Origin of the sequence: Inconstantimicrobium porci (genome assembly GCF_009696465.1) — a bacterium.
Classification (GTDB): domain Bacteria; phylum Bacillota; class Clostridia; order Clostridiales; family Clostridiaceae; genus Inconstantimicrobium; species Inconstantimicrobium porci.
The window spans coordinates 173,015-230,685 of sequence record NZ_VULX01000002.1; the positions used below are offsets into that span (position 1 = coordinate 173,015).

Genomic DNA, 57,671 nt, shown 5'->3' on the forward strand with positions numbered 1-57,671 from the left:
ATAACATAACCTTTGAGCTATATATAGCTGCTTCAGACTTAACGATTCCACCCTGAACGTTATCTCTAGTTGGTTTCTTATGTCTGCTTACTATGTTAACGCCTTGAACTAGTACTTTTCCTGTCTTAGGAAATACTTTTAAAACTTCTCCAGTTTTACCCTTATCTTTACCAGATACGACTACAACTGTGTCATTCTTTCTTACATGTACCTTCAAATTAGCCACCTCCTGGTTTTTATTATAGAACTTCTGGTGCTAATGATAATATCTTATTGAATTCCTTATCTCTTAGCTCCCTAGCAACAGGTCCGAAGATACGAGTTCCTCTTGGTTGCTTATCATCCTTTATTATTACTGCTGCGTTTTCATCAAATTTGATGTATGATCCGTCAGGTCTTCTTAAGCCTCTTTTACTTCTAACGATAACGGCCTTTACAACCTCACCTTTTTTAACAACTCCACCTGGTGTTGCACTTTTAACGCTAGCAACTATTATATCGCCTATATTACCGAACTTTCTTTTTGAACCACCTAATACTCTGATGCACATGATTTCCTTAGCACCAGAATTATCTCCAACTTTTAGTAAGGTCTGTTGTTGTATCATTGTGAATTACCCTCCTTTCAGTATTAAAGCTATTATTTAGCTTTTTCAACTACCTCAACAAGTCTCCATCTCTTATCTTTAGATAATGGTCTTGTTTCCATGATCATTACTCTATCGCCGATCTTAGCTGTATTATTTTCATCATGAGCCTTAAACTTAGTTGTTCTGTTAACAGTCTTTCCGTATAGTGGATGTCTAACCTTAGTTTCAACAGCAACTACTATAGTTTTATCCATTTTATCTGAAACTACTTTACCAAGTCTCTTCTTTCTTAATCCTCTTTCCATAATAGGTTACCTCCTTTCAGACTACTGTTCGAAAGCCTTAAGTTCTTCTTCTCTGATTATAGTCTTAATTTGTGCAATTGACTTCTTTACTTCTTTAATTCTCATTGGATTTTCTAGTTGTCCAGTAGCTAATTGGAATCTTAGGTTGAATAACTCCGCCTTTAAGTCATTTAGCTTTACCTTTAAATCTTGAGGATTGCTTGTTCTTAACTCTTTTAATTCGTTAGCTTTCATTATTCTTCACCACCCATTTCCTCAAAATCTTTTCTTGTTACAAACTTAGTCTTAACAGGTAATTTATGTGATGCAAGTCTCATAGCTTCTCTAGCTACTTCTTCACCAACACCTGATAATTCGAATAGCACTCTGCCTGGCTTAACAACTGCCACCCAGTATTCTGGTGAACCTTTTCCTGAACCCATTCTTGTTTCAGCTGGCTTTTCAGTTACTGGCTTATGTGGGAATATTTTAATCCAAAGCTTTCCGCCTCTTTTGATATATCTGTTTATTGCGATTCTCGCTGCTTCTATTTGATTACTTGTAATCCATCCACAAGTTGTAGCCTGGATTCCAAAATCTCCGTATGCAAGGAAGTTACCTCTAGTAGCCTTTCCTTTCATTCTACCACGTTGTACCTTACGATGTTTTACTCTTTTTGGCATTAACATGATATATTCCTCCTTTCTTATACGTTATTACGCGTTAATTTCTTCTTTAACAACTTTTTTTGCTGGAAGAACTTCTCCTTTATATAACCAAACCTTAACTCCGATCTTTCCGTAAGTTGTGTTTGCTTCAGCAAAACCATAATCGATATCTGCTCTTAATGTTTGTAGTGGAATAGTTCCTTCATGATAAAATTCATCTCTAGCCATTTCAGCTCCGCCAAGTCTACCTGAGCAGTTAGTCTTAACACCCTTTGCTCCAGCTTTCATTGCTCTTTGGATTGTCTGCTTCATAGCTCTTCTGAATGATATTCTCTTTTCTAGTTGAGCTGCTATGTTTTCAGCCATTAACTGAGCATCAACTTCAGCATTTTTAACTTCAACTATATTGATTAATATATTTTTGCTATCTACTAAATTCTTAAGCTTATTCTTTAAAGCTTCAATTCCTGCTCCACCTTTTCCGATGATAACTCCTGGCTTAGCAGTAAATATGTTTAACTTAACTCTTTTAGCTGATCTTTCAATTTCTATCTTAGATATTCCAGCTGAGAAAAGGTCCTTTTTAACGAATTCTCTTATTTTGTGGTCTTCTATAAGATTATCTGCAAAATTCTTCTTATCTGCATACCATTTTGCATTCCAATCTTTAATAACGCCAACTCTTAATCCATGAGGATTTACTTTCTGACCCAATCTGTTTCCCTCCTTCTATTAAGCTCTTTCTCTCACTACTATAGTGATGTTACTTGATCTCTTGTGTATTTTGAATGCTTTACCATGATCCATTGGTCTATATCTCTTAAGTGTTGGACCAGGTCCTACATAAGCTTCAGCAACTATTAAGTTGTCTGCATCTAAATCATTATTATTTTCTGCATTTGCTACTGCTGATTTTAAAACTTTTAACACTGCTGCTGCTGCGTCTCTTGGAGTGTATTTTAAAATTGCAGAAGCTTCTTTAACGCTTTTTCCTCTTATTAAATCAAGAACTACTCCTACTTTAGAAGGAGACATTCTAACGTATTTAGCTATTGCTCTAGCTTCCATTAATTTATCCTCCTTTCGAACTAAGCTCTCTTAGTTGTCTTTTCTGTGTCAATATGTCCTTTGAAAGTTCTAGTTAACACAAATTCACCTAGTTTATGTCCAACCATATCTTCGCTGATATATACTGGAACGTGTTTTCTTCCATCATGAACAGCTATTGTGTGGCCGATCATTTGTGGGAATATTGTTGAACTTCTTGACCAAGTTTTGATTACTTTCTTTTCACCATTGTTGTTCATTTCTTCAACTTTCTTTAAAAGTCCTGCATGGACAAAAGGTCCTTTTTTAATTGATCTACTCATTGAAGTATCCTCCCTTCATAATAACTAATCTCTATCAAGCATTGAAGAGAATCAAACATTCTCTCCAAATTACTTATTATTTCTTCTCTTAATTATAAATCTATCTGAATATTTCTTATTCTTTCTAGTCTTATATCCAAGAGCTGGTTTACCCCATGGAGTTACTGGAGAAGGTCTTCCGACTGGTGACTTACCTTCACCACCACCGTGAGGGTGATCGTTAGGGTTCATAACAGAACCTCTTACCTGTGGTCTCCATCTCATGTGTCTCTTTCTTCCGGCTTTACCAATCTTAACGATATCGTTAGTTAAGTTTGAAACAACTCCGATTGTAGCTCTGCACTCTAATCTTACATATCTCATTTCGCCTGATGGTAATCTTAAAGTAGCGTATTCGCCTTCTTTAGCCATTAACTGTGCTGATAATCCAGCAGCTCTAACTAACTGACCACCTTTTCCAGCTTGTAATTCAATGTTATGAATTGTAGTACCTACTGGTATGTTTCTAAGTGGCAAAGCGTTACCTGGCTTAATATCTGCTTCTGGTCCAGATACAACTACGTCTCCAACTTTTAATCCAACTGGAGCGATTATGTATCTCTTTTCACCATCTGCATAAACAACTAATGCTATGAAAGCTGTTCTGTTTGGATCGTATTCGATACTAGCAACCTTTGCTGGTATGTTATCCTTATTTCTCTTGAAATCTATTATTCTATATTTTCTCTTAGCACCGCCACCACGATGTCTAACAGTTATTTTACCCTGAGCATTTCTACCCGCATTATTATTTAATGATACAAGAAGTGACTTTTCTGGTACATTTGTAGTTATTTCTTCAAAAGTACTCATTGTCATATTTCTTCTTGAAGGAGTAGTAGGGTTAAATCTTTTAATTGCCATTAAAAATTCCCTCCTTGCTTTCGCTTATCTGGCTTAGCAGCCAATACCTGCTATTCTAATTATTGCATTCCGTCAAAGAATTCAATAGTTTTGCTGTCTTCAGTTAATGTAACAACAGCTTTCTTTAAGTCAGCTCTTTTACCTACGTGAACGCCAACTCTCTTATTTTTCCCCATAGTTCTAATTGTTTTAACATCAGCAACTTTAACGCCGAATACTTCTTCAACTGCTCTCTTAACTTGAGATTTGTTAGCTGAAACGTGAACTATGAAAGTGTACTTCTTTTCTGCCATTGCTGCCATTGACTTTTCAGTAATAACAGGCTTTCTTATTATATCATGGCTTGTTAAATTCATTATGCGTACACCTCCTCAATTTTTCTAACAGCTGCTTCTGTCATAATTACTTTAGTGTATTTTAATAAATCATATACATTGATGTTGTTAACTGGCATAACAGCAACTCCTTCAATATTTCTAGCTGATTTAAATACATTTTCATTAGTTTCAGCTGTTATGATTAATGTCTTGTTAGCATTGAATGCTTTTAACATTGCTACTGCTTCCTTAGTCTTAGGAGCATCGAATTCTAAGTTTTCTAAAACTACTAATTCATTTTCGTTAACCTTGCTAGTTAAAGCAGAAGTTAAAGCAACTTTTTTCATAGTCTTAGGAATTGACATTCTATAGTCTCTTGGCTTTGGTGCGAATACTATACCACCTTTGATCCACTGAGGTGCTCTTATAGAACCTTGTCTAGCTCTACCAGTTCCCTTTTGTCTCCAAGGTTTGATTCCGCCTCCACGAACTTCAGCTCTAGTCTTAGCTGATTGAGTTCCTTGTCTCTTGTTAGCTAGTAATGCAACAACTACCTGGTGCATTGCTTCGTTATTAACTTCAACTCCAAATACATTGTCGTTTAGTTCAATATCTCTAACCTTTTGTGCTTGCTTATTAAATAATTCTATTTTAGGCATATCTATTCCTCCTTTCTATCAGATTAACACTTAACGCTATCTCTGATAACTACTATACCTTTGTTTGCTCCTGGAACGCCACCCTTAATTAATATTAAGTTCTTTTCTGGCATTACCTTAACAACTTCTACATTAAGAACAGTTCTGTTTACAGCACCCATATGTCCTGGTAACTTCTTGCTCTTGAATGTTCTTGATGGATCTGAAGATGCACCCATTGATCCTGGAGCTCTCTTGAATTTAGAACCGTGTGACATAGGTCCTCTTTGTTGTCCCCATCTCTTTATAACGCCGGCAAATCCTTTACCTTTTGAAACTCCTGATACATCAACTTTATCTCCAACAGCGAATACGTCAGCCTTTATTTCCTGGCCTACTTCGTATTCTGAAACATTTTCGAATCTGAATTCTTTTAAGTGTCTTCTTAAAGAAACTCCAGCCTTAGCGAAATGTCCTTTCTTTGGTTTGTTAAGAAGCTTTTCTCTTACATCTCCGAATCCTAACTGTACTGCTTCATATCCGTCAGTTTCAACTGTTTTCTTCTGAACAACAACACATGGACCTGCTTCTACAACTGTTACTGGAACGATCTTTCCAGTTTCATCAAATACCTGAGTCATTCCTATTTTCTTTCCTATTATAGCCTTTTTCATGCTATACACCTCCTAAACTTATTAGCGGATTGCATTAAGTAATCATAATAGTTCACAACTTACTTCAATCGTGTAATTTAAAATTATAGTTTAATTTCGATATCAACACCAGCTGGTAGGTTTAATCTCATTAAAGCATCAACTGTTTTAGATGTTGGATTAAGTATATCGATTAATCTCTTATGTGTTCTGATTTCGAACTGTTCTCTTGAATCTTTATATTTATGAACCGCTCTTAATATTGTTACTACATCTTTTTCAGTAGGTAGTGGTACTGGACCTGCAACCTTAGCTCCTGTAGACTTAGCAGTTTCAACTATCTTTTCAGATGATTGATCTAAGATTGTGTGATCAAAAGCTTTAAGTCTGATTCTTATTTTTTGTTTTGACATTTGTTTTCCCTCCTTTTCATGTACGCTTTACTTCTAACGCACAACAGCGATTGTTATGTAAACTGTTCCTGGTGTTTCCTAATTTTAAAAAAGACACACTGGTAGCATAACAACTCTCTGTCGTTGGATTCTAGATCCGAACATGCTCTTCAAGAATTCCCCGGAAGTCCGGCAACCTCTTGATTCATCGCCGTTTGCTCTGCAACTCCTATATTATACTATAACTGCAGTGCATTTTCAAGGTCTTTATGTATAATTTTCAATTTTTCTTGCCGTCTCACATTCTACGTCTACACAATTATAAAAAATTTTTTTATTCTTTGCAACTGGTTTTTTCTAATTGTCACTCCATATTTTAATACAGATAGTTTAAGTTAAACAATCATTCCATATTTTGTTTATTGTGACCTGGTAAACACATTTTTAAGCAATTGGAATAGAGTCTTAAATTCATGCATTTCTCTCACTCTTATACTAGAGCTAGCTATAATTAATCTTTTTTAAACTTTTAATTCATTATATATTGTGATTATTTTACGTGGTAAACTTGTACGTTTTTCATAAATCAATTATGCCTCTTAGTGTTATTTATTTTACTATATCTTTTCTAAAAAAAATAGCGGAAAAGGACGTCTCCTCTTCCACTATTAATAAAGCTTTATTTAAATTGTATATGGTAAATAACTAATTTAATTATAATTAGTCAAGAACGCTAGTAACAACACCAGAACCTACAGTTCTTCCACCTTCTCTGATGGCGAATCTTAAGTTTTCTTCCATTGCTATTTCAGTTATTAATTCAACGTTCATATCAATGTGATCTCCTGGCATAACCATTTCCATACCTTCTGGTAATTTGATTGTTCCAGTAACGTCAGTTGTTCTGAAGTAGAATTGTGGTCTGTATCCATCGAAGAATGGAGTATGTCTACCACCTTCTTCTTTCTTTAATACGTAAACCTGACCAACGAATTTCTTGTGTGGATGTACAGTACCTGGTTTAGCTAAAACCTGACCTCTTTCGATTTCATCTCTCTGGATACCTCTTAAAAGAGCTCCGATGTTATCTCCAGCTTCTGCTTCGTCTAGTAACTTTCTGAACATTTCTATTCCAGTTACAACAGTCTTCTTCTTTTCTTCCTTTAATCCAACGATTTCTAATTCATCTGATATGTGAAGAACTCCTCTTTCAACTCTACCAGTTGCAACAGTTCCTCTACCAGTGATTGTAAATACGTCTTCTACTGGCATTAAGAAAGGCTTATCTGTAGCTCTTTCTGGAGTTGGGATGTAGCTGTCAACAGCATCCATTAATTCAAGGATTGGTTTGATAGCTTCTTCGTCAGTTGGGTTTTCAAGAGCCTTTAAAGCTGATCCTCTAATTACTGGGATATCATCACCTGGGAATTCATATTCGTTTAATAATTCTCTAACTTCCATTTCAACTAGATCTAGTAATTCTTCATCATCAACCATATCAGCCTTGTTTAAGAATACTACGATGTAGTTAACTCCAACTCTTGAAGCAAGAAGTATATGTTCTCTTGTCTGAGGCATTGGACCATCAGCTGCAGAAACAACTAGGATAGCTCCGTCCATCTGAGCAGCTCCAGTGATCATGTTCTTAACATAGTCAGCATGTCCTGGGCAGTCAACGTGAGCATAGTGTCTGTTGTCTGTTTCATATTCAACGTGAGCAGTGTTGATAGTGATTCCTCTTTCTTTTTCTTCTGGAGCCTTATCGATTTCTGCATAGTTGAATGCCTTTGCGAATCCTCTGTTAGCTAATACTGTAGTAATAGCTGCTGTTAAAGTAGTCTTACCGTGGTCAACGTGACCAATTGTACCGATATTAACATGTGGTTTAGTTCTTTCAAATTTTGCCTTAGCCATTTTTTGTATTCCTCCTGTATGTGTGAAATTAAATATTTATAGTATTAAAGGGAATTATTTTTTACCCTTTGCTACCTCTTCCTGAATGCTCTTTGGAACTTCTTCATAATGATCAAATACCATTGAGTAGTTTCCTCTACCCTGAGTTCTTGATCTTAATGTAGTTGCGTATCCAAACATTTCTGCTAGTGGAACGTAAGCTCTGATGATCTGAGCACCATTTCTTAATTCCATACCTTCAATTCTACCTCTTCTTGAATTGATATCTCCCATTACATCTCCCATGTATTCTTCTGGAACTGTAACTTCAACTTTCATAGAAGGTTCTAGTAAAACTGGGTCTGCCTTAGCCATAGCATTTTTGAATGCCATAGATCCAGCAATCTTGAATGACATTTCTGATGAATCGACATCATGATATGATCCATCATATAATTTAACTTTAAAGTTGATAACTGGGTATCCAGCTATAATACCATTTTGAGCTGCTTCTTGAATACCTGCATCTACAGCTGGGATGTATTCCTTTGGAATAGCTCCACCAACAATAGCATTTTCGAAGCTGTATTCTTCTTCAGTTGGTATAAGTTCTATAGAACAATCTCCGTATTGTCCCTTACCACCTGATTGCTTAATGTACTTACCTTGAGCTTTAACTTGAGTTCTGATAGTTTCTTTGTAAGCAACCTGAGGAGCACCTACGTTACATTCTACCTTAAATTCTCTCTGAAGTCTATCAACAATGATATCAAGGTGAAGTTCACCCATACCAGCGATTATAGTCTGACCTGTTTCAGTATCAGTCCAAGTCTTGAATGTTGGATCTTCTTCAGCAAGTTTTGCTAAAGCTATACCCATTTTTTCCTGAGCAGCCTTAGTCTTAGGTTCTATAGCAACATCGATAACTGGATCTGGGAATTCCATAGATTCAAGAATTATTGGATTTTCTTCATCACATAAAGTATCTCCAGTAGTAGTATTCTTAAGACCTATGATAGCTCCGATTTCTCCAGCTTCTAATGCGTCTACCTCTTCTCTGTGGTTAGCGTGCATCTTAACAAGTCTACCAACTCTTTCTTTCTTACCCTTTGTTGAGTTAAGAACGTATGATCCACTTGTTAATATTCCTGAGTAAACTCTAGCGAATGCAAGCTTTCCAACGAATGGATCTGTAGCAATCTTAAATGCTAAAGTAGCTAATGGTGCTTTATCATCTGAAGGTCTGCTATCTTCTTCTCCATCTAATGAAGTACCTTTTATAGCTGGTACATCAAGTGGTGATGGTAAGAAATCAACAACACCGTCAATCATCTGTTGAACACCCTTGTTCTTGTATGAAGAACCACAGATTACTGGGATTATCTGATTTGAGATAGTTCCCTTTCTTAATGCTCCCATAATCTCTTCTGTAGTTAGTTCTTCTCCATCAAGATACTTAAGCATTAATTCTTCATCAAGTTCAGCAACAGATTCGATCATTGCTGCTCTGTATTCTGCTGCCTGATCTTTTAATTCTTCTGGAATTTCTATTTCTTCCATTTCAGTTCCAAGTTTGTTATCGAAAACTATAGCAACGTTTCTTATTAAGTCAACCATTCCTCTGAAGTCTTCTTCTGAACCTATTGGAATCTGTATTGGAACAGCATTAGCCTTTAATCTATCTCTTACTGTATTAACACAGTTGAAGAAGTCAGCTCCTGTTGCATCCATCTTATTTACATATACCATTCTTGGTACTTCGTATTTATCTGCCTGTCTCCAAACAGTTTCAGTTTGTGGTTCAACACCACTCTTAGCGTCAAGTACAGTTACAGCACCATCAAGAACTCTTAATGATCTTTCAACTTCAACTGTAAAGTCTACGTGTCCTGGTGTATCAATTATATTAAGTTCATGACCTTTCCAGAAACAAGTTGTAGCTGCAGAAGTAATTGTTATACCTCTTTCCTGTTCTTGAACCATCCAGTCCATCTGAGATGCACCTTCATGTGTTTCACCAATTTTATGAGTTTTTCCTGTATAGAATAATATACGCTCAGTAGTTGTAGTCTTACCAGCATCTATATGAGCCATTATTCCAAAGTTACGGAATTTATCTAATGGGTATTGTCTAGACATAATTCTGCCTCCTCTCAATATATCAATATAATCTAACAAAAACTGTTTTGGTATTCGCCAAAACAGTTTTTGAAATTAGTATCTGTAATGAGCAAATGCTTTGTTAGCTTCAGCCATTCTATGAGTATCTTCTCTCTTCTTAACTGCTGCTCCAGTATTATTTGAAGCATCAATTAATTCGTTAGCTAATCTCTCTCTCATGTACTTTTCGCTTCTATTTCTAGATGCTGCAAGTATCCATCTGATTCCTAATGTCTGTCTTCTTTCTGGTCTAACTTCTATTGGAACCTGGTAGTTTGAACCACCTATTCTTCTAGCTTTAACTTCTAGTAAAGGCATAACGTTGTTCATTGCAGTTTCAAAAACTTCTAACGCTTCCTTACCAGTCTTTTCTGCTATTATTTCAAAAGCTCCGTAGCATATTTTCTGTGCTACTCCCTTTTTACCGTCTTCCATTATATTGTTAATTAACTTTGTAACAACCTTTGAATTGTATACTGGATCTGGTAGTACATCTCTTTTTGCTATATGTCCTTTTCTTGGCACTTTTCTTCCCTCCTTAACAATGAAAAAATTTTAAGTTCATCGGTACTCGGCTTATCGCCGCAAAATGCTCGCTTCAACAATTCTATAGGTGAATCTATGTAAATGCCGAAACTTCGCACTAATTAAGCTATTTAAGCAACCAAAATCAAATTATTTCTGCTTTGGTTTCTTAGCACCATATTTTGATCTAGCCTGTAATCTGTTAGCTACTCCAGCACAGTCAAGTGCTCCTCTTACGATATGGTATCTAACACCAGGTAAATCCTTAACTCTTCCACCTCTTATAAGAACAACACTATGTTCCTGTAAGTTATGGCCTATTCCTGGAATGTAACCAGTAACTTCAATTCCGTTAGTTAATCTAACTCTGGCAATCTTTCTTAACGCTGAGTTAGGCTTCTTTGGAGTTGTAGTCTTAACTACTGTACATACCCCTCTCTTCTGTGGGCACTCTTTAAGTGCAGGTGAGTTTGATTTTGTTGCTAATGTTTTTCTGCCCTTTCTAACTAATTGGCTTATAGTTGGCATACTTTCACCTCCTGAAAATTTAATAATATCTATATAAATTAAAGATATTAACGCTATTATTTGAGAATTAATGCTGCAGCTGCTTTCACGTCAATACTGCACATCTTCCCAAGCTTCTGCATTGTATCAATTACAGTAACCGGCACACTCTTCTGCTCAGCAACACTAATTAATGGAGATGTCAACTTCTTATCAGCATCATCTGCAATATAAAGAATTTTTCCCTCACCATTTAATATTGACTTTTTGCATTGTTTTATGCCTATAACTTTTTTTTCCTGAATCCTGTCTATCATGAAATTACCCCCTTATTTTATAAAAGCAACATTGAGATGCATTTCTACATCTCAATGGTCATGTAGACAAATTAAATTCATTAAGTTTGTGCATTGCACAAGTTGTATTTTATCATTTTGTATTTTTAAAGTCAATAAAATTAATTACTATTCTATTGGCTGTTCTTCTGTATTATTTTCTTCTTTTTCCTCTAAATTCTTATCTGTATTTAATTTGATTGATCTATATCTCATCATTCCTGTACCAGCTGGAATCAACTTACCGATAAGAACATTTTCCTTAAGACCAATTAATGGATCAATTTTACCCTTAATTGCTGCTTCAGTAAGAACTCTAGTAGTTTCCTGGAATGAAGCTGCTGATAAGAAACTGTCAGTAGCAAGTGCAGCCTTTGTTATACCAAGAAGAACTCTTTCTCCTTGTGCAGGTTCTCCACCAAACTCCTTAACTTTCTCATTAGCTTCATCAAAATCAAACATATCTATCATAACACCTGGTAATAAATCAGTATCACCAGATTCAAGAACTTTAACTTTTCTAGTCATTTGTCTTACAACAACTTCTAGATGCTTATCGTTGATATCAACACCTTGAAGTCTGTAAACTTTCTGAACTTCTGAAAGAAGATATTTTCTAGCGCCATCAACGCCCTTGATTGCCATAATATCATGTGGATTTACAGAACCTTCTGTTATTTCATCTCCAGCTTCAATCTGATCGCCATCGTTAACTCTGATTCTTGAACCAAATGGTATATCATATGACTTTTCTTCTCCATCTGCTCCAGTTACATACACAACTCTCTTCTTCTTAGTTTCTTCTCTTCTAACTATACCATCAATTTCACTGATTATAGCTAATCCCTTTGGTTTTCTAGCTTCGAAAAGTTCTTCAACTCTAGGAAGACCTTGTGTAATATCTGCTCCAGTGGCAACACCACCTGTATGGAATGTTCTCATTGTAAGCTGTGTACCTGGTTCACCTATAGACTGAGCTGCTACTATACCAACAGCTTCACCTATATTAATCTTAGATGCTGTAGCAAGGTCCATACCATAGCACTTAGCACAAACACCGTTCTTAGATTTACATGTGAATACAGATCTTATCTTAACTTTCTTAATGCCTGATTTAACTACTTTATCAGCAAGTTTAGGATCTACATATTCATTAGCCTTAACAAGAACTTCTCCAGTAGATGGATCAACAACATCTTCTGCTACATATCTACCAGTTATTCTTTCTTCTAGACTTTCTACTACTTCTGTACCTTCTTTGATTTCTTGAACATAAATACCATTGTTAGTACCACAGTCATCTTCTCTAACAACTACATCCTGACTTACATCAACAAGTCTTCTTGTTAAGTATCCTGAATCGGCTGTCTTAAGAGCTGTATCGGCATTACCTTTTCTTGCACCATGTGTTGACATGAAGTATTCAAGCACATCAAGACCTTCTCTGAATGACGCTCTGATTGGTAACTCAAGGATTTTACCTGATGGACTCGCCATAAGTCCTCTCATACCTGCAAGCTGTTTGATCTGAGACTTAGAACCTCTGGCTCCAGAGTCCGCCATCATAAATATTGGATTAAATCTATCCATTGAGTCCATAAGTGCATTGGCAACATCTTCTGTTGTCTTAGTCCACTTATCAATAACTCTTTCATATCTTTCGTCTTCAGATATTAATCCTCTTCTATATAGCTTTTCGATCTTATCAACAGTCTGGTCAGCATCTGCTAATAAATCATATTTTTCTTTTGGCACAATCATATCTGCAACTGAAACTGTTACCGCTCCAATTGATGAATAATGATATCCCTTTGCTTTTATCTTATCAAGCATTACAGATGTTACTGTAGCTCCATGAGCCATATAACACTTATTTATTATTGTTCCTAAGTTCTTCTTAGTTACAAGGAAGTCTATTTCCATATTGAATTTAGTTTCTGGATCATTTCTATCAACAAATCCTAAATCCTGAGGAATAGATTCATTAAAGATTATTTTACCTGGAGTAGTAGTGATTATACCCTGTTCTTCTACACCGTCAAATACTCTTGTCATTCTTACTTTAACTTTTGCATGTATTGAAATATCTTTTACTTCATATGCCATTAAAGCTTCTTCAGGTGATGAGAATACCATTCCTTCACCCTTTTCACCATCTTTATCGATTGTTAAGTAGTATGAACCAAGTACCATATCCTGTGTTGGTACACATACTGGCTTACCATCTGATGGCTTCATGATATTTCCTGCAGCAAGCATTAAGAATCTAGCTTCAGCCTGAGCTTCAACTGATAATGGTAAATGAACAGCCATCTGGTCACCATCGAAATCGGCGTTGTATGCTGTACAAGCTAGTGGGTGAAGCTTTATTGCTCTTCCTCCAACTAATACTGGCTGGAATGCCTGAATACCTAATCTATGAAGAGTAGGCGCTCTATTAAGTAATACTGGATGATCTGCAATTACATCTTCAAGAACATCCCATACCTGAGGCATTACTTTTTCAACCATTCTCTTAGCTGACTTAATGTTGTGAGCTATTCCGTCTTCAACTAACTTCTTCATTACAAATGGCTTAAATAATTCAAGTGCCATTTCCTTTGGAAGTCCACATTGATACATCTTAAGTTCTGGTCCAACAACAATAACTGATCTACCAGAGTAGTCAACTCTCTTACCAAGTAAGTTCTGTCTAAATCTACCTTGCTTACCTTTAAGCATATCTGATAATGATTTAAGAGGTCTATTTCCTGGTCCAGTAACTGGTCTTCCTCTTCTACCGTTATCTATAAGTGCATCTACTGCTTCTTGAAGCATTCTCTTTTCATTTCTTACAATGATATCTGGTGCACCTAAATCTATTAACTTCTTAAGTCTGTTATTTCTGTTAATAACTCTTCTGTAAAGATCATTTAAATCTGATGTTGCAAATCTTCCACCATCTAATTGAACCATTGGTCTTAAGTCTGGTGGTATAACTGGTATAACATCGATTATCATCCATTCAGGTTTATTTCCTGAAGTTCTGAATGATTCTATTACTTCAAGTCTTCTAATTATTCTTACTTTCTTCTGTCCAGTGCTTGTTTTAAGTTCTTCTTTTAATTCAACAGAACTTCTCTCAAGATCTATTTCAGAAAGTAGTTTCTTTATAGCCTCAGCTCCCATTTCTGCAACGAAGCTATCTTCACCATACTTATCGCATGCTTCTCTATATTCTTTTTCATTTAGTAACTGCTTCTTTAATAAAGGAGTTTCTTTAGGATCTATTACGATATATGATGCAAAGTATAAAACTTTTTCTAATGCTCTTGGAGACATATCTATAATTAATCCCATTCTTGAAGGAATTCCTTTAAAGTACCAGATGTGAGATACTGGGGCAGCAAGTTCAATATGCCCCATTCTCTCTCTTCTTACTTTTGACTTAGTGACTTCAACACCACATCTGTCACAGACAATTCCTTTATATCTAACTCTCTTATATTTTCCGCAATGACATTCCCAGTCCTTTATTGGTCCAAATATTCTTTCACAGAATAAACCGTCCTTTTCAGGCTTTAAAGTTCTGTAATTTATAGTTTCTGGTTTTTTTACTTCACCTCTAGACCATGCTCTGATCTGTTCTGGAGATGCTAACCCTATTTGTAATGCATCAAAATTATTTAACTCAAACAAGGGTAATCCTCCCTTCATAATTAATGTTCATCATTAAAATCATCAAGTTCTAATTCACTATCAGTTCCTAGATTTTCAAAATCTATATCTCCGAATTCATCATCATTGTCTTCAGAGTTTTCATTATCATCTATGATATAACTATCATCAACTTCATCTGGATCTACAGTTCGCTGATTATCTTTAGCAGCGTTTTCTGTACCTTCAATGTTTACTTCTAATTTTGCAGGCTCATCATCATCAACACTGTCTTTTAATTTGATTTCTTCATGGTTTTCGTTTAATACCTTAACGTCTAAGCATAAAGACTGAAGTTCTTTAATAAGAACCTTAAATGATTCTGGGATACTTGGTTCTGGTATGTTTTCACCCTTTACAATAGCTTCATAAGTCTTAACTCTACCTACAACATCATCTGATTTAACTGTAAGTATTTCTTGTAATGTGTGAGCAGCACCATATGCTTCAAGTGCCCAAACTTCCATTTCTCCAAATCTCTGACCACCAAATTGTGCTTTACCACCAAGTGGCTGTTGAGTAACTAATGAGTAAGGACCTGTAGATCTAGCATGAATCTTATCATCAACTAGATGCGCAAGTTTTAAGATATACATTATACCAACAGTTACAGGGTTATCAAATGGTTCACCTGTTCTACCATCATATAATATAGTCTTTCCTGTTCTACTATATCCAGCCTTTTCAAGACATTCTTCTATTTCTGCTTCATTAGCTCCATCAAATACTGGAGTTGAAATATGCCATCCCATTTGTGAAGCAGCCCATCCTAAGTGAACTTCAAGTACCTGACCGATGTTCATACGTGATGGAACGCCTAGTGGGTTAAGACATATCTGAAGTGGTCTACCATCTGGTAAGAATGGCATATCTTCTTCTGGTAATACTCTAGAGATAACACCCTTATTACCATGACGTCCGGCCATCTTATCTCCTACAGATATCTTTCTCTTTTGAGCGATGTAACATCTTACAAGTTCATTTACTCCTGGTGGTAATTCATCACCATTTTCTCTTGTAAATACTTTAACATCAACGATTATACCAGCTTCTCCATGAGGAACCTTAAGTGAAGTATCTCTTACTTCTCTTGCCTTTTCTCCAAAGATAGCTCTTAATAATCTTTCTTCAGCTGTAAGTTCAGTTTCTCCCTTTGGAGTAACTTTACCAACAAGTATATCTCCTGATCTTATTTCAGCACCAATTCTGATAATTCCTCTGTCATCAAGATCTTTTAATGAGTCTTCTCCAACGTTTGGAATATCTCTTGTTATTTCTTCTGGTCCAAGCTTAGTGTCTCTAGCTTCACATTCATATTCTTCAATATGGATAGAAGTAAATACATCTTCTCTTACTAGTTCTTCAGAAATTAACATGGCATCTTCGTAGTTATAACCTTCCCAAGTTATGAAGCCCATTCTAATATTTTTACCTAATGATATTTCACCTAGGTCTGTAGAAGGTCCATCACTTATTACTTGACCTTTAGCTATAACTTCGCCTTTTGATACTATTGGTCTCTGGTTTACGCAAGTACCCTGGTTAGATCTCTTAAACTTAAGTAATCTATATACATCAGTACCGCCATCAACATCTCTCTTAATTCTTACTTCATTTGCGCTGACATATGAAACCACACCAGCATTCTTAGCTTTCTGAAGTACTCCAGAGTCATATGCTGCTCTATATTCTATACCTGTTCCTACTATAGGAGCCTGTGGTTTTAATAATGGAACAGCCTGACGTTGCATGTTAGATCCCATAAGTGCTCTAGTGGCATCATCATTTTCAAGGAAAGGTATCATAGCAGTGGCTACAGATACGATTTGTCTTGGTGATACATCCATTAGATCTACATCTTCTCTAGGAACAACAAGAACATCTTCTTTATCTCTTACTGTAACTTTTTCATCTAAGAATCTGCCATTTTCATCAAGTGGTTCTTTTGCCTGAGCAACTAGATTGCCATCTTCTTCATCAGCAGTAAAATAAGTAAATTCCTTTGAAACTATTCCAGTTTCTTTATCTACAACTCTATATGGAGTTTCAATAAATCCATATTCATTAACTCTTGCATATGTAGCAAGTGAGTTGATAAGACCTATATTTGGACCTTCTGGTGTTTCAATAGGACACATTCTACCATAATGTGAGTGGTGAACGTCTCTAACTTCAAAACCAGCTCTTTCTCTTGAAAGACCTCCTGGTCCTAATGCAGATAATCTTCTCTTATGAGTTAATTCTGATAATGGATTGATTTGATCCATGAATTGTGAAAGCTGTGAACTACCAAAGAATTCTTTAATAGCTGCAACAACTGGTCTTGTATTAATTAATGCCTGTGGAGTTATTCCTTCCTGGTCCTGAATAGTCATTCTTTCTCTAACTACTCTTTCCATTCTTGATAAACCAATTCTAAACTGGTTCTGAAGTAGTTCTCCAACAGATCTGATTCTTCTGTTTCCTAAATGATCGATATCATCTACCTGACCGATACCATAAGCTAAGCCTAATTCGTAACTAATAGTTGCAAATATATCGTCCTTAGTTATGTGCTTTGGTACAAGCTTTGTGATATTTTTCTTAAGTTCAGCTTTGATTTGCTTTTCATCAGAATTATTGTCTAATATATCTTTTAATGTTGGATAATGAACAAACTCTTTGATGTGTAAATCATCAATGTTGAAATCAACATACTTATGTATGTCAACAAAATTGTTACCTATAACTTTAATAACTTTATCTTCAACTGTTATATTAACAGCATTAATTCCGGCATTTCTTATTTCTTCTGCCACTTTCTTACTTATCTTTTCGCCACTATTTACCATTATTTCTCCAGTTTGTGGATTGATAATGTCTTCAGCAGCTATCTGATTAGCAATTCTTAAATTTATAGCTAACTTCTTATTAAATTTATATCTACCTACTCTTGATAAGTCATATCTTCTAGCATCAAAGAATAGTGATTCTATTAGTGAAATTGCACTATCTACTGTAGGTGGTTCACCTGGACGTAATCTTTTATAAACTTCTAGTAAAGCTTCTTCTCTAGTTTTAGTATTGTCTTTTTCAATACTTGCCTTTAATCTTTCTTCGTCGCCAAAGAAATCAATAAGTTCCTGGTCTGTTCCCATGCCCATAGCTCTTGCAAGTATAGTTATTGGAAGCTTTCTTGTCTTATCAATTCTTACATAGATGATGTCGTTTGAATCAGTTTCGTATTCAAGCCATGCACCTCTATTAGGAATTACTGTTGAAGCAAATAATTTTTTACCACTCTTATCACGTGTATAGCTATAGTATACTCCTGGTGATCTTACCAATTGCGAAACTATAACTCTTTCAGCTCCGTTGATAATGAATGTTCCTTGGTCTGTCATTAATGGGAAATCACCCATGTAGACTTCTTGTTCTTTGATTTCACCAGTTTCTTTGTTCTGTAATCTTACAGAAACCTTTAATGGTGCTGCATAGTTTGCATCTCTTTCTTTACATTCTTCAACTGGATATTTGATTCCATCCATATCTAGCTTGTAACCTACAAATTCTAGTGCAAGATTACCAGCAAAATTTGATATTGGATTGATGTCATCAAAGACTTCTTGAAGACCGTCCTCTAAAAACCATTTGTACGAATCTAACTGAACCTCAATTAGATTTGGCATTTCTGCCGCGGACTTTACCTTTGCAAAGCTCATCCTCGTTCTTTTACCTTGTTGGACAGGATGTATCATAAGTTTTCACCCCTTGTATAAACTAAAATAACCAATAACTCAATAATATTTGGGCTATTGGACTGTATACATTGCATTAACCGACTTTTTAATGTTCTAACCTAATACTTTTTAAGGTATTTATTATAGCCAGATACATTTCAATGCAATTAAATATGTTATCACAATAGTTGTCAAGTGTCAATATTTATTGTTAGAAATATATTATATGATATTAAGTTGTTTTTATCAATACCTATCTTCATAATACTCATATTTAATTAATTATTTAAATTTGATTTTATATATTTCTTAATAATATCAACATAAAATTTCAGCAATTTAATTACTGATTTTTTTATATTTTCCCTGTATAAAAAAACAAACTCCATTGGGCTCTACACTATGGTAGAACCTCAATAGAGTTCATATTTACTGTTTAATCAGTTAGAAGAATTAAATTACTTTAATTCTAATTCTGCTCCAACTTCAGCAAACTTAGCTTTCATAGCTTCAGCTTCTTCTTTAGCTACAGCTTCTTTTAATGTCTTAGGAGCTCCATCAACTATTTCCTTAGCATCCTTTAATCCTAAACCAGTTACTTCTCTAACTAATTTGATAACTTTGATCTTTTCAGCACCAGCTGCCTTAAGAACTACGTCGAATTCTGATTTTTCTTCAGCAGCACCAGCACCAGCACCAGCAGCACCAGCTACAGCTACAGGAGCAGCAGCACTAACTCCGAATTCTTCTTCGCAAGCCTTAACTAATTCATCTAATTCTAAAACGCTCATATTCTTTATAGCTTCTATTATTTGTTCTTTATTCATAATTCGCACCTCCGAAATTTTTACTTATTAAAAGTATTTTTAAATTACTGATTATTCTGCAGTTTCTGACTGCTTCTTGTCTTTGATTGCGCTTAACATGTAAGCGAAGTTTGATACTGGAGCCTTGATGCTTCCAAGAAGTTTTGCAAGAAGAACTTCTCTTGGTGGTATAGCAGCTAACTGCTTAACCTTATCTCCATCATATATGTCTCCTGCAACGATACCTGCTTTAAGTTCTAACTTCTTATGAGTTTTTGCAAAATCATTAAGAGTTCTTGCCGGAGCAGTTACGTCATCATATCCGAATGCTATTGAAACCGGTCCTTCTAGGTAAGAAACTATACCATCGAATCCTAATTCCTTAGCAGCTAATGCAACAAGCTTATTCTTATAAACCTTGTATTCAACACCAGCTTCTCTTAGCTTCTTTCTTAATTCTGTATCTTCTTCTACTGTTAGACCTTGATATTCACTAAGAATTATAGCTTGAGACTTTTCCATTTTTTCTTTAATTTCAGCAACTTTTGCTTCCTTTAATTGTCTGTTCTTATTCATAACTGTGTGTCCACCTCCTCACAGCTTTTAACTGCTTCTTTATACATTAATAAAGTCTTCCCATAGACATGAGAAGACCAACAATCATATTGAATCCTCTGCAGGTTGATTTAACGTTACGTCTTTTTAAAAGACACCTGCCGTCTACGGAAATCTTTATTCTTTTTTTACAACGGTTATATATTATCAGATGTTTTAATAATTGTCAATAAGAATTATTAACTATTAAAATTAACCTTCTAATACTTTAACTGGATTAATCTTAGCTCCAGGTCCCATTGTTGATGCAACTGATACAGATTTAACGTACTGTCCTTTTGCTGCAGCTGGCTTAGCTTTGATGATTGCTTCCATTAATGTGTGGAAGTTTTCAACTAGCTTTTCAGCTCCAAATGAAGCCTTACCAATTGAGCAGTGGATTATAGCGTTCTTGTCTAGTCTGTATTCAACTTTACCAGCTTTGATTTCTGATATAGCCTTTGCTACGTCAAATGTAACTGTTCCTGATTTAGGGTTTGGCATTAATCCCTTAGGTCCTAATACTCTACCTAATCTACCAACAACACCCATCATATCTGGAGTTGCTACAACTACATCATAATCGAACCAGTTTTCGCCTTGAATCTTCTGAACTAATTCATCCGCTCCAACAAAATCAGCTCCTGCTGCTTCTGCTTCCTTAGCCTTTTCTCCTCTAGCAAATACAAGAACTCTTAAGCTCTTTCCAGTTCCGTGAGGTAACACAACAGCACCTCTTACTTGTTGATCTGCATGTCTTGGATCTACTCCAAGTCTTACGTGACATTCGATTGTTTCATCGAATTTTGCTTTAGATGTCTTTACTGATAATTCTAAAGCTTCTGCTGGTGTATATAGTGTGTTCTTATCGATTAATTTAACACTTTCTAAGTATTTCTTACCCATTCTTAATCCTCCTCTGTGGTATTAACGGTATTTACCTCCCACTATATTAGTGAGTTAAAAAAATTATTCTTCAACAGTTACTCCCATGCTTCTAGCAGTTCCTGCTATCATGCTTATAGCTGCTTCGATTGATGCTGCATTTAAATCAGGCATCTTAGTTTCTGCAATCTTCTTAACTTGATCTTTAGTTAATGTTCCAACCTTAGTTTTGTTTGGAACTCCTGATCCACTTTCAATTCCTAATTCTTTCTTAATTAAAACTGCAGCTGGTGGAGTCTTTAGTATGAAACTAAAAGATCTATCCTGATATACAGTAATAACTACTGGAATTATTAATCCTGCTTGGTTTGCAGTCTTTGCATTAAATTCCTTGCAGAATCCCATTATGTTTACTCCGTGTTGTCCTAATGCTGGTCCAACTGGTGGTGCTGGTGTTGCTTTGCCTGCTGCAAGCTGAAGTTTAATCATTCCTGTTACTTTCTTAGCCATGAGTTATTCCTCCTATACGTGGTAATTTCGGACTTACGCCCTCCCACTTAATAAAGACGTTAGTCTGATTTACTAATCTAATTTTTCTATTTGATTAAAGTCTAATTCAGCAAGAGTTTCTCTGCCAAACATATCTACTAGTCCTTTAATCTTATGTTTTTCAGAATTAATTTCTTGTATAGTAGCTACAAAGTCCTTAATAGGGCCTGAAATTATTCTGACACTTTCTCCTACCTCCAAGTCGATATCAACTGGCATTTCGATAACACCCATAGATTCTACCTCTTCATCGGTAAGTGGTACTGGTTTAGACGCTGGGCCTACAAATCCTGTGACTCCTCTTGTATTTCTTACGACATACCAAGACTCATCAGTCATAAACATTTTAATCAATACATATCCAGGAAAAATCTTTCTTGTAGAAACCTTTTGTTTTCCATCTTTCTCCTCTACTACTTCTTCTACAGGAACCTGTACATCAACTATTAGAGATTCAAGATGTCTATTTTCAATTGCTTTTTCCAAGTTAGCTTTAACCTTGTTTTCATAACCAGAATATGTATGGACTACATACCATCTAGCTCTTTCACTCATATTATATCTTAGGATGAATATACTTCATCCAACCTCCTTATTATTTCTTTAGTTTTAAAATCACATCAAAGAGGTTACTGAATCCATAATCCATTACACATATTAATATCATAGATATTATGGTGAAACCTAATACTGCCCAAAAAGCTTTTTTAGTATCTTCTTTTGAAGGCCATGTTATTCTTTTAGCCTCAGCCTTAACCTCTCTAAAAAAATTGGTTTTCTTTTTGCCAGAAACCTTCTGCTTAACTTTCCCATTTACAGCCATAATATTCACATCCTTAAGGTTTTAATGTACTATACACTAAAAATCACCTTTGAAAACTATTTAGTTTCCTTATGAAGAGTATGAGTCTTACAGAATTTGCAATACTTCTTCATTTCTAATCTATCAGGATCATTTTTCTTATTTTTCATTGTATTATAGTTTCTCTGCTTGCATTCTGTGCATGCTAAAGTTACTTTTACTCTCACCTTCCGCACCTCCAGTTCATTGGTATCTAGGTATAGTTATCCGCTTCATTTTTTAATTTTATACGCGTTACTTATTTACATTATCATATTTTTTTTCACATGTCAAACTATATGATTGCATAAAGGACCAGGTTTTATAACCCAGTCCTTCCAAACATAACATGAAATTACTCAATGATCTTAGTAACAACACCTGAACCTACTGTTCTTCCGCCTTCTCTGATAGCGAATCTTAAGTTTTCTTCCATAGCTACTGGAGTTATTAATTCAACAGTCATGTCAATGTGATCTCCTGGCATAACCATTTCTACACCTTCTGGTAAATCTATTGAACCAGTAACATCAGTTGTTCTGAAATAGAACTGTGGTCTGTATCCGTTGAAGAATGGAGTATGTCTACCACCTTCTTCTTTCTTTAATACGTAAACCTGACCAACAAATTTCTTATGAGGATGTACAGTACCTGGTTTAGCAAGAACCTGTCCTCTTTCTATTTCATCTCTCTGAACACCTCTAAGTAGGATACCAACGTTGTCTCCTGCTTCAGCCATGTCAAGAGTCTTTCTGAACATTTCCATTCCAGTTACAACAGTCTTCTTCTTTTCTTCTTTTAATCCGACTATTTCTAGTTCATCTTGAAGATGAAGTTGCCCTCTTTCAACTCTACCAGTTGCAACAGTACCTCTACCAGTAATAGTCATAACATCTTCTACTGGTAATAAGAAAGGCTTATCTGTAGCTCTTTCTGGAGTTGGGATGTAACTATCAACTGCATCCATTAACTCTATTATTGGCTTAATAGCTTCTGGATCTGTTGGATTTTCAAGAGCTTTTAATGCTGATCCTCTGATTATTGGAATTTCGTCTCCAGGGAAATTGTACTCAGTTAATAACTCTCTAACTTCCATTTCAACTAAATCTAATAATTCTTCATCATCAACCATATCAGCTTTGTTTAAGAAGACTACGATATAGTCAACGCCAACTCTTGACGCAAGTAATATATGTTCTCTTGTCTGAGGCATTGGGCCATCAGCTGCAGATACAACTAGTATAGCACCATCCATTTGTGCTGCTCCTGTAATCATGTTCTTTACATAATCAGCATGTCCTGGACAGTCAACATGTGCATAGTGTCTATGTTCAGTTTCATATTCAACGTGTGCTGTGTTGATTGTAATTCCTCTTTCTTTTTCTTCTGGAGCTTTATCTATTTCTGCATAGTTAAAAGCCTTTGCGTATCCTTTGTTTGCTAATACTGTAGTAATAGCTGCTGTTAAAGTAGTCTTACCGTGGTCAACATGACCTATTGTACCAATATTAACATGTGGTTTAGTTCTTTCAAATTTTGCCTTAGCCATTTTTTGAATTCCTCCCTATTAATATTAATTATATAATCTATTTGCTAGAGCTCACGATTGGTATCAAACTGACCACCTCCGTCAATAGACTGACGACACTCTATCGACTGAGCCACATGAGCAATTTAGGCATAACTTACATACTAATTATACCATTTATAAAGTTTACTAGCAAAACAGGATTTTGTCAATGTTTTTTACGTTATTTTACAGTTATTTTTTAATTGTATGTTTGTCCTCTCCAACTAGTATTTCAAACAGTTTTCAAGCTTTCTCTTTACTCTCTGTAATGCGTTGTCGATAGATTTTGCATCCCTGTCCAAAGTACAGGCTATTTCTTGGTAAGTCTTTCCGTCCATGTAAGAATTCAGAACTTGTTTTTCCAGCTCCGATAAGGATTTCGCCATATACTTTTCAATCTGAACCATTTCTTCCTGACTAACAATAAGCTCTTCTGGATTGCACACTCTAATGCTTGAAAGTATATCTAGAAGTGTTCTGTCAGATTCATCATCATATATAGGCTTATTTAAAGAAATATAAGTATTAAGAGGTATATGTTTTTGTCTGGTAGCTGTTTTTATAGCAGTAATTATCTGTCTGCTTATGCATAACTCAGCAAAAGCCTTAAATGAGGCCTGTCTTCCAGAATTAAAATCTCTTATAGCTTTATAAAGGCCTATCATTCCTTCCTGATATATATCCTCTTTATCAGCTCCTATAAGAAAATAAGACTTTGCTTTTGCTTTTACGCAGCTCTCATACTTATTAATCATGTATTCCTGCGCCTTTTTATTTCCTTTTTGGGCTATACATACTACTTCTTCATCTTTCCTGCATTTAAAATCATAATTAACTTCTGCATAAGTGCTACCGCTCATAAACTCCCCACCTTTTTTTTACACCTTTGTATAGAATTATAAATCACTGTGCGACTTTAAGTCAATACTCATTACCTGCCTCTTCTCATTCTTTCTAGCTTTGCGAGTATTTCATCACCAACACTATCTGACAGTAAGTTTCTATTTTTTACATAATTCTTTTTCATTCGTTTATCAATTTTCTCTTCCGATTTTAGGACATCATTATAAAATTCCAGCGATGACATTCTGACAGCTCCACGCTGAAATATCGTCTGTTGCTCCAACCAGTCTGATGTTACAACTATTATCTCTGCTCTTCTTCCTATATCATTTACTTTTTTTTCGATATATGAATCTGCTGTCTGTTCAAATTTTGTAAAAACAGTTGTGACAAATTTTTCTTCATAAACTTTTTCAATATTTCCTGCAACTTTATGTCCATCAAATACAAGATAAATTCTACAATTGTTATAACTTGCATAGTTCACAAGGATATCATGGAGTTTGTTTCTAGCTCCATCAAAACTATATTCTTTCATACCATTTAAGTTGGGCCAGCTATTTATGACATTATATCCGTCAACAAAAATAATCTTCATAAATCAGTAGTAAGGCTTATTATTCATTAAGCCTTCCCTTCATAACTTCATACATCATAATTCCTGCTGCTACTGATGCATTTAATGAGTTTATTGTTCCAACCATAGGTATTTTGATAAGCTTATCACATTTATCCTTTGTAAGTTTAGACATACCTGTGCCTTCATTTCCTATAACAAGTGCGCATGCTCCACCGAAATCTGTCTGATAAGAATATTCTTCAGCTCTTATATCTGTTCCGTATACCCAGACACCATTATCTTTTAATTCATCAATTGCCTGATTTATGTTAGTCACTTTAGCTATCTTCATATGTTCTATAGCTCCTGCTGCTGACTTATAAACAGTAGGTGTAATACCTACATTTCTTCTCTTAGGAATTATAATTCCATGTACACCGCTTAATTCAGCTGTTCTTACTATTGAGCCAAGATTGTGCGGATCTTCAATTTCATCAAGTATTATAATAAAAGGTTTTTCACATCTTTCTGCAGCTGCAGCAAGTATATCTTCCACTTCGCAGTACTTGAATGGAGTTATTATTGCCATAACACCCTGATGAGCTCCAGTCTCACTCATAGAATCAAGCTTTCTTCTGTCTACTTCTTTTATTACTATCTTTTTTTCCTTAGCCATCTTGATAAGTTTAATTATTGAACCTTCCATATCACCTTTGGCAATCATTATTTGTTCAATAGTTCTGTCTGACTTTATTGCTTCAATTACTGCATTTCTACCTTCAATAATATCTTCTCTCATCTGAGCTGGTTTTCCAGCTGGCTTTACAGATGCTCTCTTCTGTCTTGGCTTATCATTTGTCTTCTGTGTTTTTTTCAAATTCTTTTTCATTATTTCGTGCCTCCTTTACTTACTGCATCTATTATTTCCGTAGATCTCTTTAAGAATAATTCCAGTCTTTCTTTTCTGCCCGTTAAATATAAATATCCAACAAGTGCTTCAAAACCAGTTGCATTTCTGTAGTCTCTCACATCTGCATTCTTTGGAACTGTAGGAGATTTAGCATTTCTGCCTCTCTTGTATATATACGCCTCATCTTCATCAAGTTCACTCTCAAGCTCATGCATAATATTGCTCTGAGCTTTTGCCTTAACAAACTTTATTGCTTCTACATGCATTTTATGAGCATTAAGTCTTCTGTTCTTTAAAAGCACATAATTTCTTATATATACTTCATAAACTCCATCGCCTATAAGAGCAAGCTGAAGTGGGTTAAGCATTCTTGCTTCTGCATCAGTAAATTGTTCTAGTAAAAGATTATCCAATGGTACTACTCCTCATTTCTATTATTTAATTTTTTCGTTAGATAAAGATTAAGGGATTCCAAAAGAATCCCATCCTTCAATGATCATTGATCATTGTTTTTATACTCTCTTCCATCTTATTCCGTCAGGAGTATCTTCTATAACAATATTCATTTCTTTAAGCTGATCTCTTATCCTATCAGCTAAAGCATAATTTTTATCTTTTCTTGCCTGCTGTCTTTCTTCAACAAGCTTTGCAATTTCATCATCGACTTCAACCTTAGTGCTGTTCTGAAGAATTCCTAATGGACCTCCAAGTTCTCTCATAATTGATAATGACTTTTCAATAACTTCTTTTGAAGCTGACGCAGTTACATTGGAATTGATGTGTTTAGATAATTCAAATAATACAGTTATAGCATCTGCAGTATTAAAATCATCATCCATCTTTTCAATATATTTTTGTCTGAATCCATCTAATGATTCAATGTAGCTTATTTCTTCTGCAGTAGTTTCTCTACTTTCTGCTTTATCTATAATATTTTCAAGATTGCAGATTGTATTATACAGTCTTTCTACAGACGCTTTAGCTGAATCAAGCAGTTCTTCTGAAAAATTAAGCTGCTGTCTATAATGTCCAGAAACCAGCAGGAATCTTATCACATCTGCATCATACTGTCCAAGAATCTCCCTTACTGTCTTAAAATTATGAAGTGATTTTGACATCTTCATGTTGTTTATATTTAAAAATGCTGCATGCATCCAATAATTCACGAACTTCTTTCCTGAGTATGCTTCACTCTGTGCTATCTCATTTTCATGATGTGGGAAGATGAGATCATGTCCGCCTCCATGAATATCTATTGTATCTCCTAGTATATCGTTTGACATACATGAACACTCAATATGCCATCCAGGTCTTCCCATTCCCCAAGGGCTTTTCCATGCTGGTTCGCCAGGTTTCTGTGATTTCCATATTGCAAAATCCATTGGATCTTTCTTTCTTTCATCAACATTTATTCTTGCACCAGCCTGTAAGTCTTCAAGATTCTGTCCTGATAACTTTCCATAATCCTTAAATTTCTTAGTTGAGAAGTAAACATCACCGTCAACTTCATAAGCATATCCTTTATCAACAAGACCTTTAACAAATTTGATTATCTTGCCGATATACTGTGTAGCTCTTGGATTTACTGTCGCTCTTTCTATATTCAGCGCATCTGCATCTTTATAATATTCAGATATAAACCTGTCTCCAAGTTCTTTAACTGTAATATGTTCATCATTAGCTCTGTTAATCATTTTATCATCGATATCTGTGAAGTTCTGTACAAATGTAACATCATAGCCTCTATACTCAAAGTATCTTCTTATAGTATCAAAAACTATAAATGTTCTTGCATTTCCAAGGTGAAAATAATCATACACTGTAGGACCGCAGACATACATTCTTATCTTTCCTGGCTCTATTGGCACAAATTCTTCTTTTTTTCTAGTAAAATCATTAAATAGCTTCACACTGACACCTCCCTATTAATTACTTTAATTTCATATTGTTTTCTTCAAAAACATTGTTAACTTTATTATATACATCATCTATATTGATGACTTCAATATCTTCACAATTTCTTAGTTTAAATTCAACCTGACCGTCAACAATTTTCTTTCCTACAGTAACTCTCATTGGAATTCCCATAAGATCAGCATCCTTGAACTTAACTCCTGCTCTTTCTTTTCTGTCATCTAATAAAGCTTCAACACCCATGTCAGTTAATTTATTGTAGATTTCTTCAGCTATTCTCATCTGTTCTTCGTCTTTTGAATTTACAGCAATAACTGAAACCTGATATGGAGCAACCTGCAATGGCCATACTATACCATTATCATCGTGGTGCTGTTCTATTATTGAAGCAAGAGTTCTTGTAACTCCGATACCATAGCATCCCATGATGAATGGCTTCTTTGTTCCATCTTCTGCGATGAACTTTGCATCCATTGCTTCTGAGTACTTAGTTCCAAGCTTGAATATGTGGCCAACTTCAGTTCCTCTTGAAATAGTAACTTTTCCGCCACACTTTGGACAAGTTTCTCCGCTAGTTACATTTCTGAAGTCTCCAACAGTTCCCTTAAAGTCTCTGTCATAATTAACATTTTCGAAGTGGTAACCAGTCTTATTAGCTCCTACTATAAAGTTATACATCTTAGTAACTTCTGCATCTACAAGAAGAGTATCAACTTTTATGTTGATAGGTCCTGCAAAACCAACTGCAGCATTAGTCGCTTTTAAAACTTCTTCAGCTGAAGCCATTTCAAGACTGTTTACTCCGCCAAGTGCATTCGCAACCTTAGTTTCATTAACTTCTCTGTCGCCTCTTACCATTACTGCTACGATCTTTCCGTCAGCATTAAAGATTAAAGTCTTGGCAAATTTCTTTTCTGTAGTGTTGAAGAACTTCACTAAATCTTCAATAGTTCTAGCGTTTGGAGTTTCTATTTCCTTAAGTTCTTTTAGTTCTTCTTTTGCACATTCTTCTGCTACAGCCTGAGCTTTTTCAATGTTTGCTGCATAGTTGCATGAATCGCAGAATACTACATCATCTTCTCCAACTTCAGACTGAACCATGAATTCTGCTGAGTTAGATCCACCGATAGCTCCTGAGTCAGCTTCAACTGCCTTTGCATCGATTCCACATCTCTTAAAGATGTTCACATATGCGTCATGCATTTTGTTATAAGATAAATCAAGACCTTCCTGATCCTTATCAAAGCTGTATGCATCTTTCATAACGAATTCTCTAGATCTCATTACTCCGAATCTAGGTCTTCTTTCATCTCTGTACTTAGTTTGTATCTGATAAAGATTAATTGGAAGCTGTTTGTATGATTTGATTTCGCTTCTTACTAAATCAGTAAAAACTTCTTCATGAGTTGGTCCAAGGCAGAAATCTCTATCATTTCTATCCTTAAATCTTATCATTTCAGCGCCGTATGCATCCCATCTTCCTGACTGCTGCCATAATTCTGCTGGAATCATAGCAGATGCAAGGATTTCCTGTGCTCCTGCATTATTCATTTCTTCTCTTACTACATTTTCAACCTTTTTAAGAACCTGTAATCCAAGAGGCATATAGTTATAAACTCCTGATACCATCTTTCTCATAAGACCTGCTCTAAGCATTAACTGGTGACTTGCTATTTCTGCTTCTGCTGGTACTTCCTTCATTGTCAGCATCAGCATTTTTGACATCTTCATCTTCATATTCCTCCACTTTTTCTATAGTATTTATTATTCACTCATTTATTTATTGATATGTTTTAAATTTAAAACAATATATAAAGATTTTTAAAGGATGAAATTGCATTATACAATTTTTTTAAATCAACCTGTAAATCCTTTTTTTCAACTCTTTACAGTATTAAAATTTTACCTTTTTCAATACAATTTCCTAAACATTAAAAAAACCCACCCTAAATATTACTATTAGGGCGAGTTGATACGCGGTACCACCTAAATTTGTACTCTTATTATAATAACGGTATAACACCGATAGGTTTTCTCCTATAACTCCGAAGTAGGTTCAAAACCATATTGAAAATCTTTCAGCCATGGATCTTCTCTCTGTAATTTAACGTTTCTACTAGTCTTCATCATTGTTGTAATCTTTATTTTATATTGAATTATTCTTAATTATATCATTATGGATTTTTACTGTCAATTACAAGCTGTCTGCAAGATATTCTGCCATTACAAGATCTTCAGGTGTTGTTATCTTTAAATTAGTATATTCACCGTCAAAAAGATATACTTTATTACCATAATTCTCAATAGCCATAGTATCATCAGTTACTTTTATATGATTCTCTCTGATTTTATCATGACAGTCTTTTATGATATCATACTTAAAACATTGAGGAGTCTGCACTGCTACAAGACTACTTCTATCTGGTGTAGATACAGAAAAGTTTTCATCATTTTTAACTTTAATTGTGTCTTTAGGCATAACTCCAGGTGCTGCTGCGCCATATTCTTCAGCATACTTTACACCTTCTTCTATAATTCTATCGCTTACAAATGGACGAGCACCATCATGAATAAGCACAATATCATATCCTTCTGCTGCTTTTAAACCATTATATACAGAATCCTGCCTTTCAGCTCCGCCAGTAACTATTGTATCTACTCTAAGTTCATACTTTTCAAGCACATTCTCCCTGCAGTATGCAACCTCATCCTCTGGAAGTACTAAAATTATTTTATCTATATCTTTGTTTTCCTCAAACCTCTTTAAAGTGTAATAAATTATAGGTCTGCCCTTCACTTCTATAAACTGCTTGCTCTTATCGCTCTGCATTCTAGTTCCTCTGCCGCCTGCAAGTATTATCACTGCTGTCTTACTCATCTTTATTCTCCTCACAAACTTAAATAATTAGGAAGAAACTCCCCCCAAGGGAGTTTCAACATATTCTGTTCACTATTCTCTATTCGTTATTCACTAATTTTAATATTTTATTGATAGCCATATATATTCTGAATTCATAAAACCATATTAGTGTAACAGCTATATAAAGTCTACTCTTTTTTCTTTGCAAATATCATTCTTCCTGCTGAAGTCTGTAAAACTGAAGTCACTACAACTGTAATATCTTCACCTACATATTTTTTTCCGCCTTCAACAACTATCATGGTTCCATCATCAAGATAAGCCACACCCTGTCCTGACTCTTTTCCCTCCTTAACAACATTAATACCAAGTTCTTCTCCTGGAAGTACAACTGGTTTTATTGCATTTGCCAGCTCATTAATATTAAGTACTGATACACCTTGAAATTCCGCTACTTTATTAAGATTGAAATCGTTAGTTACAACTTTTCCACCTAATGTTTGCGCCAGTTTTAAAAGCTTAATATCGACTTCTGCAATTTCTGGAAAGTCACCTTCATAATTTCTTACTTCTATGCTTAATTCTTTCTGTATCTTGTTTATTATATCAAGGCCTCTTCTACCTCTATTTCTTTTAAGCGAATCTGATGAATCTGATACATGTCTTAATTCATCAAGAACAAAGTTTGGTATTATAAGTGGTCCTTCTATAAAGCCTGTCTGGCATAAATCAAATATTCTGCCGTCTATAATTACAGATGTATCAAGAACCTTAGGCGCTGATGCTGACTTATTTTTAGATTTTTTATCTTTAATTCCATCCTTCCTTAAGTTGCGAAGAAGCTGTGTAACTTCATCCTTTTTCTTAACACTTATACTTGCTCCTATAATAACAGCAACAAGATTAATAAGAATAAATACTACAGCACTTACTATCTTAAATAGCTTCCCAACATCACCAAGTGCTTTATTAATAGGCGCAAGAAAGAGCAATGTCAGAATTAATGCAATAAATGCTCCAGCTACAGCAAAAAGTATTTCTGATATTGTTGTTTTCTGTGTGCTTTTATCAATAACTGCTATAAGCACTTCTATTCCCTTATACACTACAGATGAGATTAAAAAGAAAATTAGTCCTAAAATAATAATACACAAAATATAAATAATAATTTCTTTTACATTGTCTGATGCAAATTGAAGCCCCTCAACATAAGGATTTCTTATAAGTACACCTGCAAGTACAACTCCTACAATCAACCCTAAAATGCTCATAATGCCTCTAAAAATGTTTTTTATCAAATCTACACCTCCCTTTTATTTATTATTGCCACTAATTTCGAAATAGTAACATAATACTAGAATTATTGTAAAATAATTATAACACAACTTCATAAACTTTAGATGTTTTTCTAAGTATTAATTACATACCCCCTATCAAAAAAAATTTTTTTCTCTTACTATAGTAATATAGTTAATGATTTAACTTTCAAAACTTATTGACATATTTGTAAAAAAATACTTATAATTAAATTGATGGTCAATCAATTTACAGGGGAGTGAGACTTATGAAAGATATTATATTTGATGACTTTCAAAATTCAGTTGATGATTCTTTGCTAAGACACAGAAGTATCCTTGATATCATGTCTAAATATACAGAATCAACTGCAAGAGTAAACCGCGCTATCACAAAAGCTGTAACAAACTGTGGATGTATAAAAATTAATGCAGATAAACAAAATCTTCTTAATGACAACATGTCAATGGATGAATTAAATAATTGTTTACAAAGTCACATCAGTGGTAAATTATGCGATAACTGCAGAGAGATAATAGAAAAAGAAATGGGTAACAATTTATTCTATCTTACCTCTTTATGCAACGCTCTAGGTGTAAACCTATACGATATATTGTTAAACGAATATGATAAAATTAATACTTTAGGTAAATTTACAATGCGTTGAATTTACTCTTCATTATTGTTCCAATAACTTGAAGATATATTCATATATATTCAAAATACATTGTAATTATAAAAAAGCTACTGCATAATGCTTTTCCACATTATACAGTAGCTTATTTTTTATATCTTTTTATTGAGACTTACCTGTTCTTTTAATCTTCTTACACCACTTCTTATTGCTTTAGCTCTTGCTTCACCAATCCCCTCAACTTGGTCAAGTTCCTCAGTGCTTGCTTCTATTACATTTTTAAGATAAGAGAATTGTTTTATTAGATTTTCTATTACGTTTGAAGGTATTCTTGGAATCTTGTTTAAAATTCTATGGCCTCTTGATGATATTATATTATCTACTAGCGATTCTCCTGAATATCCAAGCACTTTTGCAATACAGTCAAGATCAAGAATTTCTTGTGAATCAAGCTTCTGTATTTCCTTATAAACATTACTATAGTTAGATTCTTCACTGCAGTAATCCTTAATAAGCATTATACCATCTTGCTCTATATATTTAATAAGTTCGTTAAGTTGCATTGAAATAAGTCTTCCCTCGTTGCCAAGTTCTATGATGTATCTTTCAATTTCCTCAACAATCCTCATTACCATTTCTGTTCTCTGTATTGCAGTAACAACATCAAATACAGTTGCAAGATCCTGAAATTCTAGTATATTAAGATTATTAACAACTTTTTCAAGTACAGCAACATACTTTTCAAGTGTCTGAACAGCCTGATTTGCTCTTGCTATTACTTCATTAGGATCTTTAAGTACATATTTTGTATCGCCTTTATATATAGTGATTATATTTCTTCTCTGTGATATTGCAATAGTGATTCTGCCAGTTTGTTTTGCAACTCTCTGAGCAGTTCTATGTCTTGTTCCTGTTTCAAACGTAACTGTCCCAGGACTTGGCTGAAGCTGTGTATTTGCATATAAAATTGTTTTTAAATCACTACTTAATATAATTGCACCATCCATTTTTGCAAGTTCATATATGTATGCTGGAGAATAGCTGGCATTAATTTTAAAACCACCATCAACTATACTCATAACGTCATCTGTATCTCCCAGTACAATAAGTCCGCCAGTCTTTGCTCTAAGTATATTTTCAAGTCCTTCTCTAAGTTGTGTACCAGGACCAACTATCTTTAATATGTCTTTTAATTTCTTATCTTTATCAATCCTCATCTTTTCACCCAATTCGTATCATATATTTTCGAATCATTACCTTCTATATATATATTTAATAGTATTTTAAATTCTTTTTCAATACATATTTTAACTTTTATATACATCCCTTATAACATCGTTTAAAGTTTTCATAACTGAAATTTCAATTCCTTTTATACCTGAACCTTTAGGGAACGAATCCTTTGCTACATACACTTTTCTAAAGCCCATTCTTGCAAGTTCCTTAACTCTGCTTTCAAGTGATGGTACTTTTTTAAGTTCTCCAGTAAGACCTACATCCGCAATAAAGGCAACATCTGATGGTATTCCTTGTTGTTTTACTGATGAAACTATACTCATTATTACTGCTAAATTTATAGATTGCTCCTTAATTCTCATGCCACCTATAGTCTTGATGATGACATTCTTATCATAAAGGTTTATTCCTCCTCTTTCCTCAAGAATAGATATAAGCGTATTTAGCTTATCTTTTCCTAAAGTTTCTCCAATTCTTGTAGGATAAGGAGTAAAACTCTTTGACACTAGACTTTCAACCTCTGTAATTATCGCTCTTGAGCCTTCCTTAATTACTGAAAGTGTACTTCCTGATACAACTTCTCCTGCATCTCGTTTAGTCATGAAATATTCAGAAGGGTTATCTATTGATTCCATACCCTTTTCTGTCATCTGGAAGAAGCCACTTTCTCCTGTACTTCCAAATCTATTCTTTGAACTTACAAGTCCTCTTAACTCTTCATCACTGTCAGCTTCAATAATAAGCACTGTATCAACAAGATGTTCAAGTGATCTAAGCCCTGCAAGCTCGTCAGCTTTGGTCATTTGTCCAACTATGATTACTGCACGCTGTCTTTTATCATCCTTTGCTATTCTTAACAGTTCATTAGCACATTCCATTGTCTGAGTTGGTGATCCAGCTCTTGCAGGCATTGCACTTTCCATAGTAAAAGTCTGTATACTGTCTATAATAAGAAGGTCTGGATCTATATCATTAACCGCAGCTGATACATTATCCATGCTTGTTTCCTGCATAACCCAGATATTATCATGTATCTTATCAAGTATTCTGTCTGCTCTGTTCTTAATCTGACTATCACTTTCTTCTCCTGAAGCATAGATTACCTTATACCCTTTAGTTGCTATTCTGTCAGCAACCTGTAAAAGAAGTGTTGATTTTCCTGCGCCAGGTCTGGCAGTTATTATTGTAATTGAATCCTTAACTATTCCGCCGCCCATTACTCTATCAAATTCACTTATAGAAGTTACTATTCTATCACTTTTACTAGATGTAACTTCTGAAAGTTTTCTTACTGGTTTTCTTGATTTAAGTGCAGAAGGTGATGATGGACTTTTTGTATCTTCGATTGTTTCCTCAAATGTATTCCAATTATTACATTCAGGACATTTTCCCATCCATTTAGGAGTTTTATATCCACACTCTTTACATACATATGAAGTTTTTATCTTAGCCATTACTTACACCTCTGTTTTTATTTTATTTTTGCATCCCTTTTTGCTATGTTTACTTCAAGCACATATTTATCTGATCTGTAAACAGAATCCTCGACATAAATTACTGTATCATCACTTGTAAAGAACTTGGATTTAGTTCTTAAAAGCGGAACATCATTATTTACCTTGAATATTTTTCGATATTTCTCATTCATATTAACGGCTACAATAGAAGCATCTGAACTCTTAATATCAAATCCTAATGATTTCAGCATTTTAAATAGTGAACCTTCAAGCATATTTTCAGTAACTACGCCGCAGTATTCACATGGAATATATACTATCTCATTAGCTACTATATCCTCATCTACAATTCTTAATCTGTTTATCTTATATAATTTACTAAATTTAAAAATATCATCATACTCTGAAGGCCTGTCTATTATCTGAAATTCTATAATTTTTGTTTTAAGTGTTCTTCCTGACTTAGCTATTACTTCAGAGAAGCTCATCATATCTCTCTGTTTTACTTTAGGCTTGCAGACAAATGTACCTCTTCCTTTTTCCCTTACGAGAATTCCATCTTGTACAAGTTCTCCAAGAGACTGTCTTACTGTCATTCTGCTTACGCCATACTCTTCTGCAAGTTCTCTTTCACTGCTTATACATTGTCCAACCTGCCATACGCCCTGCTCTATCTTACATTTAATATCTTCCTCTAACTGATAATAAACCGGAATAGGACTTTTCTTATTTATCATTTCATCACCTCCAGAACTTTTTATTCTGTTCATCTTTAAATTTTCAGTTTAAATTCTTTCTTAATTTTACATTTACATTATTTATTTGTAAAGCTGTTCACTACTAAACCAAATCACCTTATCTATAGGAATATTTTATTCAGATTTAGAAATAATAAACTTTAAGAAATGCACTATAGCATTTACATACATATATAAGGAGAGTGAATATAAATTGCTAAATAAAAATACTTTCTCAATGGATAATATAAAACCACGCAACACTCTACATAATGCCACTGAAGATGTACTATCAAACAATATTGATCCTACATTTTATGATGGAGAACTTGAAAATGCAGTGGTAAATTCATGTCTTGAAAATGGAAACGAAATAAAATAATTTATGCTGAAATAAAAAGACACCTGATTAGATTTTTATTATCTAAATTAAGTGTCTTTTTACTTAATATATTATTGTTTTCACTCGTCATTTTATTTGTGACAAAACTCCATTTTCCATGTTATAGACATGATCACATATTTCATCTATATCCTCTTTCATATGGCTTGTTAATAAAATAGTAACAGATTCTGATTTTAATTTTAATAACATCTCCCTGATTTCTTCTACACCTTTTGAATCAAGTCCATTCATTGGTTCATCGAGTACCAATAGTTTTGGCTCTTCCATAAGTGCCTGTGCAATTCCCAGCCTCTGCTTCATTCCTAACGAATACTTTTTTACTGGCAATTTATTTTCAGGGTCTAATCCTACTAAAGAAATAGTCTGCTTTATTTTATCATCACTTATTTTATTCTTTATACTTGCTAATATTTTTAAATTTTTAAAACCAGAGTACTGAGGCAAAAATCCTGGATGCTCAATAATCATTCCAAAATCATCCGGGAAACTTCCATTCTTTATAGTTTTATTAAACACAACTATTTCACCTTCTGTTATGTTAATCAAACCACATATAGCTTTAAACAGCATGCTTTTACCAGATCCGTTTCTGCCAACAATCCCATATGCCTTACCCTTCTCAACGTTTAAATTTATATTATCGAGTACTTTTGTACCCTTAATATCTTTTGTTACATTAGTAACTTTAACAACCAATTCTTTCTCCATAATCGAATCCCCCTATTATAAAATCAATGAGCAAGTTCAGATAGATCTTTCTTTACTATTATGATATCTGATATAACCACATTTATAATTATTAAAATAATCAAAAAAATCATTGACCATGCTAAACTGAAACCACCTGTAATATGCTTGGAAATTATCCCTTGATTAAAAGGAATATACTTATCAATTTTAAACACATAGCCTAATTTAATTGACACTAAAGATGTAATTAATAATATTATGAATGACTGAACATGATTCTTGGTAACTAAAACATTAATAATATATACGGTTACGAAATAGTAACTTGCTAAGCTTAACAAACTTAAAATCTTTATTACATCATACAATCCATTGAAATTGCTTGCGCTGTTACTCAACCAATTGATTATAAATACTATAAAAAAACCTAGTGCAAAATATATTACACAAGATATGATACATGCAAACTGTAAATCTATATGCCATCTGCTCTTATTCCCCAGTCTAGGAATTGTATAATAAGCCCTTACCATTAATTCCTTAAAGATAAAATTACCTATCACAAAAATAATAAAAAACTGGTATAACACCCATGTAAAAGTCTCAATAATATTATCACCTAAGTTTAATGGTCCATAAAACGTATTTTTAATTGTTTGTCCAAAAGCAAAAGTATCATTAACTAAATAACTCTTTGTCAAAAATGTATAAACAAAAATAATACACATGCATAATATACCCTTTAATGAAAATATAACCTTACTATTTGCCTTTATAAGATTTAAGTGCCTGAAAATATTATTTACCATAATCACACTCTCTTTTCTTTGTTAATACAGCTCCTATAATATACATAATCACAATCAATGCAATCCAATACAAAAATCTAGATACGATATATGTACCATTATTCACTTCATTCACTGATGCATTCAATATATAAATATTATTAGTAAATGAAAACTTAGATAAAGTTCCTGAATCAACAACCATATTTAATATGTTAATTGAAATAACAGATATAAAAGAAAGCGCACGCTGTTTAAAGATTAAATTGCATATATTAAATACTATAGAGATAAAAAAAAGGTATAGTGAAGAAAGTCCACAAAGAATTAAAGTATAAGATAACGGACTTAAATTTTTCCTTACAATATTAACAGCCGGTTCAACATAAGACTGATTTAATTTTGAACCCATGACATATGCAGAATATTGACTCCATGTATTACTAAATCTCATAAAACTTCCAGTTAACAGGCAAATAACAACTATAAATACCACAGTTCCTACTGAAAAAATTAACGAAGTTAATATCTTTGCATTATAAATTTCCATACTGCTATTAAACCTCACGCTTAGATAGTTATAGAAGTTACCCTTATCAAAAATCTTATAAATCATAACTACAAATAATATACCTATGGTATAGAACAGTGATAAATATGAAAATATCTCTATAATATAATCATATATGTTATAACTAAAATTCCTGCTGCTTGTGGTTTTTAATAAAAATAACATACTTGCAAATATATAAATAATCAGTATTATTAAGAAAATATATATTTTACTAGACTCAATTTTAAAATCAATATAATTACATATCCTTTTCACGTTTAACAACCCCTAAATAAAATAGTCCAATACCAATAAGTAATAGCATTAATGGATATAAAATTTCATGTGTTGTTGTTACTATTATGTTTAAAGCATAAACTTGTGAAAAATTAAAATTAAACACTCTATTTATACCTAGCTCTTCTATAAGCGTACCGCAAAGAATATATCCAAAGAACGGAATAATCAAAACTAAATACCTATTCTTAATCCATGCAGAAATTCCTAATGACAACTCTGAAATAACTGCATAACATATACCTGTAATTAAAACCATAATAATCCCATATAAAAGTTTATTGGAATAATATATGCTAGAAAACGGTCCATCTACAACTAATCCATCCGTAGTTCTTATCCCCAATATGCATATTAAGAATATGAACATTGTACCACTAGCCATGATTCCTACCACCATACTCGAAATAGCATTCGATATTACTTTTATCCATACATAACTTTTTACTGACATTCTTGAATAAATAAACTTAGTAAAACCTGATTCTTTCTCTACAGTGTAAGAATCCGAAAAAATAATTGATGCTAACAGTGGAAAAATAACAACAAGCAATGCTCCTTCAGAGGTACTCCTTATTCTAGCAAATACATCTACTGCATCAAAATGCAATCCTATGAATGATATTCCTCCGATATAACAAAATAAATACAAAGGTATAATTAAAGCTATAAAAGCTATTATAAAAGATATCATAGCTTTCTTTGAAAATAAGGATCTTCTTAATTCACTCTTTATATAATTATTCATATTTAAGCTGCTCCTTTATATATTACTAAAGACACAAAATATCAACGATATTTTGTATCTTCACATCAAAACAAATACAGTAAAACTAGCATATTTGTTCTAATTAATTTTATGGGTATATTTGTCCTTCTATATCGCATGCATGCCAAGTGTTAGCATCTGTTTTAATAGTTGCATAAAGAACAGATCCCTGATACAGTCTTCCATCAATATTATAGTATACTTTATAAAAACCAGTTTTATTGAAGTTACCTACTCCAGTACATCTAATTCCCTTATACATCAACCACCAATCTATTCCTGAGCCTCCCCAGCCCATCCTAGTCACATTAAAATCAGCATCATTATCTTTATTTGTTTTCATAACACCATGTGTATTAACTGATCCAGTTCTAGGCAGTCTCACATTAACGTCTATCGCACTCTGTGCGTAAGCAACTTGTCCCATTAAAGCCAGTGCAAAAGCTGCCGTTAAAAAAATGCCTAATTTTTTTTAACATTCTTTTTTTCATATTATTACTTCCTTATAAAAGATATGTAATGCATTATATCTAACTATGTTATACCACTTTTACATAATAATTCAATATATTACAGTAATTTTTTTTTACATTGTTTCTATTCCTCTATAATACAATATATTGCATCTTTAATATATATTTTGTATTATTTTTAATATAGCTAAACAAACCTATTACATATCTTTTTCACTTTTAACAACCCCTAAATAAAATAGTCCAATACCAATAAGTAATAGCATTAATGGATATAAAATTTCATGTGTTGTTGTTACTATTATGTTTAAAGCATAAACTTGTGAAAAATTAAATACTCTATTTATACCTAGCTCTTCTATAAGCGTACCGCAAAGAATATATCCAAAAAACGGGATTATCAAAACAAATACAGTAAAACTAACGAATCATATTAAAATCAGCATCATTATCTTTATCTTTATTTATTTTCATAACACCATGTGTATTATCGCTCTTTATTATAAAACTATGTAATGTATTACATTGACTATTTTATACCACATATTTCATATTTTTTAATATTTTTATAATTTTTGCTTTCCCCTGTTTAGTATATAAATGTACCATTATATTCCTAACTTTTGTGAATATATCTTTATAAAAAGGCAAATTCCTCAATACACATTAAAGAATCTGCCCTAAATTAATTTAAGTTATAAATCATTTATTTTAATTTTTTCTCTAACATTTCTTTCACCATCGGTGGATTTGCTTTACCTTTTGTAGCTTTCATTACCTGTCCTATGAGGAATCCTATAGATTGTTTCTTTCCTGCTTTATAGTCAGCAACTGACTGAGGATTATTTTCCATTGCTTCTATTACTGCTTTTTCTATTTCATCTTCATTGTTTATCTGTTTAAGTCCTTTTTCCTCAACTACTTCCTCAGGACTTTTACCTGTCTTAAACACTTCTTCAAATACTTCTTTCCCTGCTGTCGTACTCAAGTCACCTTTATCTACCATTTTAATAATCTGAGCCAGCGTTTCTTCTTTTACAGGAATATCATCAAAATCACCTTCATGATTTTTCATCAGTCTGAAAAGATCCCCTAAAATCCAATTTGCTGCTGCCTTTCCGTTACACCCTTCAGATACAAGATCTTCAAAGTACTGTGCAAGATATTTATCGCTAGTTAAAAGATTAACTTCTTTCTCAGTAAGTTCATAACTCTCAAGAAATCTTTTCTTTTTGGCATTTGGCAGCTCAGGCATAGTCTTTTCGGCATTCTCGATTACTGAATCATTTATTTCAATAGGTCTTAAATCAGGATCAGGAAAATATCTGTAGTCATCAGAATCTTCCTTAGTTCTCATGACTAGAGTCCTTGCTTTTGCAGAATCATATCTCCTTGTCTCCTGTTTTATCTTGTCTCCTTCACCATATTCGTAAAGCTGTTTCTGTCTCTTTTCTTCTTTTTCAAGAGCTTTCTGTACTTCCTTAAATGAATTGATATTTTTAATCTCAACTTTGCAGTTTAAATCACTGCTGCCAGCTTCTCTTAAGGAAATGTTGGCATCACATCTAAGTGAACCTTCTTCCATCCTGCAGTCTGATACTTCTGCATATGCAAGTATACTCTTTAAATTTTTAAGGAACTCAACAGCTTCTTCTGGTGAGCTTATATCTGGTTCTGTTACTATTTCTATAAGAGGTACTCCAACACGGTTATAGTCTATAAGTGAATATGGTTCATACTCAAGATGTACAAGCTTACCTGCATCTTCCTCTATATGAATTCTATTAAGTCTTATAGTCTTCTTTTTACCATCCTTAGTCTCAATTTCTACTCCACCGCCACTACATATTGGAAGATCAAACTGCGAAATCTGATATGCTTTCGGAAGATCTGGGTAAAAATAATTTTTTCTATCCATTTTATTTATTTTATTAATTTTACAGTTTAGTGCTTTTCCCGCCTTAACAGCAAGATTTATTACTTCTTCATTAAGAACAGGAAGTGTTCCTGGAAGTCCCATACACACAGGACATGTATTTTCATTAGGTTTCGCACCAAACTTTGTTGAACAGCTGCAGAATATTTTTGTTTTTGTTTTAAGTTCTGCATGTATTTCAAGTCCTATTACACTTTCATATGCCATAGTTATTTATCCCCCTTCTTCATCATCTTTTCATACATATCAAGCTTTAAGCCATCTTCAACAGCTTTAGCCGCCCTGAATATTTTTTCTTCGCAGAAGTCATCAGCCATAATTTGCATTCCTATTGGAAGTTCATCACTACTCATACCGCATGGCACTGAAATAGCTGGTATTCCTGCCAGATTAACATTAACTGTATAAATATCTGCAAGATACATTTCAACTGGATTCTGTTTTTTCTCACCAATTTTAAATGGCAGTACTGGTGATACTGGTCCTATAATAATATCATATTTTTCAAAAACCTTTTTAAACTCACTCTTTATCTTTTTCTTAAGCTTCATTGCTTTTTTATAATAAGCATCATAATATCCCGCAGAAAGGCAGTATGTTCCAATCATGATTCTTCTTTTAACTTCATCACCAAAGCTTTCGCTCCTGCTGTTTGCCATGATATCATAAACATCTTCATAATTCTTAGTCCTATATCCATATCGTATTCCATCAAATCTTGCAAGATTTGAACTTGCTTCAGCAGAGGAAATTATATAGTAAGCAGAAAGTCCTTCTTCTGCTACCTCCATTGATATTGTCTCAACTTCTGCTCCCAACTCTTTAAGCATATCTATAGTGCTTAGTACCTTTTCTTTTACCTCAACATCAAGACCTTCTTCAAAAAACTGCTTAGGAACTGCTATCTTCATTCCCTTAACACCATCATTGATAGTCTTAAAATAATCTTTTCTTTCAATTTCTGCACTAGTATTATCACGTTCATCATAACCTTCAATAATACTTAAAAGAAATGCTGCATCATCAACATTTCTTGTAATAGGTCCTATCTGATCAAGAGAAGATGCAAAAGCAATAAGTCCATATCTTGACACAAGTCCATAAGTTGGTTTAAGACCAACTACTCCACAGAAAGAAGATGGCTGTCTTATAGATCCACCTGTATCTGAACCTAAAGCTGCAGGCGCAAGACATGCTGCAACGGCAGCTGCTGATCCACCTGATGACCCACCTGGAACTCTTTCTATATCAAAAGGATTTTTGGTAATCTTATAAGCTGAGTTTTCTGTAGATGATCCCATAGCGAATTCATCCATATTAAGCTTACCAATTATAACAGCCCCTTCTTCTTTTAACTTTTCAACTACTGCTGCATCATAAGGTGGCACAAAATCTTCAAGCATTTTAGAAGCACATGTAGTTCTGATGCCATCTGTACATATATTATCTTTAACTGCTATAGGTACACCTAAAAGTTTTCCTTTTATATCTTTGCACTTAACTTTCTGATCAGCTTCCTCAGCTTGTTTCAATGCTTCTTCCCTGCATACTGTAATGTAAGACTGTATCTTTTCATCTTCGCTTTCAATTCTATCAAAGTATGATTTAACTATTTCCACTGAAGTAAATTCTGCTTTCTTTATACCATCACTTAATTCCTTAAGTGTCATCTTCATAAAATCCATAATCAATGCCCCCTATTCTATTATTTTTGGTACTTCAATTGCTCCGTCTCTTAAAGTCTTCACGTTCTGCATAAGCTTTTTCTTATCAGTAAAAACTTTGACTTCATCTTTTCTAAACTTCTTATTTGTATCTTCAATAGTAAGATCTACATCTGATAAATCTATATCATTAAGCTTTTTAAACTCACCTAAAATATCATTAAGTTCACACTGCATCTTCTTAATTTCCTCATCAGAAAAGTTAAGTTTTGCAAGCTTTGCTACATGCTTAACCTCATCTAATGTAACTTCTGTTTTATCCATAACAAATTCCTCCTCTTTCAATGTATAATTTAAAATGTATAATGTATAATGTATAATTTCCGATTGAACTCCACAGGTGAGTTCTATAAAGAGAGCTTCGCCCTCTTTAAAACTTCTAATTATTTTACATTCCTAAGGTGTAATTCTCTTCATATCTCTTGGAAGCAGTGATGCTTCTCTTATATTATCAAGATTTAAAATCTTCATTGTCAGCCTTTCAAGACCTATTGCTAATCCTCCATGTGGCGGCATACCATATTTAAAGTTTTTAGTATAAAACTCAAATTCTTCTGTTTTCATGTTAAATCTTTTAATATTTTCAACAAGTTCTTCATAATCGTGTATTCTCTGTCCACCTGTAGTAATCTCCAGCCCTTTATAGATTAAATCAAAGCTTCTTGTTGTTTCATTATCTTCATCATCAGGCATTGTATACATCGGTCTTTTTGATCTTGTATACTTAGTTAAAAATACAAAATCACTATCATATTTTTCTTTAACATATTTTGCAATAAGCTTTTCGCCTTCATTATCCAGGTTGCCTATAGGAGACCTTTTACCATATTCTTTTAGTATTATATCCTGAGCATCTTTTATTTTGATTCTCGGTATTTTAACATCCTCATTAAGCTTTGAATCATATTCTCCAAGTATTCTACTGCAAGTTTTATTAAGATGCTTAAACAAGTACCTTATGAAACCTTCTTCAAGTTCCATTATATCTTCCTCATTCTTAATAAATGCCATTTCTAAATCCATACTTACATACTCGTTTAGATGTCTGTATGTGTTGTGAAGTTCAGCCCTATATGCATGCCCGATTTCAAATACTCTTTCAAATCCAGCTCCCACCATCATCTGCTTATAAAACTGAGGGCTCTGTGCTAAAAATGCTCTGTGGTCAAAGTAGTCTACAGTAAACATTTCACTACCACCTTCAGTACCACTTGCTATAATCTTTGGTGTGTGAATCTCTGTAAAGTTTCTTTCTTTAAGATACCCTCTAAAAGCATACTGTATTTCTTCCTGAATCTTGAAAATATCTCTTATTCTCATATTTCTTAAGCTTACCGCTCTATGATCAAGCTGACTTTCAAGGCTTGCATCAATATTTTTTTTATTAATTTCAAATGGAAGCTCATCATAATAAGCTTTACCAATTACCTTTAAAGATGTAACCTGTATTTCTACACCATTAATAGCTTTTGTATTTGAAACTTTTGCTCCTTCAGCTTCAATACACATTTCAAGTCTTAGCTTGCAAGTCTCTTCATGAGTTAAAACAAGCTGTACAATTCCAGTCTTATCACGAAGTCTTACAAAACTTATGTGTCCAAGATTATAAATTTTGTGAACCCAGCCCTTAAGTAAAACTTCTTCTCCATCTTTTTTTGATGATAGATCTTTTACATATACTCTTTCCATATTCTAAATCCTCCTTAAAATTTTATTGCTTACTGCCTGAGCTAAATCAACAATGATGCTTACATAAATTAAAGGATTCTTCTTATAAAATTAAAACTATTGATAAATCACTCTTTAATAATGATCATTGACATTTCTTACAAGAGTTCAATTATCAACAGTTTACTATTGGATGTAAGAAACCACATAAATAAAATTTAAATAAAAAAACGCCCCTATATCACACTTTCGTATGATATAGGGACGATATATTTCATTCGCGGTACCACCCTAATTAATTCTAAGAACATTACTTAAAATCATCTCAAATAAGCAACACTGTTGATTGCTCTATTCTTTTAACGGCGAATATTCCCGTCCAAGTCTACTTGCTAAAACAGCTTTTGGTTGGATGCTCAAGGATGTTCTTCATTAAAGCTTTCATTAGGAGACTCTCACCATAACTCCCTCGCTCAAAACTATTACTTTAAGTACTCTTCCTATCATTGTTTTTTACAAATTATTCTTTTATTTGATATTTTATTAAAATGATACTCCTTTTGTTCAATAAATGCAATATATATTTTGAAATTTTAAAAAATAAAAGTTCCGCTTAATATTAAACACTCCAAAAACATATTCAACATTAAAATAATTTAGAATTTATCTTTTAAAATCTAATAAAATTTTACCTTTTTCAATGCAATTTGCTACACATAAAAAAAGAGCAGCACAAGACTTAAAATCCTGTGCTGCTTTTTATTTTTATGTATTATAGATTTAATGCCTTATCAATTGCTGGCTTATCAAATCCTACAATAAATGTTCCGTTAATATCTAATACTGGAACTCCCATTTGCTTTGTTTTAGCAACCATTTCTTCTCTAGCTGCCATATCTTCTTGAACATTTAATTCTTCAAATTCTATTCCCTTTGACTTTAGATAATCCTTTGCTTTTACGCACCAAGGGCATACGTTTGTAGAGTATACTTTAACCATAGTACATATCTCCTTTATATTTAAATATATTATATAGAAGCCGCTACAAAATGCAGCGGTCCTTTATTCTTATTATCTTTGTATATTTAAAACAATAGCTTTTGGTCTTGTCATAGATTCAATTGAATACTTGATTCCCTGAGTTCCCATACCTGATGCCTTAACTCCAAGGAATGGGAAATGGTCTGGACCTCTTTCAGTTTTATTATTTACCTGAACAGTTCCAACTTCAAGCTTTTCTGCAATATAGAATGCATCATTCATATTACTAGTAAATACTGATGACTGCAATCCATATTCTGATTCATTAGCAATCTTAAGTGCTTCATCCTTATCTTTTATTCTTATAACTGGAAGCACTGGACCAAATGGTTCTTCCCACGCTAGTTTCATATCAGTAGTAACATTATCATATAGAGTTGGATATACTAAATTTCCATCTCTCCTTCCACCTATTACAAGTGTTGCGCCCTTTTCTTCAGCATCTCTCATAAGACCTTCAACAAAATCTGCTGACTTGTTATCTATTAATGGAACAATATCAACTTGTTCTTTTAGTGGATTTCCTATAGTAAGTTTTTCAACAAGTGCTTTTATTTTTGCTACAAGTTCATCTGCAACATCATTAGTTACAAGAACTCTCTTAATGGCAGTACATCTTTGGCCTGAATAAGAATAAGCTCCAGCAACTATATTCTTAGCTGCAAGATCAAGATCAGCATCACTTAAAACTATAGCAGCATCCTTACCACCAAGTTCCATTAGTACTGGCTTCATTGTAGTTAATCCAGAAATCCTCTGTCCTATCTGTGTACTTCCTGTAAAGTTTATGAAATCTACATTCTTATGAGTTACGCAGTAATCTCCAATTTCACTTCCTCTTCCTGTAATAGTGTTAAGAACTCCCTTAGGAACTCCTGCTTTTTCAAATACTCTTGCAAGATATAATCCTGAAATACTTCCCTGAGTTGCTGGTTTTAATACTACTGTATTTCCACCCATTAACGCAGGTCCAATTTTTGAAGCTGCAAGATTTATCGGATAGTTAAATGGTGATATTGCAAGAACAACACCAAGTGGTTCTCTTTTAACTATAGATATCTTATTGCTATTGAATCCAGGGAAACTATCTGAAGGTATACTTTCACCCTGAACAGATTTGGCAACATCTGCTGTAAATCTTATAAGATCTGCAGTTCTAAGTGTTTCTGACATAGCAGATTTTCTGTCTTTTGCAACTTCTCTAATAAGAATATCAGCAACTTCTTCAGCATTATCTTCTAGGATTTGTGCTGCATTATAAAGTATTCTTGCTCTTTCATGTACAGGTGTATCTCTCCATTTTTTCTGAGCTTCTTTTGCATTTGAAATTGATTTATCAACTTCCTCTTTGCTCATGGCCTGAACCTTACCAATAAGGCTGCCATCAACTGGCGATTTTATTTCTATTAAATTGTTTGTTTCACTATTTATCCATTGCCCATCTAATAGAGTTTTAAACTCCATTTTTTCATTATGTATTTCCTTAAACATAATTTAACTTCATCTCCCTATATTTTTATTTATTATCAAGAATATATTTTTCAGCCTCAAGCGCTGCAATTGTTCCATCAGATACAGCTGTAGTAATTTGTCTGTATCTCTTCGCTCTTACATCACCTGCCGCATATACACCTCTAACATTTGTGTTCATGTTTTCATCAGTTATAATATATCCTTGTTTATCTAATTTTATATCTTGTTTAAATAAATCTGTTTTTGGTTTTGTCCCTATATACCCAAATACAGCCTTCATTTCAATTTCTTTTTCTTCTCCTGTTTTTGTATTTCTTATTATAGCAGATTCCATAAAGTTATCACCATTAACATCAACAAGATCATAATTATACATTATTTCAATTTTAGGGTTTGCTTCAACTTCATCAACCCTCTTCTGCTCTCCATTAAAGTAGTCATGTCTCCTAATAATTAGAACCTTTTCAGCAAATCTAGATAAGAACTGTGCTTCTTCAAGTGCTGAATTTCCTCCTCCAACTACTCCAATAACTTTTCCTTCATACATTGCCCCATCACATACAGCACAATAATGAACTCCCTTGCCAGAGAACTTTTCTTCACTTGGAATTGGAAGCTTCTTAGGCTGAGCACCAGTTGCAATAATTACGGTTTTAGCGTTATAAATACAGCTGCTTGTTTCAATAATCTTTTTTTCATTGCTTAAGCTTACTTTTTCAATCATATCAAACTCATCGATAGTTGCGCCAAGGCTAACTGCCTGCTGCTGCATTAAGTCAGCAAGTTCAGAACCCTCTACTTCCTTAAAGCCAGGATAATTTTCTATAGTATAGCTGTTCTTTACCTGTCCTCCAACTATAGCATCTTCAAGAATAAGACTATTAACCTTAGATCTTGAAGAATATATTCCTGCTGTAAGTCCTGCAGGCCCTGCACCTATAATCATTAAATCTATATCATTAACTTTTTTACTCAAGATTTTTCCTCCTTTATACAATCAGGAATCTTTTGTACCCCCAGGGGGTATTTTAGTACTTATTATAGCACAGTCAAAAATATTGTCAAATATTTTCCCTTCATAGAATAAAATTCTAATCTGAGGCAAAACTATTATTTAATTATAAGCTATACAAATTATATCGCAACATTCTATGGTAAAAATTGATTTTAATCACATATTGAAAAAAGAACTATCTATGCTCATAATCTCTTCTAATACAGATCTTCATATAACCTGGATTAACAAACCGACTACGCTTTAGACAGTTCTTTTATTTATAGTATAATCTTATCTTATTATATTATTCTAAAACTTCATTTGAAATTTCTTCATTTAATTTAATGAATTTCAACTTATCATCTTTGATAGTGATTTTAATATCATCACCACTTTTTATATTTCCACTTAGTAATTCTTCGCTAAGCTGGTCTTCTATTTCTTTTGTAATAACTCTCTTTAAAGGTCTTGCACCATAATTTAAGTCATTGCCCTTCTTTACAAGATACTTTCTACTTTTTTCATCTAGCTTAAGTGATAATTTCATCTTTTCAAGATTCTTGTTCACATCTCTGATTAAAAGGTCAACAATCTGCATAAGGTCTTTTTCTTCAAGCTTATGGAATACAATGATATCATCAATTCTGTTTAAGAACTCAGGTCTGAATGTATGTTTCAAATCTTCCATAACATTTTCCTTCATCTTTTCATATTCAGTTTCTGATTCATTTTCACTTATTGCAAAGCCCATACTCTTCTGTTTTTTAATGCTATGTGCACCAACATTGGAAGTCATTATTATAATGCAATTTTTAAAGTTAACTGTTTTGCCTTTGCCATCAGTAAGCCGACCATCTTCAAGTATCTGTAGCAGTACATTAAATACATCAGGATGAGCTTTTTCAATTTCATCAAATAAAATTACTGAATAAGGTGCTCTTCTTATTGCTTCAGTAAGCTGTCCTCCTTCATCATATCCAACATACCCTGGAGGGGCACCAATAAGTCTTGAAACTGCATGCTTTTCCATGTACTCACTCATATCAAATCTTATTATATCCTTTTCTCTACCAAACATAGCTTCAGCAAGTGCTTTAGAAAGTTCTGTCTTTCCTACGCCTGTAGGTCCGAGGAATATAAATGATCCTATTGGCTTCTTTGGATCTTTAAGTCCTACTCTTGCTCTTCTTACTGCTCTTGATACAGCTTTAACAGCTTCACTTTGTCCAATTACTCTCTTATGAAGTGTATCTTCAAGCTTTAAAAGTCTTTCGGATTCAGTTTCAGTAAGCTTCTGCGCAGGAATATTAGTCCATGCTGATACTACAGCTGCTACATCTGATTCAAGTACATTCTGAGTTATTGTACTCTTCTTTGTTGCCCAGATATTCTTCATGGAATCAAGCTTATCTTTAAGTTCACGTTCATTATCTCTTAAAAGTGCCGCCTTCTCATAATTCTGAGTTGAAATTGCATCTTCTTTTTCTTTTGTCACTCTTTCAATACCATCTTCTATTTCCTTAAGATCAGGTGGAGTAGTAAAACCTTTTATCCTGACTTTTGCTGCAGCTTCATCTATTAAATCAATTGCTTTATCTGGCATAAATCTATCTGATATATATCTGTCTGATAAAGAAACTGCAGCATTTAAAGCCTCATCTGTAATCTTTACTCCATGATGAGCCTCATATTTATCTCTTAAGCCTTTAAGTACAAGTAGAGTTTCTTCCTTTGTTGGTTCTCCTACCATTACAGGCTGGAATCTTCTCTCAAGTGCAGAATCTTTTTCTATATACTTTCTATATTCTTCTATAGTAGTTGCACCTATACACTGTATATCACCTCTTGCAAGAGATGGTTTCATGATATTTGAAGCATCTATAGCACCTTCTGCTCCACCTGCTCCAACTATTGTATGAATCTCATCGATGAATAGAAGAATATTTCCTGCTGACTTTATTTCAGCCATAACATTTTTAAGTCTGTCTTCAAATTCACCTCTATACTTTGCTCCTGCGATAAGTGATCCAATATCTAAAGATACAACTCTTTTTTCCTTTAAGATCTCAGGAATTTTTCCTTCTACTATCTTCTGAGCAAGTCCTTCTGCTATGGCAGTCTTACCAACTCCAGGCTCTCCTATAAGACAAGGATTATTCTTGATTCTTCTGCAAAGTATCTCAAGAACTCTTTCAGTTTCTTTTTCTCTGCCAATAACAGGATCAAGCTTACCCTCTTTAGCCATAGCCGTAAGGTCCCTACCATACCTGTCAAGACTCGGAGTCTTATTATCATTCTTTTTATTCTTCTTAACAGTGCTTACTGAATTTTCTATAGGCTCAATACCATTAAAATTATTGATTATTGCTTCCTTAAGTTCATCAAAATTGACACCAAGATTACCTAGTATAGTGTACGCAACACTGTCTTTTTCTCCTATAAGTGAAAGTAGCATATGCTCTGGTGATATATAATTATGACCTAAGCTGCCTGCTTTATTCATTGCATTATCAAGAAGTCTCTTTGCTCTTGGAGTAAGAGGAACTTCAGGCAACATATAATTAATATCACCTTCTCCTATATACTCTTTTATTCTTCCTATAATCTTATCTTCCGTTATATCATAGTTTGTTAGAATAACTTTGCTTGGACCTTCTGTAGATATAAGTCCTAAAAGAATATGTTCTGTTCCAATATAACTATGCTTTAATTTCTGAGAGTACTCTCGTGCTTTTAACAGCACTTGCTGTGCCCTCTCATTATACCTACCAAATATCAATATAATTCCTCCTATTTGTTTTCATTAAGAGTATCTCTTATAAGTTTTGCTCTTTCTATATCTATTTGTTTATCAGTAAAATTCTTGCTGTCACTTAATAATTTTATATTATTAGGCTGTATCCTCATAACAAGATTATCAAGCACATTTACATCTACATCTTTTATTATTGCCATTTCTACGCCTAATCTTACATTAGAAATCAAATCTAATGCTTCTTTTAAGCTAATTATCATAGCTGAACGTATTAATGCATAAGATCTATAGACTTTATCAAGTACTGCAATTCTATTTTTATCTAAAGAAACCTTTCTTAACGCAAATTCCTTAGTCATAACCTTAAATACTTCTTCTTCAAGATCTATTAAAATATCTTCTTCTGACATCCCAATAGTGATTTCACTTGAAATCTGATAAAGATTTCCCATGCATTTCTTATCTTCCATATAAACAGGTTTTATTATCATTCCGAAATCGTTAAGATGCTTTGTCACCTGACTCAGCTGATTAGCTTCTGTTATAGCAGGAAGATGTATAATCACAGATCCTCTGATTCCTGTTCCCACATTTCTAGGATTAGCTGTAAGATAGCCTAAATTTTCATCAAAAGCATATGTTAGTTTTTCTTCTAGCGCAGAATCAACTTGTAAGCACTTATCATATGTGCTCTTAAAGTCCAGACCTACTGCAATACTCTGAATCCTTATGTGGTCTTCATCATTTATCATGATGCTTAAATCTTCATCATCATTTACAAGAAAAGCAGTCTTGCTGAAGTTTTCAATAAGTTCTTTGCTTATAAGATGCTTTTCAAAAAAACATCCAATAACCTGAGGTTTATTTTCAATAAGCCTTACATCCTTAAGTGAATTTAAAGATTCATCTTCTCTGCATGAATTAAATACCTTGTCTATAATGTCATTTGCTCTTTCTTCGTCAAGCTTAACAGGAAAAGGAACCTTACTAAGGTTTCTTGCCAGCCTTACTCTAGAAGAAACCACCATCTTACCTTCAATACCTTTATAATCCATTATATTTTCCATTCTCTTTACCTCTGTTTTTAATTTTCTTTCTCCTGTAATACCTTAAGCTCATCTCTTACTACAGCAGCTTTCTCATATTCCTCAGTATCTACAAGCTTCTTTAATTTCTCACTAAGCTCTTTTATCTTTCTTTTCAATATTACATTCTTACCTATTCTCTGAGGAACATGTCCGATATGTTGCTTACTCCCCTGAAGTTCTTCAATTCCTGGTACAAGATACTGTTCAAATGATTTATAACATTCACTGCAACCAAGCATACCACTCTTCTTGAACTCATTATAAGTAAACCCACAATTGCTGCACTGAAGATTTTTTTCTTCTTTAGGTGCTGCATTATTTACTTCATTTATATAATCGATCAATCCGTTTAGCATTTCATCAACAGAAATTTCACCAGTACCTAATGATTTTAACATTCCAAGTTCCTGATCTTCTTTTGCACAGTCGCTGCAAAGCCATGTTTCAATTTTCTGACCTTTTACAACCTTAACTATGTGAACACTAGCACCTTCTTTTCCGCATTTATCACATTTCATATATACTACCTCCATTAATAGCTTTTATAATATTACAAGTATCATTGATTTAAGCATTTCTGCTCTTAATCTGTTTCTATCTTCTACGCCCTGAAGCGTACTATCTGCAATTGATATCTTAATTATATTAAATTCCCTCTCTGTTATTCTATTCATTTCATACAAATGTTCTAATATCATAACAGAATTATGGTAAGTTATACTATCTCCAATACTTTCAAAAATAAGATTTCTTATATCATCAAAATTATTGTTTGCCACTCGTTTTATAACAATATATCCGCCGCCGCCTCTTCTGCTTTCAATAAGATATCCTTTTTCATTTGTAAATCTTGTTGATAGCACATAATTTATCTGAGATGGAGCACAGCTGAATTTATCTGCCAATTCATTTCTCTGAATCTGCAGCTCATTGTTACTTCCATTATCATCAAAAAGTTCTTTAATAAACTCTTCAATCACATCTGATAATCTTGCCATAAAATCACCTGCTTTCACTTTTGACTTTCTTTGACTTTAATTATATATCAATACTTTCTTTAAATCAATGGTTAGCATTTCATTTCTTAATCTGTTTATCTAAATCATATTAATATTAAAATATGCATATTTACTTTTTTATTTGTAATAATTATTATTATATTCATGGAGGTGTAAAAATTATGAAAATACAATGGATAGGACACGCATCTTTTTTACTTACCACATCTTTAGGCAGAAAAATTTTAACTGATCCTTTCGGAAATGATATAGGATATATACCTTATGATGGTGACTGCGATATAATTACTGTCAGCCATAATCATTTTGATCACAACTGTCTTGACAACTTAAAGAAAGATACCAGACTTGTAAATACTGAGGGAAGACACTCTTTCAATTTCTGTGATATAACAGGATACCATAGTTTTCATGATGAATCTAATGGAAGTGAACGTGGTGACAATATAATATTTGTTTATGATGTAGATGGTTTCAGAATATGCCATTTAGGAGATCTTGGCCATGAACTAAGTAGTGATTTTATAGAGCAGCTAGGACACATAGATTTATTGTTCATTCCAGTAGGAGGAATCTTTACAATTGACGGAACTAAGGCAGCTAAAATAACAAAAGAAATAAATCCTTCATTTGTAATACCTATGCACTATAGCACACCAATGCTATCATTCAAGCTTGAAGGATTTGAAAAATTCATCATGGCTATGAAGAATGTAAACAAAACAAACAGCGATACATTCTTCCTTGAACACAAGGAAAATAAAGTACCTGAAGTTATTCTTTTAACTGTAAATAATCATTCTAAAAAATAAAACACATTTGAAAAGATTAGAGATATGAGAGAAGAGATAGAGAACAGGGTGAAATCAGCATCGCTTTGCTAGCTGATTTCTAAATTATACTGGAGGCTTCACCTCCAAAACTCTGATGTTATAAGCCTAAAGAGTTTATCCCATTCTTTAAGCGAACATGCAAAATCTTTGATTTGGTATGTTCGCTTATGCTTTGACTGGAAACTCCCGCAAGAAGTTTCTTCCTTTTCTCTACTCTCTTAGTTCTTATCTCTAATCTATTATATGTAATCTTGTATATGAACTTATTTTTAAATTATATATTTATTTAGAGTATAAAAAAAGAAGGTATACGGCTTGTACACCCTCTTTTTAATTATTTATTATTCTTGAACTGGAGCTCCTACTGGACAAACGTTTGCACAGTTTCCGCATTCTATACAAACAGATTCATCAATTTGGAATTGAGTATCTCCCTGAGAAATTGCTCCTACTGGACATTCGCTTGCACATGATCCACAGCTTACGCAAGTATCTTGTATTTTATATGCCATAATAAACACCTCCCAAATTTATATAATATTAAACCCACCACCATTTTATCATGTAACATGTAAAAATTAAAGTGCTTTACAAAATTTTATAACACATTAGTTACAATATATCCATTTTCTTCTATAGCGTCAATTATGTCATCTTTTGTTAAGGAATAGTTGTCAAAAACTATGCTGACAACTCTTTTTTCCTTAACTTCACATGCAAGTATACCTTCTTTGACTGTAATAGCATATTTTACATTATTTATATCTTTATTTGTTTTCATATTTGCTATCTCAATAGATAATTTCATATGATAACAGCCCCCTTTTCTTTAGCCCTTAAATAAATCTTTTACTAGCTTTTTATCTGCTTCATCATCGATATCAAGTTTGATCTTCTTAACATCTGATTCAGCAATTACATCTTCATAACTTCCAGATATAAGTTTTATATCCTTTATGTTATATTCTTCTACAATTTCTTCGTCATTTCTAGTAATCTTAACTTTAACGCTTTCCTTAACAACATTATTTGATACAACTTCTCCCTTTCCCATGTCAGTATCAACAATAGATCCTGTCTTAGGAAGCTTCTTTCTTATATCTTCGTAAGTTTCCTGTTCATAATTTAAACAGCACATAAGTCTTCCACATATTCCTGATATCTTTGTTGGATTTAATGATAAGTTTTGTTCCTTTGCCATCTTTATTGAAACAGATGCAAAATCACCAAGGAATGTTGAGCAGCATAATGGTCTTCCACATGGTCCAAGACCTCCAATCATCTTAGCTTCATCCCTTACTCCTATCTGTCTTAATTCTATTCTTGTCTTAAATATAGTAGCCAGATTCTTTACAAGCTCTCTAAAATCTATTCTGCCATCAGCAGTAAAATAGAATATAACCTTGTTATTATCAAATGTATATTCAACATCTATAAGCTTCATATCAAGATGATGTTCTGCTATCTTCTCTAGACATATATCAAAAGCCCTTGTTTCTTTTGCCTTATTTTCATTATGCTTTTCTATATCTTCTTTAGTAGCAACCCTTAATACAAGCTTTAAAGGTGATATAACTTCATCTTCACTAATATTTCTAGGTTCGATAACGCACTGCCCAAACTCTATTCCTCTAGCAGTTTCTACAATAACATAATCATCTTTCTTTATGTTATTTTCGCCCGGACCGAAATAATATATCTTTCCCGCCTTTTTAAAACGGATTCCTACAACCTGTATCATCCTTAGACCTCCAAAATTTTTATAAGCATCACATCAAAAGTGATTGATGCATTTGTATTTCTATCAAAGTTTCTCTTCGTCTCTAACACAATATCAACTATTGCATTTAACTTCTTGAATGACATTTCATTCGCTAATTTTTTAATTTCCTCTATCTTATCACTATTTATAATAAATCGTGTTTCATTCAATTCCTTAGCAAGAATAACATCCCTCACAAAAGATATTATCATTGACATAAATTCATCTTTTTTATCATTCAGTTTACTTAATTTTTCTTCATACTTAAGCACTGTAGATGCTTCTTTGCTTCCTGAATCCTGAAGTAGACTCACTGCCATATTTCTTATCTCAGCAAATGTTTCATCTTTTAAGAACCTATCTACCTTTCCGGGTATTCCTTCTGCAAAAGCAAGTACTGTCTTTTTCATCTCCGGTGAAAGATCTTTGTGATCTCTCATAATAAACTGATCCATTTCCTTAATCCCGAGTGGTGTAAGCTTATGTACCTGACATCTAGACTTTATAGTATCAAGAATTAATTCTCCACTCTCACATGTAATTATAATATATACACCCTTAGGGGGTTCTTCAATAGTTTTTAAAAGGGCATTCTGAGCCTGAACTGTAAGCTTATTACCCTGATTAATAATTATAACTTTTTTGTCACATTCATAAGGTTTCTTATTAACTTCAATGATTACCTCTCTTATATCATCAACACCAAAAGAGGCTTTTTCTGTTCTATACTGAACAATATCAATATAGTCCCTATTTTCTGTCTTGCCTAAAATTTCTAATGCCCACTCTTTTGCAAGCAAACTTTTGCCAATACCATCAGGTCCTATAATTAAATGGGCATGAGATGGCGCATTGCTCTTTATGCTTTTCTCAAATCCTCTTCTTACTTCATTATGTCCTATAAAATTCAATGCTGCCATCTCCTTTATTTAAATTAGATTTTATAAAACTGATCTACATCAACAACAAATACTGTTGCTCCTCCAACTTCCACTTCAATAGGATATGGAATGTATATTGATGAAGTGCTTCCCATAGTAGCTGGTGGTGTTACTAC

The 57,671-nt window shown here is 33.5% G+C and carries 64 protein-coding genes and 3 other annotated features (2 of these 67 running past the window's edge); of the genes, 3 read left to right on the top strand and 61 right to left on the bottom strand.

Translation table 11 applies throughout. The features are described 5' to 3' along the window. The 36 genes from rplX to FYJ33_RS03385 form a co-directional block, all read right to left on the bottom strand. Positions 1–217, bottom strand: partial view of a 50S ribosomal protein L24 gene (rplX, locus tag FYJ33_RS03210; protein ID WP_154530329.1) — the 5' portion only. Its footprint begins 98 nt before the window's first position; the window shows 217 of its 315 coding nt (coding positions 1–217); its start codon is at positions 215–217; its stop codon lies off the left edge, out of view. A gap of 22 nt (positions 218–239) precedes the next feature. Further along, a complete protein-coding gene (gene rplN / locus FYJ33_RS03215; RefSeq protein ID WP_154530330.1) occupies positions 240–608 on the bottom strand; it encodes a 50S ribosomal protein L14 in 369 nt (122 codons plus the stop codon). Between the two features lie 32 nt (positions 609–640). Then, positions 641–895 (bottom strand): 30S ribosomal protein S17, encoded by a 255-nt coding sequence (gene rpsQ, locus FYJ33_RS03220; RefSeq protein WP_154530331.1) that lies wholly within the window; start codon positions 893–895, stop codon positions 641–643. Between the two features lie 21 nt (positions 896–916). Further along, a complete protein-coding gene (gene rpmC / locus FYJ33_RS03225; protein WP_154530332.1) occupies positions 917–1,129 on the bottom strand; it encodes a 50S ribosomal protein L29 in 213 nt (70 codons plus the stop codon). After that, on the bottom strand, positions 1,129–1,563 hold the full coding sequence (rplP, locus tag FYJ33_RS03230; protein ID WP_154530333.1) for a 50S ribosomal protein L16: 435 nt from the start codon (positions 1,561–1,563) through the stop codon (positions 1,129–1,131). The genes rpmC and rplP overlap by 1 nt, the downstream gene beginning before the upstream one ends. 27 nt (positions 1,564–1,590) lie before the next feature. Continuing rightward, on the bottom strand, positions 1,591–2,256 hold the full coding sequence (gene rpsC, locus FYJ33_RS03235) for a 30S ribosomal protein S3 (RefSeq protein ID WP_154530334.1): 666 nt from the start codon (positions 2,254–2,256) through the stop codon (positions 1,591–1,593). 18 nt (positions 2,257–2,274) lie between these two features. Further along, entirely contained in the window at positions 2,275–2,610 is a 336-nt protein-coding gene (rplV, locus tag FYJ33_RS03240) for a 50S ribosomal protein L22 (RefSeq protein WP_154530335.1), read from the bottom strand. 20 nt (positions 2,611–2,630) lie between these two features. After that, the gene (gene rpsS, locus FYJ33_RS03245; protein ID WP_154530336.1) at positions 2,631–2,912 is read right to left on the bottom strand and encodes a 30S ribosomal protein S19; all 282 of its coding nucleotides are present in this window, start codon (positions 2,910–2,912) and stop codon (positions 2,631–2,633) included. 69 nt (positions 2,913–2,981) lie between these two features. After that, positions 2,982–3,815 (bottom strand): 50S ribosomal protein L2, encoded by an 834-nt coding sequence (gene rplB, locus FYJ33_RS03250; RefSeq protein WP_154530337.1) that lies wholly within the window; start codon positions 3,813–3,815, stop codon positions 2,982–2,984. A gap of 59 nt (positions 3,816–3,874) precedes the next feature. Further along, entirely contained in the window at positions 3,875–4,171 is a 297-nt protein-coding gene (gene rplW, locus FYJ33_RS03255; protein ID WP_154530338.1) for a 50S ribosomal protein L23, read from the bottom strand. Further along, positions 4,171–4,791, bottom strand: coding sequence for a 50S ribosomal protein L4 (rplD, locus tag FYJ33_RS03260; protein WP_154530339.1), 621 nt, complete (start codon positions 4,789–4,791; stop codon positions 4,171–4,173). Before rplD ends, rplW begins: the two co-directional genes overlap by 1 nt. A gap of 23 nt (positions 4,792–4,814) precedes the next feature. Further along, on the bottom strand, positions 4,815–5,444 hold the full coding sequence (gene rplC, locus FYJ33_RS03265) for a 50S ribosomal protein L3 (RefSeq protein WP_154530340.1): 630 nt from the start codon (positions 5,442–5,444) through the stop codon (positions 4,815–4,817). Between the two features lie 83 nt (positions 5,445–5,527). Next, entirely contained in the window at positions 5,528–5,836 is a 309-nt protein-coding gene (gene rpsJ / locus FYJ33_RS03270) for a 30S ribosomal protein S10 (RefSeq protein WP_154530341.1), read from the bottom strand. Positions 5,837–6,535: 699 nt separating this feature from the next. After that, complete coding sequence (gene tuf, locus FYJ33_RS03275; RefSeq protein ID WP_154530342.1) at positions 6,536–7,729, bottom strand: elongation factor Tu; 1,194 nt, start codon at positions 7,727–7,729, stop codon at positions 6,536–6,538. A 54-nt stretch (positions 7,730–7,783) separates the two neighbouring features. Then, entirely contained in the window at positions 7,784–9,847 is a 2,064-nt protein-coding gene (gene fusA, locus FYJ33_RS03280; protein ID WP_154530343.1) for an elongation factor G, read from the bottom strand. A gap of 75 nt (positions 9,848–9,922) precedes the next feature. Then, positions 9,923–10,393, bottom strand: coding sequence for a 30S ribosomal protein S7 (gene rpsG / locus FYJ33_RS03285; RefSeq protein ID WP_277643276.1), 471 nt, complete (start codon positions 10,391–10,393; stop codon positions 9,923–9,925). 150 nt (positions 10,394–10,543) lie between these two features. Beyond that, positions 10,544–10,921, bottom strand: a complete 378-nt coding sequence (gene rpsL, locus FYJ33_RS03290; protein WP_154530344.1) for a 30S ribosomal protein S12 — start codon at positions 10,919–10,921, stop codon at positions 10,544–10,546. 56 nt (positions 10,922–10,977) lie between these two features. Then, positions 10,978–11,217: a ribosomal L7Ae/L30e/S12e/Gadd45 family protein gene (locus FYJ33_RS03295; RefSeq protein ID WP_154530345.1), complete on the bottom strand. Its 240-nt coding sequence runs from the start codon at positions 11,215–11,217 to the stop codon at positions 10,978–10,980. 147 nt (positions 11,218–11,364) lie between these two features. Further along, positions 11,365–14,913: a DNA-directed RNA polymerase subunit beta' gene (gene rpoC, locus FYJ33_RS03300; protein WP_154530346.1), complete on the bottom strand. Its 3,549-nt coding sequence runs from the start codon at positions 14,911–14,913 to the stop codon at positions 11,365–11,367. A 20-nt stretch (positions 14,914–14,933) separates the two neighbouring features. Continuing rightward, complete coding sequence (gene rpoB / locus FYJ33_RS03305; protein ID WP_154530347.1) at positions 14,934–18,668, bottom strand: DNA-directed RNA polymerase subunit beta; 3,735 nt, start codon at positions 18,666–18,668, stop codon at positions 14,934–14,936. Positions 18,669–19,108: 440 nt separating this feature from the next. Further along, the gene (gene rplL / locus FYJ33_RS03310) at positions 19,109–19,477 is read right to left on the bottom strand and encodes a 50S ribosomal protein L7/L12 (protein ID WP_154530348.1); all 369 of its coding nucleotides are present in this window, start codon (positions 19,475–19,477) and stop codon (positions 19,109–19,111) included. Positions 19,478–19,528: 51 nt separating this feature from the next. Continuing rightward, on the bottom strand, positions 19,529–20,032 hold the full coding sequence (gene rplJ, locus FYJ33_RS03315) for a 50S ribosomal protein L10 (protein ID WP_154530349.1): 504 nt from the start codon (positions 20,030–20,032) through the stop codon (positions 19,529–19,531). A gap of 39 nt (positions 20,033–20,071) precedes the next feature. Continuing rightward, positions 20,072–20,200 (bottom strand) — a sequence feature (ribosomal protein L10 leader region). Positions 20,201–20,263: 63 nt separating this feature from the next. Then, entirely contained in the window at positions 20,264–20,956 is a 693-nt protein-coding gene (gene rplA / locus FYJ33_RS03320; RefSeq protein WP_154530350.1) for a 50S ribosomal protein L1, read from the bottom strand. A gap of 63 nt (positions 20,957–21,019) precedes the next feature. Then, the gene (rplK, locus tag FYJ33_RS03325) at positions 21,020–21,445 is read right to left on the bottom strand and encodes a 50S ribosomal protein L11 (RefSeq protein ID WP_154530351.1); all 426 of its coding nucleotides are present in this window, start codon (positions 21,443–21,445) and stop codon (positions 21,020–21,022) included. Between the two features lie 72 nt (positions 21,446–21,517). Continuing rightward, entirely contained in the window at positions 21,518–22,039 is a 522-nt protein-coding gene (gene nusG, locus FYJ33_RS03330; RefSeq protein WP_154530352.1) for a transcription termination/antitermination protein NusG, read from the bottom strand. 40 nt (positions 22,040–22,079) lie between these two features. Next, positions 22,080–22,307 (bottom strand): preprotein translocase subunit SecE, encoded by a 228-nt coding sequence (gene secE / locus FYJ33_RS03335; protein WP_154530353.1) that lies wholly within the window; start codon positions 22,305–22,307, stop codon positions 22,080–22,082. 56 nt (positions 22,308–22,363) lie between these two features. After that, a complete protein-coding gene (rpmG, locus tag FYJ33_RS03340) occupies positions 22,364–22,513 on the bottom strand; it encodes a 50S ribosomal protein L33 (RefSeq protein ID WP_277643273.1) in 150 nt (49 codons plus the stop codon). A 167-nt stretch (positions 22,514–22,680) separates the two neighbouring features. Then, the gene (gene tuf / locus FYJ33_RS03345; protein ID WP_154530355.1) at positions 22,681–23,874 is read right to left on the bottom strand and encodes an elongation factor Tu; all 1,194 of its coding nucleotides are present in this window, start codon (positions 23,872–23,874) and stop codon (positions 22,681–22,683) included. A 245-nt stretch (positions 23,875–24,119) separates the two neighbouring features. Continuing rightward, entirely contained in the window at positions 24,120–24,755 is a 636-nt protein-coding gene (gene sigH / locus FYJ33_RS03350) for an RNA polymerase sporulation sigma factor SigH (protein WP_154530356.1), read from the bottom strand. 71 nt (positions 24,756–24,826) lie between these two features. Further along, positions 24,827–25,336 carry an NYN domain-containing protein gene (locus FYJ33_RS03355; protein WP_154530357.1) on the bottom strand — a complete coding sequence of 170 codons (510 nt, stop codon included), beginning with the start codon at positions 25,334–25,336 and terminating at the stop codon, positions 24,827–24,829. A 19-nt stretch (positions 25,337–25,355) separates the two neighbouring features. Continuing rightward, complete coding sequence (gene rlmB / locus FYJ33_RS03360) at positions 25,356–26,096, bottom strand: 23S rRNA (guanosine(2251)-2'-O)-methyltransferase RlmB (RefSeq protein ID WP_235900762.1); 741 nt, start codon at positions 26,094–26,096, stop codon at positions 25,356–25,358. An 89-nt stretch (positions 26,097–26,185) separates the two neighbouring features. Next, a complete protein-coding gene (locus FYJ33_RS03365; RefSeq protein WP_235900756.1) occupies positions 26,186–26,620 on the bottom strand; it encodes a Mini-ribonuclease 3 in 435 nt (144 codons plus the stop codon). A gap of 99 nt (positions 26,621–26,719) precedes the next feature. Continuing rightward, positions 26,720–28,117 carry a cysteine--tRNA ligase gene (gene cysS, locus FYJ33_RS03370; protein WP_277643272.1) on the bottom strand — a complete coding sequence of 466 codons (1,398 nt, stop codon included), beginning with the start codon at positions 28,115–28,117 and terminating at the stop codon, positions 26,720–26,722. 19 nt (positions 28,118–28,136) lie between these two features. Further along, positions 28,137–29,852: a proline--tRNA ligase gene (locus tag FYJ33_RS03375; protein WP_154530359.1), complete on the bottom strand. Its 1,716-nt coding sequence runs from the start codon at positions 29,850–29,852 to the stop codon at positions 28,137–28,139. A gap of 226 nt (positions 29,853–30,078) precedes the next feature. After that, positions 30,079–30,260 (bottom strand) — a binding site (T-box leader). Between the two features lie 55 nt (positions 30,261–30,315). Further along, positions 30,316–30,999 carry a 2-C-methyl-D-erythritol 4-phosphate cytidylyltransferase gene (gene ispD, locus FYJ33_RS03380; RefSeq protein ID WP_154530360.1) on the bottom strand — a complete coding sequence of 228 codons (684 nt, stop codon included), beginning with the start codon at positions 30,997–30,999 and terminating at the stop codon, positions 30,316–30,318. A gap of 170 nt (positions 31,000–31,169) precedes the next feature. Continuing rightward, the gene (locus FYJ33_RS03385; RefSeq protein WP_154530361.1) at positions 31,170–32,279 is read right to left on the bottom strand and encodes a PIN/TRAM domain-containing protein; all 1,110 of its coding nucleotides are present in this window, start codon (positions 32,277–32,279) and stop codon (positions 31,170–31,172) included. Positions 32,280–32,545: 266 nt separating this feature from the next. On the opposite strand from FYJ33_RS03385, the gene FYJ33_RS03390 reads away from it, so the two are divergent. Beyond that, the gene (locus tag FYJ33_RS03390) at positions 32,546–32,944 is read left to right on the top strand and encodes a nucleoside triphosphate pyrophosphohydrolase family protein (protein ID WP_154530362.1); all 399 of its coding nucleotides are present in this window, start codon (positions 32,546–32,548) and stop codon (positions 32,942–32,944) included. A gap of 119 nt (positions 32,945–33,063) precedes the next feature. Here FYJ33_RS03390 and disA read toward each other — a convergent pair whose 3' ends face one another. From disA to FYJ33_RS03405, 3 genes are all read right to left on the bottom strand, one after another. Continuing rightward, positions 33,064–34,128, bottom strand: coding sequence for a DNA integrity scanning diadenylate cyclase DisA (disA, locus tag FYJ33_RS03395; RefSeq protein ID WP_154530363.1), 1,065 nt, complete (start codon positions 34,126–34,128; stop codon positions 33,064–33,066). A 90-nt stretch (positions 34,129–34,218) separates the two neighbouring features. Next, positions 34,219–35,601 carry a DNA repair protein RadA gene (gene radA / locus FYJ33_RS03400; RefSeq protein ID WP_154530364.1) on the bottom strand — a complete coding sequence of 461 codons (1,383 nt, stop codon included), beginning with the start codon at positions 35,599–35,601 and terminating at the stop codon, positions 34,219–34,221. A 17-nt stretch (positions 35,602–35,618) separates the two neighbouring features. Continuing rightward, positions 35,619–36,341, bottom strand: a complete 723-nt coding sequence (locus tag FYJ33_RS03405; protein ID WP_154530365.1) for a GntR family transcriptional regulator — start codon at positions 36,339–36,341, stop codon at positions 35,619–35,621. Positions 36,342–36,555: 214 nt separating this feature from the next. Between FYJ33_RS03405 and FYJ33_RS03410 the strand changes: the two genes are divergently transcribed. Then, positions 36,556–36,723, top strand: a complete 168-nt coding sequence (locus FYJ33_RS03410) for a hypothetical protein (RefSeq protein ID WP_154530366.1) — start codon at positions 36,556–36,558, stop codon at positions 36,721–36,723. An 87-nt stretch (positions 36,724–36,810) separates the two neighbouring features. Here the strand turns inward: FYJ33_RS03410 and FYJ33_RS03415 are convergent, their stop codons facing one another. The 17 genes from FYJ33_RS03415 to FYJ33_RS03490 form a co-directional block, all read right to left on the bottom strand. Continuing rightward, a complete protein-coding gene (locus FYJ33_RS03415; RefSeq protein WP_154530367.1) occupies positions 36,811–37,455 on the bottom strand; it encodes an ATP-binding cassette domain-containing protein in 645 nt (214 codons plus the stop codon). A 23-nt stretch (positions 37,456–37,478) separates the two neighbouring features. Continuing rightward, complete coding sequence (locus FYJ33_RS03420) at positions 37,479–38,246, bottom strand: hypothetical protein (RefSeq protein WP_154530368.1); 768 nt, start codon at positions 38,244–38,246, stop codon at positions 37,479–37,481. Then, positions 38,236–38,961 (bottom strand): hypothetical protein, encoded by a 726-nt coding sequence (locus tag FYJ33_RS03425; RefSeq protein ID WP_235900757.1) that lies wholly within the window; start codon positions 38,959–38,961, stop codon positions 38,236–38,238. Before FYJ33_RS03425 ends, FYJ33_RS03420 begins: the two co-directional genes overlap by 11 nt. 76 nt (positions 38,962–39,037) lie before the next feature. After that, entirely contained in the window at positions 39,038–39,823 is a 786-nt protein-coding gene (locus FYJ33_RS03430) for a hypothetical protein (protein ID WP_154530370.1), read from the bottom strand. Positions 39,824–39,932: 109 nt separating this feature from the next. After that, positions 39,933–40,271: a hypothetical protein gene (locus FYJ33_RS03435; RefSeq protein WP_154530371.1), complete on the bottom strand. Its 339-nt coding sequence runs from the start codon at positions 40,269–40,271 to the stop codon at positions 39,933–39,935. A gap of 246 nt (positions 40,272–40,517) precedes the next feature. Beyond that, entirely contained in the window at positions 40,518–40,721 is a 204-nt protein-coding gene (locus FYJ33_RS16025) for a hypothetical protein (protein WP_206046599.1), read from the bottom strand. A gap of 302 nt (positions 40,722–41,023) precedes the next feature. After that, a complete protein-coding gene (gatB, locus tag FYJ33_RS03440) occupies positions 41,024–42,460 on the bottom strand; it encodes an Asp-tRNA(Asn)/Glu-tRNA(Gln) amidotransferase subunit GatB (RefSeq protein WP_154530372.1) in 1,437 nt (478 codons plus the stop codon). 2 nt (positions 42,461–42,462) lie between these two features. Beyond that, complete coding sequence (gene gatA, locus FYJ33_RS03445) at positions 42,463–43,938, bottom strand: Asp-tRNA(Asn)/Glu-tRNA(Gln) amidotransferase subunit GatA (RefSeq protein ID WP_154530373.1); 1,476 nt, start codon at positions 43,936–43,938, stop codon at positions 42,463–42,465. Positions 43,939–43,950: 12 nt separating this feature from the next. Further along, positions 43,951–44,241 (bottom strand): Asp-tRNA(Asn)/Glu-tRNA(Gln) amidotransferase subunit GatC, encoded by a 291-nt coding sequence (gatC, locus tag FYJ33_RS03450; RefSeq protein WP_154530374.1) that lies wholly within the window; start codon positions 44,239–44,241, stop codon positions 43,951–43,953. 132 nt (positions 44,242–44,373) lie between these two features. Then, positions 44,374–45,666, bottom strand: a complete 1,293-nt coding sequence (gene aspS, locus FYJ33_RS03455; RefSeq protein ID WP_154530375.1) for an aspartate--tRNA(Asn) ligase — start codon at positions 45,664–45,666, stop codon at positions 44,374–44,376. A gap of 236 nt (positions 45,667–45,902) precedes the next feature. Beyond that, positions 45,903–46,161 (bottom strand) — a binding site (T-box leader). Positions 46,162–46,417: 256 nt separating this feature from the next. Next, complete coding sequence (locus tag FYJ33_RS03460; protein ID WP_154530376.1) at positions 46,418–46,645, bottom strand: glutaredoxin family protein; 228 nt, start codon at positions 46,643–46,645, stop codon at positions 46,418–46,420. Between the two features lie 72 nt (positions 46,646–46,717). After that, positions 46,718–48,178 carry an NADP-dependent glyceraldehyde-3-phosphate dehydrogenase gene (locus tag FYJ33_RS03465; protein WP_154530377.1) on the bottom strand — a complete coding sequence of 487 codons (1,461 nt, stop codon included), beginning with the start codon at positions 48,176–48,178 and terminating at the stop codon, positions 46,718–46,720. A 25-nt stretch (positions 48,179–48,203) separates the two neighbouring features. Continuing rightward, positions 48,204–49,136 carry a thioredoxin-disulfide reductase gene (gene trxB / locus FYJ33_RS03470; RefSeq protein ID WP_154530378.1) on the bottom strand — a complete coding sequence of 311 codons (933 nt, stop codon included), beginning with the start codon at positions 49,134–49,136 and terminating at the stop codon, positions 48,204–48,206. 325 nt (positions 49,137–49,461) lie between these two features. Next, on the bottom strand, positions 49,462–51,936 hold the full coding sequence (locus tag FYJ33_RS03475; protein ID WP_154530379.1) for an ATP-dependent Clp protease ATP-binding subunit: 2,475 nt from the start codon (positions 51,934–51,936) through the stop codon (positions 49,462–49,464). Positions 51,937–51,947: 11 nt separating this feature from the next. Further along, the gene (locus tag FYJ33_RS03480; RefSeq protein WP_154530380.1) at positions 51,948–52,979 is read right to left on the bottom strand and encodes an ATP--guanido phosphotransferase; all 1,032 of its coding nucleotides are present in this window, start codon (positions 52,977–52,979) and stop codon (positions 51,948–51,950) included. A 17-nt stretch (positions 52,980–52,996) separates the two neighbouring features. Continuing rightward, a complete protein-coding gene (locus FYJ33_RS03485) occupies positions 52,997–53,518 on the bottom strand; it encodes a UvrB/UvrC motif-containing protein (RefSeq protein WP_206046600.1) in 522 nt (173 codons plus the stop codon). A gap of 24 nt (positions 53,519–53,542) precedes the next feature. Further along, entirely contained in the window at positions 53,543–53,998 is a 456-nt protein-coding gene (locus FYJ33_RS03490) for a CtsR family transcriptional regulator (RefSeq protein WP_154530382.1), read from the bottom strand. A gap of 182 nt (positions 53,999–54,180) precedes the next feature. Here FYJ33_RS03490 and FYJ33_RS03495 point away from each other — a divergent pair, with 182 nt between their 5' ends. Then, positions 54,181–54,831, top strand: a complete 651-nt coding sequence (locus tag FYJ33_RS03495) for an MBL fold metallo-hydrolase (protein ID WP_154530383.1) — start codon at positions 54,181–54,183, stop codon at positions 54,829–54,831. Between the two features lie 362 nt (positions 54,832–55,193). Here FYJ33_RS03495 and FYJ33_RS03500 read toward each other — a convergent pair whose 3' ends face one another. The 5 genes from FYJ33_RS03500 to FYJ33_RS03520 all read right to left on the bottom strand — a co-directional run. Then, positions 55,194–55,364, bottom strand: coding sequence for a DUF362 domain-containing protein (locus FYJ33_RS03500; RefSeq protein ID WP_154530384.1), 171 nt, complete (start codon positions 55,362–55,364; stop codon positions 55,194–55,196). A gap of 86 nt (positions 55,365–55,450) precedes the next feature. After that, the gene (locus FYJ33_RS03505; protein ID WP_154530385.1) at positions 55,451–55,660 is read right to left on the bottom strand and encodes a ferredoxin; all 210 of its coding nucleotides are present in this window, start codon (positions 55,658–55,660) and stop codon (positions 55,451–55,453) included. A gap of 21 nt (positions 55,661–55,681) precedes the next feature. Continuing rightward, positions 55,682–56,593: a PSP1 domain-containing protein gene (locus FYJ33_RS03510; RefSeq protein ID WP_154530386.1), complete on the bottom strand. Its 912-nt coding sequence runs from the start codon at positions 56,591–56,593 to the stop codon at positions 55,682–55,684. Positions 56,594–56,595: 2 nt separating this feature from the next. Beyond that, the gene (locus tag FYJ33_RS03515; RefSeq protein ID WP_235900758.1) at positions 56,596–57,525 is read right to left on the bottom strand and encodes a DNA polymerase III subunit delta'; all 930 of its coding nucleotides are present in this window, start codon (positions 57,523–57,525) and stop codon (positions 56,596–56,598) included. Positions 57,526–57,548: 23 nt separating this feature from the next. Beyond that, positions 57,549–57,671 carry the final stretch of a cyclic-di-AMP receptor gene (locus FYJ33_RS03520; RefSeq protein WP_154530388.1) on the bottom strand. 207 nt of this gene lie beyond the right edge of the window, so 123 of the gene's 330 nt are visible here — the last part of the coding sequence; its start codon lies beyond the right edge, outside the window; its stop codon occupies positions 57,549–57,551.

Excerpts from the sequence above, each read along its gene's own strand:
- rpsQ (WP_154530331.1), bottom strand. The coding sequence starts at position 895 with ATGGAAAGAGGATTAAGAAAGAAGAGACTTGGTAAAGTAGTTTCAGAT.
- rplN (WP_154530330.1), bottom strand. The coding sequence starts at position 608 with ATGATACAACAACAGACCTTACTAAAAGTTGGAGATAATTCTGGTGCT.
- rplK (WP_154530351.1), bottom strand. The coding sequence starts at position 21,445 with ATGGCTAAGAAAGTAACAGGAATGATTAAACTTCAGCTTGCAGCAGGC.
- FYJ33_RS03430 (WP_154530370.1), bottom strand. The coding sequence starts at position 39,823 with ATGAATAATTATATAAAGAGTGAATTAAGAAGATCCTTATTTTCAAAG.
- FYJ33_RS03510 (WP_154530386.1), bottom strand. The coding sequence starts at position 56,593 with ATGATACAGGTTGTAGGAATCCGTTTTAAAAAGGCGGGAAAGATATAT.
- FYJ33_RS03485 (WP_206046600.1), bottom strand. The coding sequence starts at position 53,518 with ATGAAATGTGATAAATGCGGAAAAGAAGGTGCTAGTGTTCACATAGTT.
- FYJ33_RS03500 (WP_154530384.1), bottom strand. The coding sequence starts at position 55,364 with ATGGCATATAAAATACAAGATACTTGCGTAAGCTGTGGATCATGTGCA.
- aspS (WP_154530375.1), bottom strand. The coding sequence starts at position 45,666 with ATGGAAAGAGTATATGTAAAAGATCTATCATCAAAAAAAGATGGAGAA.
- rplP (WP_154530333.1), bottom strand. The coding sequence starts at position 1,563 with ATGTTAATGCCAAAAAGAGTAAAACATCGTAAGGTACAACGTGGTAGA.
- rplA (WP_154530350.1), bottom strand. The coding sequence starts at position 20,956 with ATGGGTAAGAAATACTTAGAAAGTGTTAAATTAATCGATAAGAACACA.
- gatB (WP_154530372.1), bottom strand. The coding sequence starts at position 42,460 with ATGGCATATGAAAGTGTAATAGGACTTGAAATACATGCAGAACTTAAA.
- ispD (WP_154530360.1), bottom strand. The coding sequence starts at position 30,999 with ATGAGTAAGACAGCAGTGATAATACTTGCAGGCGGCAGAGGAACTAGA.
- radA (WP_154530364.1), bottom strand. The coding sequence starts at position 35,601 with ATGGCTAAGATAAAAACTTCATATGTATGTAAAGAGTGTGGATATAAA.
- FYJ33_RS03495 (WP_154530383.1), top strand. The coding sequence starts at position 54,181 with ATGAAAATACAATGGATAGGACACGCATCTTTTTTACTTACCACATCT.
- rplW (WP_154530338.1), bottom strand. The coding sequence starts at position 4,171 with ATGAATTTAACAAGCCATGATATAATAAGAAAGCCTGTTATTACTGAA.
- FYJ33_RS03355 (WP_154530357.1), bottom strand. The coding sequence starts at position 25,336 with ATGAAGATTATTTTTGTTGACGGATATAATGTCATAAATAGCTGGCCC.
- secE (WP_154530353.1), bottom strand. The coding sequence starts at position 22,307 with ATGGCTGTAAATGGGAAAGTTAAGCAGAAGGTTTCTGGCAAAAAGAAA.
- rpmC (WP_154530332.1), bottom strand. The coding sequence starts at position 1,129 with ATGAAAGCTAACGAATTAAAAGAGTTAAGAACAAGCAATCCTCAAGAT.
- FYJ33_RS03490 (WP_154530382.1), bottom strand. The coding sequence starts at position 53,998 with ATGGCAAGATTATCAGATGTGATTGAAGAGTTTATTAAAGAACTTTTT.
- rplC (WP_154530340.1), bottom strand. The coding sequence starts at position 5,444 with ATGAAAAAGGCTATAATAGGAAAGAAAATAGGAATGACTCAGGTATTT.
- rplV (WP_154530335.1), bottom strand. The coding sequence starts at position 2,610 with ATGGAAGCTAGAGCAATAGCTAAATACGTTAGAATGTCTCCTTCTAAA.
- rplD (WP_154530339.1), bottom strand. The coding sequence starts at position 4,791 with ATGCCTAAAATAGAATTATTTAATAAGCAAGCACAAAAGGTTAGAGAT.
- FYJ33_RS03295 (WP_154530345.1), bottom strand. The coding sequence starts at position 11,217 with ATGATAGACAGGATTCAGGAAAAAAAAGTTATAGGCATAAAACAATGC.
- rplB (WP_154530337.1), bottom strand. The coding sequence starts at position 3,815 with ATGGCAATTAAAAGATTTAACCCTACTACTCCTTCAAGAAGAAATATG.
- FYJ33_RS03375 (WP_154530359.1), bottom strand. The coding sequence starts at position 29,852 with ATGAAGATGTCAAAAATGCTGATGCTGACAATGAAGGAAGTACCAGCA.
- gatA (WP_154530373.1), bottom strand. The coding sequence starts at position 43,938 with ATGGATTTTATGAAGATGACACTTAAGGAATTAAGTGATGGTATAAAG.
- FYJ33_RS03415 (WP_154530367.1), bottom strand. The coding sequence starts at position 37,455 with ATGGAGAAAGAATTGGTTGTTAAAGTTACTAATGTAACAAAAGATATT.
- rlmB (WP_235900762.1), bottom strand. The coding sequence starts at position 26,096 with ATGAGAGAAGATATTATTGAAGGTAGAAATGCAGTAATTGAAGCAATA.
- rpsJ (WP_154530341.1), bottom strand. The coding sequence starts at position 5,836 with ATGTCAAAACAAAAAATAAGAATCAGACTTAAAGCTTTTGATCACACA.
- FYJ33_RS03465 (WP_154530377.1), bottom strand. The coding sequence starts at position 48,178 with ATGTTTAAGGAAATACATAATGAAAAAATGGAGTTTAAAACTCTATTA.
- FYJ33_RS03390 (WP_154530362.1), top strand. The coding sequence starts at position 32,546 with ATGAAAGATATTATATTTGATGACTTTCAAAATTCAGTTGATGATTCT.
- FYJ33_RS03505 (WP_154530385.1), bottom strand. The coding sequence starts at position 55,660 with ATGAAATTATCTATTGAGATAGCAAATATGAAAACAAATAAAGATATA.
- disA (WP_154530363.1), bottom strand. The coding sequence starts at position 34,128 with ATGAGGATTGATAAAGATAAGAAATTAAAAGACATATTAAAGATAGTT.
- FYJ33_RS03460 (WP_154530376.1), bottom strand. The coding sequence starts at position 46,645 with ATGGTTAAAGTATACTCTACAAACGTATGCCCTTGGTGCGTAAAAGCA.
- tuf (WP_154530355.1), bottom strand. The coding sequence starts at position 23,874 with ATGGCTAAGGCAAAATTTGAAAGAACTAAACCACATGTTAATATTGGT.
- sigH (WP_154530356.1), bottom strand. The coding sequence starts at position 24,755 with ATGAGCGGTAGCACTTATGCAGAAGTTAATTATGATTTTAAATGCAGG.
- gatC (WP_154530374.1), bottom strand. The coding sequence starts at position 44,241 with ATGGATAAAACAGAAGTTACATTAGATGAGGTTAAGCATGTAGCAAAG.
- rpsS (WP_154530336.1), bottom strand. The coding sequence starts at position 2,912 with ATGAGTAGATCAATTAAAAAAGGACCTTTTGTCCATGCAGGACTTTTA.
- FYJ33_RS03420 (WP_154530368.1), bottom strand. The coding sequence starts at position 38,246 with ATGGTAAATAATATTTTCAGGCACTTAAATCTTATAAAGGCAAATAGT.
- fusA (WP_154530343.1), bottom strand. The coding sequence starts at position 9,847 with ATGTCTAGACAATACCCATTAGATAAATTCCGTAACTTTGGAATAATG.
- rplL (WP_154530348.1), bottom strand. The coding sequence starts at position 19,477 with ATGAATAAAGAACAAATAATAGAAGCTATAAAGAATATGAGCGTTTTA.
- FYJ33_RS03435 (WP_154530371.1), bottom strand. The coding sequence starts at position 40,271 with ATGGGACAAGTTGCTTACGCACAGAGTGCGATAGACGTTAATGTGAGA.
- FYJ33_RS03425 (WP_235900757.1), bottom strand. The coding sequence starts at position 38,961 with ATGTTATTTTTATTAAAAACCACAAGCAGCAGGAATTTTAGTTATAAC.
- tuf (WP_154530342.1), bottom strand. The coding sequence starts at position 7,729 with ATGGCTAAGGCAAAATTTGAAAGAACTAAACCACATGTTAATATCGGT.
- rpoB (WP_154530347.1), bottom strand. The coding sequence starts at position 18,668 with ATGATACATCCTGTCCAACAAGGTAAAAGAACGAGGATGAGCTTTGCA.
- rpsL (WP_154530344.1), bottom strand. The coding sequence starts at position 10,921 with ATGCCAACTATAAGCCAATTAGTTAGAAAGGGCAGAAAAACATTAGCA.
- nusG (WP_154530352.1), bottom strand. The coding sequence starts at position 22,039 with ATGAGTGAAAGAGCTAGATGGTATGTAGTCCATACATATTCTGGTTAT.
- rplJ (WP_154530349.1), bottom strand. The coding sequence starts at position 20,032 with ATGAATAAGAACAGACAATTAAAGGAAGCAAAAGTTGCTGAAATTAAA.
- FYJ33_RS03405 (WP_154530365.1), bottom strand. The coding sequence starts at position 36,341 with ATGATAAATAAGAAAAGTCCTATTCCGGTTTATTATCAGTTAGAGGAA.
- FYJ33_RS03480 (WP_154530380.1), bottom strand. The coding sequence starts at position 52,979 with ATGGAAAATATAATGGATTATAAAGGTATTGAAGGTAAGATGGTGGTT.